This is a genomic window from Methanolobus sp., from assembly GCF_030682845.1.
In the GTDB taxonomy this organism is placed as follows: Archaea; Halobacteriota; Methanosarcinia; order Methanosarcinales; family Methanosarcinaceae; genus Methanolobus.
Genome location: NZ_JAUXNK010000008.1, coordinates 1 through 57,198, shown reverse-complemented (window position 1 = coordinate 57,198; position 57,198 = coordinate 1). Strand labels below are relative to the sequence as shown.

Genomic DNA, 57,198 nt, shown 5'->3' with positions numbered 1-57,198 from the left:
TTCTGAAATAAATGCAGAAGTAGTGGCTATCGATCCCCTTGCAAAAGATTATATAGATAATCTTGCAAAGGTATCCGAAGCGTTTGCAAAAGGATTGGCTTAAATGGTTGAAGTGATCGATCTCAAGGATGTATGGGTAAGTTATGGCAATGTTCCCGTGCTCGAAAAAGTGGATCTTGTAGTTGAGGACAGGGATTTCCTTGCTATAATCGGCCCCAACGGAGGTGGCAAAAGCACCCTTCTGAAAGTCATCCTTGGATTGATCAAACCTGATCGTGGCTCGGTCAAACTTCTGGGGGACGATCCAAAAAAGACCCGCAAGTATGCGGGTTATGTGCCCCAATATATCTCTTCTAATCTCGAGTTCCCCATAAGTGTATGGGAAGTTGTTCTCATGGGCTGCTTAGGCCATAAAGGTCCCTTCATGGGATATAACGAAGAGGACAAAAAAGCTGCCTATGAAGCTCTTAAAGTAGTCGCTATGCTTGATTACAGGGACCGCCAGATCGGTGAACTGTCAGGCGGACAGAAACAGAGGGTCTTCATCGCCCGGTCGCTTGTTACACATCCCAAATTGCTGATCCTGGACGAACCTTCAACCGGGATAGATTCAAAACACCAGAAGGAGTTCTATGAGCTTCTCAACAGGCTTAAGTCGGAGATCGCTATCCTGCTTGTGACTCACGACATGAGCGCCCTGTCGGTTTATGTTGACAAGGTCGCCTGTCTGAATCGAAGGTTGCACTATCACAATTCAAAGGAACTGAGCCCTGCTGATCTTGAGGCTGCATACCAATGCCCGGTAGAGCTGATAGCGCATGGTGTTCCTCACAGGGTCTTGAAGATTCATTGAACCGGGGAAACTTTCCATGCTTGAAATACTGCAATACGGCTTTATGAGGAATGCGATAATGGCAGCAATCCTTGCAAGCATCGCCTGTGGGATCATAGGCGTATATGTTGTTGTCAAAAAAGTTTCCTCTCTGAGCGGTGGCATTTCCCATGCGTCATTCGGGGGTATTGGTCTTGGGTACTACCTTGGTGTCAACCCGATGTACGGACTGATACCTTTCAGCCTGTTAGCAGCTATTGCCATGGGGCTTGCAAGCAAAAGGACAAAGGTGGCTGAAGATACTGCCATTGGCATACTGTGGTCACTGGGCATGGCTATAGGCATCATTCTCATTTATCTCACCCCCGGATATGCGCCGGACCTGATGACCTATCTTTTCGGAAACATACTCACAGTGCCACTCTCGGACATCTACCTGATGGTTGCCCTTGATGTTGTGATCATCCTGGTGGTATATGCCTATTACAAGGAATTCATGTCCCTATGTTTTGACGAGGAGTTTGCCACGGTCGCAGGTATCAATGTAGAGCGTCTTTATCTTCTGTTGCTGTGCCTGATAGCATTGACAATTGTCCTGCTCATAAAGGTTGTAGGGATAATACTAATTATAGCACTGCTTACTATGCCGGCATCCCTGAGCAGCCATTACACAAAGAACCTGAGAAAGATGATGTACCTGTCCATCTTCTTTGGTGCGCTCTTCAGTATAATGGGGCTGGCGCTCTCCTACAATTATGATGTGCCTTCAGGTGCGACAATTATCCTTGTGATGTCTGCAGTTTATATGCTCCATTTCGTGTACAAAGCAGTCAAACCAAAGATCACAAGCAGGTGAGCTCTTGTATCCATCTGTATTTTGCCTATTTCATATTACTTTTGAGCAGCAGCTCTCTCATTTTCTCAAGGACCAGTACTGCATCCTGCCTTTTTATGTCTGCCTCGTGATTTCTGCAGTAATCCAGAAGTTCTGCAGCTTTGTCCTCAGATATTATTTTCATCATGGAAGCTTCTTTTGTTAATCCAAAGTAACTTCTCTCGGTGTAATGTGTTTTCTTGGCAAGTGCTACTAAGGCCGCACAGCTCTCTTCATCAATGATCTTCTTATGAGCGGCAGCAAAGAGAGTTTCCCTCATATTTACCATGGGACTTGAAACTGGTTCGAATGTGTCAGGATTGGTTGCCACCGCGACCTCGTCATCATCTTCAACTATTCCGTCCCTGTACCATTCATATATCTTACCCACGCCGATCATGCCGTGGACATCGAGTTCAGAGGCACGCAGAGCACCCATGCTGCATCCGCCCACAACGGTAACTCCTGCATCTATCGCTCTGATTATCTCTTTGTGCGCAACGGCTGCCCTGCTGAAGAATATTCCGTCGATGATGCCAATAAGGATATAGCCGGCCATGACCGCGGTTTCCATACTCCCTCTGAAAACGGGGGGCTGGTAATCAACATCTAGTATCTTGCTTGCATCTGCGTGGCTGATGCTCGTGCCTGTGAATACTAATGCTTTGCTCTTTTTTGCACTCATTTCCTGACCCTGTGCCTCCAGGGGCGCTCTTGCGGAGCCATTTTTTGTTTCTTTCCAGCTTTTAGCCTGCTCCCCATGCGCTCCCTGTCGAGGGAGTACATCTCAAATGCCGGTATGATGGCCCTGATGACGGAAACCGGTATGCTCTCTCTGGAAAGGTCCACGATTACAGCGCTGTTAACGACACGGCTGAGTTGCTCCAGAACAGTTTCGATGTTTTCTGAGGGGCTGTTTGCTGAAAGGTCTTTGATCTCATTCATCGTGACCTTTTCTCCCTCATCATACCAGTATCTGTTCATGCGCTTGATCCTGTCGTAACCTATCTGCCTTACAAAGCTCTCACGGTCAGTGTCCTCACGTGCGCCATGTATCTGCACGACCCGTGACTGGGCTGCTTCTGTCAGAGCCCTCTTTATCGCTATCTCGGGCTTCAGGTGGGCTCCCGCTCCCATAACAAGCAATGCCGGGTCCATCAGTCTCACATCATCCGTAGCCGCTACAACCGTGGTTATCTCCGTATCATGTGGCAGAAGCCATAGTTTAACATCAATATCATTATCAAGGAACCTGCGCAGCAGTTCATAGTTCTCTCCATCCTCTGCTGTCAGGATTATTTCTTTGCCAGGAAACCTGTGAAACTCAGCAGTGCTTAGAGCATCCCTTTCAATAACCTCAAGCAACCCGTGAAGTATTGCTTCCTCGGGCATGTTGCCGGCAGCAAGTCCATTGGTATTGGACCTGAAAAGCTTCGCCGCCCGGCCGGGTGCGTTGTAGGGATGGAAAACAGCATTTGCAGGAACAGCTATTTCTTCTTTTTTCAGCAGGTCCCATCCGGTGGTCCACTCTATCAGTTGCTCCGGGGAATGCATTTCAGACAGTAACAGGGATGCAGGATCTACTGCGGAGCCTCTGGAAAGTGCGCCTTCAAAACTATCTATGAAGCAGGGTGCGGAAATGTCCTCATTTACATCCATATTCAGGCCACTTCTTTCTGCAAGGCATCTCTCATAGCTTTCCATCATTGCCGAGATGCGTGCCTGGTTCTCTGTGCTCCCTTTGCCGGAATATATGGAGATTGCTCCCTCTGCGGCGCTTGGCCTCACCGTTGTGATCACGGGTATGCCTATCCTGTCAAGGTCCGTTATGCCGGCAACCCTTGTAACCCCTATCCTGTTAAGACTGCTTTTGGCCTTTTCAAGGGTTGTCTCCTCCCCCAGGACGCGCTGTGTTCCCCTGATGTATATATGTGATTTGTCTATAGTTATCTCTGGCATGTTTAGGCAAAGTCTCTTATATCTATTAAATTCTTGCGACAATGGCTTATCTCTTACTTATTTAAGGGCTAATTCCGATGACTTTTCCTTTTAACAATAACTATATATAATTGTTACACCAATTGTAGTGTTCAATCGGATAGCAACATAAAGTATGTAATATATATACAAAGTGCTTATCTGGTTAATATATGAGAGACAGGAGGAATTATGAGAGACCTAAGGAAAGATAAGACCAGATCTGACAATGTCGACTGTTTTATATCCAATTTCCATTCCGTTATCGCCGGGATTTCATCAGATGAACTCAACGACGAGGATATGGATCTCTGCCGCTTCATGGTAGGCGGACTGCAGGCAAAATAAGCCTGCAAAACTATTTTTATTTTATTGACGTAAGGACTCCTATGTACGACGTCCATTCCGTCAGGGAAGACTTTCCGGTTCTTAAAGAAGTTATCTATCTGGATAATGCAGCCACCACACAGACCCCGGTACCTGCAGTCCGGGCTATGGAGGAGTATTTTTTCAAGTATGCAGGCAATCACGGCAGGGGAGCTCACAGACTTGCCCGTGAGACCACAAACCATTATGAGGATGCCAGGGAAAGCGTCGCAGCTTTTCTGAATGCAGATGTAAAAAAGACCATCTTCACAAGGAATGCCACAGAAAGCATAAATGTTGTTGCACTGGGTTTTCCCTGGGAGGATGGCGACCATGTTATAGTCACCCTCGTGGAACATCACTCCAACCTTCTTCCCTGGATGCGGCTTAAAGAGGAGGGAGTGGACCTCACCATTGTAAAACCTGATATCACCGGTATTGTCGATCCCGGGGATATAATATCGGCAATTACCGGCCAAACGCGCTTGATAGCCGTCACCCAGGTGTCCAATGTATTTGGCTCCATACAGGAAGTCAGCAGGGTTATCAAAGATGCTCATGGGGAGGATATCCGGGTGCTGGTGGACGGTTCCCAGTCCGCAGGGCACATGCCCGTAAATTTGGGTTCCATGGATCCTGATTTTTTTGTAACTCCAGGTCACAAGGGCCTTCTGGGGCCGCAGGGTACCGGTGTGTTGTATATAAAGGAGCCGGATATTATCGAGCCGCTGTTCCTTGGCGGGGGGATGGTCCGTGCGGTGAATGATTCCGGTTATGAGATCGAGGTAAGCCCTGCAAAGTTCGAGGCCGGTACCCCCAATATGCCGGGAGTCATTGGCCTTGGAAGGGCAGTGGAATATGTGAAAGATGTAGGGGTGAAGGATATCGAGAAGCATGAGGTAACTCTTGCCCGGGATGCCGCCCGCAGGCTTGCTGGGATAGATGGGGTGGAAGTTTACGGACCAAAGGAAAGGTCATCTGTTGTGCCTTTCAATGTCACCGGTATGAATGCGCACGATGTTGCCATGATACTTGACCAGACCCGGAAAATATGCGTGCGTAGCGGTTATCACTGTGCTATTCCCGGCATAGGGTTCCTCGGAGTGGATGGTACCGTGAGAGCTTCGTTCGCATTGTACAATACGCAGGAAGAGGTTGACCAGCTTGTTGATACTGTACTGAATATCGCTGCATTCATTGCTTGAAGCAGTGCTGAAGGCGGGCTGCGGTGATGAAAGCAAAAAGTTATTATGGGCAGGCTATATTTATATAATTACAAAGCTGGATTACGCGACAATATATCCTTATAGACAAAAGAGAGGCTTACAAGTGACCAAGGACGTGCTTCTGTGGGATGAGACCATATTCCGGAACGGTGAGGTTCTTGAACTGGATTACCTTCCTGAATACTTCGCACACAGGGAATCCCAGTTGCAGGCCCTCAAGTTCAGCCTGAAGCCGGCCATGCGTGGGATGAGGCCGGTGAACTGTCTTGTCAAAGGCCCTCCGGGTACCGGAAAGACCACTGCGGTCCAGAAAGTGTTCAATGAGATGAAGGAACATACCGATAATGTGGTCTTTGCAAAGATAAACTGCCAGATGGATTCCACACGTTTTGCGGTAGTTTCCAGGATATACGAAAAGCTGGTCAATATCAAGCCGCCTACATCCGGTGTCGCTTTCAGGAAGCTTTTTGAGAAAGTATTGAAACATCTTGTGGATACCAACAAGATACTGGTGGTTGCCCTTGATGATATAAATTACCTTTTCCACGAAGGGCATGCAGACGAAGTTATGTATTCCCTGCTACGTGCCCATGAACAGTATCCGGGAGCAAGGGTTTCAGTTATCGCTATCATCAGTGATGTGGGTACTTCCTATAATTTCGATCCCAGGGTAGGCTCCGTGTTTTTGCCAGAAGAGATAAATTTCCCCCGATACGGACCGGGTGAGATCGGGGATATTGTCCGCAACAGGGTGCAGCATGCTTTTTACCCGAACGTAGTACCGGATGAGGTGTGTGAGCGCATCGTGGAGTATGTGAGCACCACAGGCGACCTGCGTGTAGGTATCGATCTTCTCAAGCGTTCAGGGCTGAACGCAGAGCGCAGGGCAAGCCGCACTACATCCCTCGAGGATGTCGAGAAAGCCTATGATGCATCCCGGCTCACGTACCTCTGCCGCAGCATTCGCTCCCTTACCGAACATGAGAGGACTTTGCTTGGTCTCATAGCAAAGGGAGGGGACCTGCAGACAGGTGATCTCTATAAATCCTTCCATGAAATCACAGGACTTGGATATACGCGCTTTTATGAGATCCTCGAAAAGATGAATTCCTCTCAGTTCCTGGATGCCGACTTCTCAGGCAAGGGCATGCGTGGAAGGACCAGGATGATCAAAACAAGGTACGAACCACAGGATATACTGAAGTGTCTTGAACACTAATTCATTGGGATTTTGTTTTTAAGCCATGCTGAGCTCGAGTTTATGCTTTATTTTCTCCCAGCCCGGCATCAATGAATCAAGCATCCTGTAGTAATCGGGACTATGATCATGATACTTTAGATGGCATAGCTCATGGATGACAACATAATCAATGCATTGTTTAGGAGCTTTGACAAGTTCCGTGTTTAATGTCATGGTACCTTTTTCAGAGAGGCTTCCCCATCTTTTTTGCATGCATTTTACAGAAATTGAAGGTTTGCCGAAGTCCAAAAACTTAAACTTTGGCCAGCATCTCTCAATACTTTCGGCAAACTGAATATTTGCCTTCTCTGAATACCATTTTTTCATGAGTTTTTTTACGAGTTCTGGTTCAGGTTCATCCAGGCAAGTGACCTGAAAAACTCCTCCGGACAACCTGGCGCTATTTTTCTGTCCCCTGGTAACTTTTAAGCGATATTGTTTTCCAAGATACAGATGTGTCTCTCCACTGATGTAAAGCCGCTCTGGTGTTTTTGGAGTGAACTGCCGGAAATAATCCACCTGTTTTAAGATCCACCGCGCTCTTTTATGTATCTTTTTCTCGATCAGTGAGATTTCAGAACCAGTCGGTGCTTTAATAATTACAGTACTGTCCGGATGGACTGCGATTTCCAGTGTTTTCCTTTTTGCGTAAATTAGCCGGTATTCAATTGTTTTCTGACCATAGGTAAATGACCTGTTCTCGCAATTTGTTACCCCTGTCATCTGTAGCTCCTGTGTTTTGCAACCAGCTGGACCTTTTCGATAATCCCGTCCATCTGTTCGCTTGACAGGTCGATATTTTTCCCATTCTTCAGTTCATCGTACAAATAGTCGTCAATTTCGTTTTCTGTTTGTTTTTGAGCATCCTCATCATCCCAGAAATTGACCTTTCTGTGTTTTTCAATAATTACATGAACGGCTACCGCAGTATCGGCGATAATCTTTTCAAGCTCCTTCCCGTCCAGTCCATGGTTTTTAATGAACGGTTTTATCACTCCGTAGTAAGCCATAGCATCTTCATTATCGGTGAGCTGAGCCGGTACTTCATCATGTACCTTTCCAACGACCTTGCTCCTGATATCCATGACCCTGTTCAGATAGTCCAGGTCAGAGAGTCTCTTTGCTCTGAAATCTTCTATAGCCTGCTGGATGAGCTTTGAGAACTTTTCATAGAATGCAGGGTCCGTATCCATTTTATCTATAATTACTTTCCTGGTGGCATGAGCTATTGTATCGGCTCGGGAGGCAGCGGTCTTTTTTGTTTCGTAGATCCCATGTTCTTCTTTTACCTGATCGAACATTTTATCATCGAAGATATTGACGGGCTCGTTGAGCCGGATCACTTCATCCGCCTGAATGTGCGTGTCGAGAAGTTTCTTGATCTTTGGCTCGTAATCCCTGTAATCGATTGCCTCGGCATATCGCAGTTTGACTGAATTTTTCAGTGACTGGAACTTCATGAGGTCGGTTTTGTATCGGGATAGTGTCTGTTCGTCAGTTTCTGATAGAAAGCGGTCTGAAGACAGGGCAATTGCGAGGTTTCTGGAATACTCGGAAAGGCGGGAGTAGAATTCTTCCCTGAGCTGTTCGTCTGCCAGCAGAAGTTCGTATTCTTCTTCATCATAGGCATGTTTTACTGTTTTGAAGAGGTCCCAGAGGTCAGAGTACCTGCCGGGCAGTTTTTCGATTTCCCTGTTTATCGAACTGAGTGTACCTGCAAGGTCCGACTCGTCGAAGCCTTCAAATGCACTGTACATGGTCAGTGCTTTGTCCAGTTCTCCGAGTATGCTTGCGTAATCAACAATGAATCCAAACTCTTTGCCTTCGTGAATACGGTTAACCCTTGCAATAGCCTGAAGCAGAGTGTGCTCCCGTAAAACCCTGCACAGGTACAATACGGTATTTTTCGGGGCGTCAAATCCTGTCAGGAGTTTGCTTACCACTATCAGTATTTCCGGATCGATGCCGTGTTTGAACTGGTTGATGAGCTGTTTTGTGTATTCTTCCTCGCTCCCGTAGCGTCTCATCATTTTTTGCCAGAATTTGACAACCTCGTCGGTTGCTTCGTCATCGGTCTCATCGTAACTTTCGCGCATGTCCGGCGGGGAAATGACGACCTCCGATGAAACCGTGCCAATTTCGTTCAGGTAATTGTGGTATCTCAGGGCGGCAGGCTTGCTGGGGGCGACAAGCTGGGCTTTGAACCCGGTCCCCTGCCAGTTTGCACGGTAGTGCTCGCTTATATCGAACGCCCTCATGTAGATGACCTGCTCTGCTTTGTTCAGCATTTCCGCCCTGGCATATTTGTGTTTGAGGTCGGCTTTCTGCTGGTCGGTAAGTCCCTGGGTATGGCGCTCGAACCACATGTCAACAGCCACCTGGTTCTGGGTCATTTCCACATGCCTCCCTTCATAAAGGAGCGGCACCACAGCGCCGTCCTCAACGGCCTGTGTTATGGAGTAATGGGGCTCAAGCAGTCCGCCGAATTTGGTGAAGCTGTTCTTTTCCTTTTTCATCAGGGGGGTTCCTGTGAATCCCAGGTAGCATGCGTTGGGGAACATCTGCCTCATGCGTGCGGAAAACGATCCGAACTGGGTGCGGTGACTTTCATCGACCAGCACGAAGATATCTGGCGATCCTTCCTGGTATTTCCCGGCAGCATAGGCTTTGTCGAATTTGTGGATCAGCGTGGTTATGATGCCTGACTGTTTTTCACTGATAAGTTCCAGAAGGTTGCGCCCGGAGGTGGCGCGATTTGCTTCAAGACCGCAGGCGGCAAATGTGTTGCCAAGCTGTTTATCCAGATCGTCCCTGTCTGTTACCAGTACTATCCGGGGATTCAATATTTCCGGGTCAAGGGCGAGGCTCCTTGCCAGCATGACCATTGTCAGGGATTTGCCGGACCCCTGTGTGTGCCAGATGATGCCTCCCCTGCGGGATCCGTCCTCGCCGAATTGCTTTATGCGCCTGAGGGTTGATCTTGTTACAAAATACTGCTGATACCTGGCGATCTTTTTAATACCTGCATCAAATATGGTGAATTTCCATGCCAGCTCCAGTAATCTTTCGGGACGGCACAGTGAATATATCGACCTGTCCTGTTCGGTGACAAGGCGTTCTTTTTCCAGTATTTCGGACTCTGCGTTGAGGGTGGTCAATATTCTGGAGATGATATCTTTTTCCAGCGGCTTGCTGACAAGCTCCTGTAGTTTTTCAAACTCCGGGGTCCCGGCTTGCGTCTGTTTTTCTTTCCAGATGCTCCAGAACTTTGCAGCACTTGCGACTGTTGCATACATGGCACTGTTCTTGTTTATGGCAAGAAGCAGCTGGGTATAAGTGAAGAGTTTTGGAATGTGTTCATCAGTCTGGTTCCTGATGGATTGTGATACAGCCTGCCCGATATCCACCTGCGGAGCCTTGCATTCAATTACGCAGAAGGGAATTCCGTTGACAAATAGCACGATATCCGGGCGCACGGTATCGGTGCTTCTGGTGCGCTGGACACTATACTCAACGGTTACATGGAAGCTGTTCTTCCCGGGATTGCGCCAGTCGATGTAGTTCAGGTTGAAGCTCTTGGAGTTGCCTTCAAGGGTCTGCTCCATTGCCGTCCCGAGGGTCAGGAGGTCGTATACCATTTCATTGGTCTTCAGCAGTCCGTCGTACCTGATGTTCTTCAGCTTCTCGATGGCGGACTGGATGTTCTCCTCGCTGAACAGGTACTCGTTTCCCCTGTACTGGATGCGGTTTATTTTCTTAAGCTGGCTGCGCAGGATGCTCTCAAGGAGTACATTGGAAGTGCGGCTCTGCCTTTCCTTCAGCGCCTCGCCCGGACTTAAATACTCATAACCCAGGTTTATGAGAAGCTGTACTGCTGGAATCTGTGAAAGAGCCTTTTCGTTTGTCTCGAACGTATCCATGTTTTTTCCTCCTTATTCTTCTGCGTCGTTGTCTCCAAAATACTCTGACCAGAGACTTGACAGCTCGTCACAGTATCCCCAGCCGATGCCCTGTGCTTTTAGCATGACCTCACGCAGGCTTTCCTTCAAAAGTGTAATGTCGTGTCCCTGCTTTTGCGCAGCAAGAACCCATTTTGCTGCGTCCTCATAGAAATCTTCCATTGTGTGGTAGTAGTCCTGGTCAATATCTCCGAGCTCATCAGTAATTCTGTGCCCCTGCACCACTGTATGCACATAAACGTCCGCCCTGATCATCGGATCATCGGTAGCCTTTTCAAGATACCGGATAATGCGCCCCGCCTCTTTAAGATCCCAGTATTTCGTTCCTCTCATATTGTAACTAAGGGCACGGGATATTTTCTTCTTATACTTCTCAACTTCAATATCTTCGGCGTCTGCAAGCGCCGACCTGACAAAGAGCTTATTGTCAGCAGACAGTTCCATCATGTCCTTCACCAGGGCGATCAATTCCGCCTTTTCCAGGGAATTCAGTCTTCTCCTTGCCATAGTCACACCCCGGAATGCTTTCTGATTATCTCTTCCCTCACCTGCCACTCGCCTGTAAGCATCTTCTGCATCAGGCCGCGTTTCTGGGTTTTGTATTTTTCAAATGTAGAGCAAAGAAGTTCAATTTCGCTTTCTGCTAAATTGAGAACCTCAGCAACCTTATCTTGAATTTCTATTGCAGGATATGGAATTTTCATTGCGAAATAATCTGACTTTGAAAGATTAAGAAGCCCATGACTTCTTGCACCTTCCTGACAAATTCCTCGAAGTTTTCGATTGAGAATGCCCGATTCAAAGAGGTGAACATAAAAGTCGGAGTTCATCTCTTGATCAGAAATGGGTCTCATACAGATGTACAGAGTTGAAAGAACCCCTTGATTACTTTCATCAAGCCGTTTGATAACTCCATAAGGACATCCATTTGATGAGCTGCGGTTATATGCAAAATCACCTTTTTTAAGGAGATGATATCCCGAAACGTCCTCAGCAGATACACTTTTTTTGTAATACTTAAATTGACTCACCAAACCGTGCTCTGCAGAAGTGGTAAGTACATTTGTTTCGTCAACGGTATTTTTTTCTGTCATCGGCTCAAAAAGCTTACTTAATCTGACTTCCTTCCACTTTCCTTCACGGCAGGGTTTGACAATGAGATTATCCAGCAACCACTTAAACCGCTTCTCCTTCACCTGAATCATCCTTTCAGTCTTCTCGATGGCCTCATCCCATGTGGATAACAGGTCGGCAATGGCTTTTTGTTCGGGGATTGAGGGGACCGTCATTGAGACTTTTGACAGATCTTTTTGGCCTATATTTACTCTAACAGCACCTTGTCCTCTCCGAATTATTTCTTTTCTTACACTTTCAGAAAAAAAACAGTATTTTTTAAACATGTTATCTAATTTATTATCTATTGGGCGCCCTTTGATAACAAATCCACCGAAAACAACGTCTTCATCATCCAAGTAAACTGATGTCATTCCTATTTCTTCAGGGGTCTCTGAAGTACGGTTAAATAAAACATCACCTTTTTTGACCAGATTTTCTTTTATTTTTTTTTCTGGCAAGGTTATTTGTCCTGAAACAATGTCAGCTGTTATGGAGTTTCCTTGAAGGACATCCATGACATTAATAAATTTGATACCTTTGCCATAAGATGCTTTTTCAGCATTTAATCCATTTTTAAACGTGAAAATATCTCCTAAAGAGTACATTTCCCACCCATCAGGCAATTTCATTCTTCCACCTCCAATTTCCCCAGGAACCTTTGTCTATCATTGTTCATTCGTGTTTCCTTCCTTTCAAAAGATTCTTTCCGGTATCAGTCAGTCGATATTTCTGCTTACTGCTTTTAGGTTTATCAGGGACTGTCATCTCAATTACACCTGTGGCGATTCCAATCTGCTGGTAATTTTCCCTGAAGTGTTTTTCGTCCTTCAGGCCAAGAGCGGTGATGATATCAATTCGTGACATTTTTCCGGTAATCATCTGAATCATCCTTAAAACTTCGGGGGTAACATAGGGGGTGACTTCGGGGGTATGCAGTTTCGCTTTTCAATACCGTAGACAGCATTGACACGCCCTGCTCGGTAAAGGCGTAAGGTAAATAGCGCCGCCCACCGCGTTCTGAACTTGAGGTAACAATCTGTGACCTCAAAACCTTATATTCTTCCGCAGTTAACTGGAATCTAAAATCAGAGTTATTGTTTCCTGAATCGGTAGCAAACTGCGACCAGCTTAATTGTCGTGCCAGTGGAACGATAATCTTATAATCAGGGAAAAATTCGGCAAACAGCATCATGCACCTCAGGTTTCTGGTTTCAGCATAATTCGTAAACGTGTTAATCTGATTCTGACTCATGATTCCAATTCCGGATTTTGTGATTTTGTTAGAGGTAATTTCATTAAATCTTCCGTATCTGTTATTTCTCAGACTTTGGATTCTTTGGCAAATCCTTGATCATTCTGTCAAAATCAGATTCAAACATCTGGTCCTGCACAATGCGGTATTTTTGGAACTCGCTTTCAGCATACTCTTTAGCAGCATCGGCAGTTATTTTTCCGCTGTCATGGAGAATATCCCGATCATCAAACTCAAGGAACTTATCCAGACGTTTAGCCCAATCTTCCATTGTCATTGGTATTCTTCTTCGTGCCCTTTCCTCCGCCAGATCCAGATAGGCGTTAACGATACGTCCTAATGATTCCAGTTCACCTTTTGCAAGATAATTTTTAGCAACTGAAACATCGCTCTTCAAAATCTTACCATCTGGTGCATTTTCCCAGGTACTAAGCCCCATGTTAGTTTTAGTACTGTCTGCCCGCTCCACAATAAGTTCGGCTGCTGTGCGTCCATGTATGGCAAAATGCAACTTGTTCTGTACTCTCGCAAAAAATGCCTTAGTTGTAGGTGCATTCCTATTGTAGTCCACACTGGTGGCGTAAATATCTGTGATTTTCTGGTAAAACCTACGCTCACTGAGCCGGATCTCTCGAATTTCCTCAAGAAGATGCTCAAAATAATCTTCGTTAAGGAAGGAACCATTCTCCATACGCTTTTTATCCAGCACATAGCCCTTGATGGCAAAGTCGTGCAAAACTCTCGTAGCCCATTGACGAAACTGTGTTGCACGTATCGAATTAACCCTGTATCCTACAGAAATTATAGCGTCAAGATTGTAAAAATCGACCGATCTTTTGACTTCTCTTGAACCTTCAGTTTGAACTATCTGGAATTTCCGGATGGTTTCATTTTTATTAATCTCAGACTGTTTGTAGCAATTTATCAAATGCTCACTTATTGTTTTGACACTCACTTCAAACAAAGTTGCAATCATTTTCTGGGATAGCCAGATAGTCTCATCTTCGTATCTTACTTCAATGCTCTGTTCGCCAGCCTGCCCGGTAAAGATGAGAAATTCCGCAGTGCTGTTGCGGATTAATTTTTTACTACTCCCTCTCATCGCTGGATCTCCTTTAGCTTCTCAGCCATTTTCACTCGCACCTCTGCCAGCTCCTTTTCCAACTCATCGATCTCCTGCTGGACGGCATCGATATCGATCTCCTCCTCTTCCTCGAAGGTATCTACATAGCGGGGGATATTCAGGTTGAAATCGTTCTCCTTTATCTCCTTAAGGTCTGCCGCATGAGCATATTTATCCACGTCGTCTCTGGATTCGTATGTCGCCATGATCCTTGCAAGATGCTCGTCCGAAAGCGTGTTCTGGTTCTTCCCGGACCTAAATTGCCGGCTGGCATCGATGAAAAGGACATCCTTGCAGTCCTCCCTAGCTCCTCCCTTTTCCCGCGAGCGGTCAAAGACAAGGACCGCCACAGGAATATTGGTGGTGGGGAACAGGTTTCCCGGAAGGCCGATAACTGCGTCAAGCAGATTTTCCTCGATCATCTTCCTGCGGATCTGGCCTTCCTGTGCTCCCCTGAAAAGCACTCCGTGGGGCACAACCACGGCCACACGTCCTTCTTTTTCCAGTGCGATCTCAACCATGTGGCTGATGAACGCCCAGTCTCCCTTGCTTTTTGGGGGGACGCCGCGCCAGAAGCGGTTGTAGCGGTCGCTTTCCGCATTCTCGGCACCCCATTTGTCCAGGGAGAACGGAGGATTGGCAACAACACAATTGAACTTCATCAGGCGGTCGTTCTCCACCAGAAGCGGGCTGTTCAGCGTATCACACCACTCAATGCGGGCACTGTCAAAGCTGTGCAGGAACATGTTCATCCGGCACAATGCCCACGTACTGCCATTCGACTCCTGCCCGAAAAGAGCGAAATCGCGGCTGCCTATCTCCCTGGCAGCCTGGACCAGAAGGCCGCCGGAGCCACATGCAGGGTCACATATGCGGTCCCCCGGTTCTGGCCTGGCAAGCCTGGCAACCAGTTCCGTAACCTTTGGCGGGGTAAAGAATTCCCCGGCCTTCTTACCGGAATCCGAAGCAAAGCGCTCTATCAGGTATATGTAGGTGTTCCCGATCACATCCTCCGAAACAAGGCTTGGCTTCATATTCAGCTGTGGTTTGTGGAAGTCTTCCAGAAGCTGCTTCAGGCGCCTGTTCCTGTCCTTTGTTTTTCCCAGGTTTGCTTCACTGTTAAAGTCAATGTTACGGAAAACTCCTTCAAGTTTGCTCTTGTTTGACTCTTCAATATGGTCGAGCACAATATTGACCAATTCGCCAATGTTTGCGGCAGCCCTGCGGTCATAAAGGCTGTAATAGGTGGCAGGAAACTCATCCAGCAAAGTTCCTTCTCCTGTCTTCTCATCGGTTTCGATCAACCTTACAACCGGAAGGACAAACCGCTCACGTTCCAGCTTGCGTCTTATACGCTCATCATCGTCTCCATATTGCTCCCGGTATGATTCGTAATGGTCCTGCCACACATCGGATATGTATTTCAGGAACAGCATAACAAGAATGTAATCCTTGTATTGTGCCGGGTCAACAACTCCCCTGAACGTGTCGCACGCCGCCCAGGCTGCATTGTTGATATCTTTCTGGTCAACTTGTTTCAACATTTTTTATCCTCTTTTGCAAGCTGCATTAACAGTACGGAGATGTATCTCCCTCGTTTTTCAGCCAGTGCGCTCAATATCATCCGCTCCCTGGCGGATAGTGCTGCCAGCTCGACAATATTATTCTGCATTTTCAAAGAAGGCAGGTGAACAGGCATCTCTTCCAACTCTTTGCTCCTTATCATGTTAACAGAGGTTCCTGCCTGCACGGAAGTCAGATAGCGCTGTGCATCCGCCTGGCTGATGTACCAGTTCAGGTATTCCGGTAAAACATTTTCAAAATTTGTAATTCTGATCCTTAGCAGGGGAGCAGCAATAACAGCTTTTCCAGGATTTCCACGGATAATTGCAGAAGTATTTACTTGGCCCCTTGACCTGAACACCAGATCTCCTTTTCGGGCAAAGTGCTGCTCTTTTAGAGTATGCATGTCGATTTTCATCAATCTGCTGCAATCTACACTGTTGTCATCAAGCAGGTCTTTCATCTGGATGACCACAACTTTTCCATTCTCAGACGCTTCAAGCCTGGATCTGAATGAATATCCCATCTGTACTGTTGCTATATCTTTGATTATTACGGCATGCACATATTGCAGTAATGATGTTTCTGTATATCATCTTATTGTTAAGTAATTTCTGAACTTACGGCTATCAATAATCTCTAGTTCCTGTTTATTCTTTGAGGATTCAGATTAACCCTCTTTTTTTAAGCATCTGATAAATTCAAGTTGTTACTCGTCCCACTTCATCCAAGATTTTTATGTTTTTGTTCCTTTTCACCTTAATTTTAGGATAGCTTACGCTATCTTAGATAGTTCCCTTCCTTTTCAGTGTTCTCAATTGATGAAGATTAAAAGAAAAAGCTGTAATCAGCATTTTTACATTCACCCTTTCCACATTTGTGACAAGCACTTTTCCTGCTTTGAACACTTCCTTTGCTACTGCATAGACTCTTTCACATGGAACTCGCTGCACACTTATCCGTTCATTTCTGAGAATATCCGCTATTCCTAATGGATGTCCTCTTACAGCTCTTTGCATTGTTGCTGCAAAACCCTTTGCAACTGCTCCAAAGTATCCTTTGTCACGGTAGACTACTTCACCCACTTCAGATAGATCTACCTGTGAATCATGTACTGATGCAGTTGTTGTTTCAAATCTTCTGATCAATTCATAGTCCTTGTCAATTATTGTATGAAGCTTATATCCAAAATGAGATTTGTCACCTTTTTTTACCCATGTTCCATCTTTACTTCTTGCTGTTTTAGCATCTTTTCCACGGGGCTTATCAGCTTTAGCATGTCCAGGGTTGGAGTGAATGAATGTGGCATCCTGGATCATCCCCTGTTTGATTTTCAATCCAAGGGCATTAAGCTGCCTCTGCATCTCATTCCATATTTCATTCTCTTTTCCATTATCGCTAATTCTCTTTCTAAATGACCAGACAGTTGTACTGTCTGGAACATATTCTGGAAATCCAAGGAACTTCCTAAAGGATATCCTGTCAATACACTGTCTTTCAAGTTCAGCATCAGAAAGACCATGCCACTGTTGTAGAACAAGCATTTTAAACATCACAATAACATCAGCTTCAGGCCTACCGCCTGAACCTGTTCTGTTCTTGTACATTGATTCCAGGATTGGACGAAATGGTTTCCAATCAATAAGTGATTCTATTTCTGCAAGCTTGTCTCCAACAGATTGAAGACGTTTATATTCTTCATTAAGGGCAAAATCAGTTAAATCATCCATGGTACTTAATTTATTTGCCTATTATTTATATTTTAGTGCAATGTTGACTGGGTTTATCGAAATCCTCCTTTGTGTATCAGGCAGGCTAATGACTATGAGGTCATTTAGGCAATGATGATACAAAATCATCACTTAACATCAACATGATTAAAAAAGCGGTAATGGCGTAAACAGATTTAGTATAAAAAAGGTAGCGCAGAACTATTCTGCGCCCTGTATATTTTCAGTTTCCTGATACTTACATGTCTTCCATGCCGGGCATTCCGCCTGGTGGCATGTTTGGTACCATGTCAGCACCGGATGGTCCGCCAGGTCCCTGCCTGGATGCAATGATGTCGTCGATCCTCAGGATCATGACTGCGGATTCTGCAGCAGCGTTAATAGCCTGGGTCTTTACCCTTAGTGGCTCAACTACTCCTGCTTCCCACATATCGATGACCTTACCTTCGTAAACATTCAGTCCGGCTGTCTTCTGGCCCTTTTCGTGGTGTGCACGAAGTTCCATGAGCATGTCTATGGGGTCCAGACCTGCGTTCTCAGCAAGTGTCCTCGGGATGATCTCAAGGGCTTCTGCGAAGGCCTTTACAGCAAGCTGTTCCCTGCCACTGAGGGTTGATGCGTATTCCTGGAGCCTGAGTGAAACCTCGACCTCCGGTGAACCTCCGCCAGCCACAAGCTGTTCGTCTTCGATAGCTACGCCAACCACTCTCAGAGCATCATGAAGTGCCCTCTCGATGTTGTCGATAACATGCTCTGTGCCGCCGCGCAGAAGGATAGATACTGCTTTTGGATTCTTGCAGCCAGTGACAAAGGTCATCTCATCGCCGCCGATCTTCTTTTCCTCTACGAGTGCAGCGTAACCGAGGTCTGCCAGGGTGATCTCATCAAGGTTTGTGACAAGTTTGCCTCCGGTTGCCTTTGCGAGTTTCTCCATATCGCTCTTCTTGACACGCCTCACTGCAAATATGCCTGCCTTTGCAAGGTAGTGCTGTGCCATGTCGTCGATACCTTTCTGGCAGAAAACTACAGTTGCACCGCTCTTGACTACTTTTTCGACGATGTCCTTGATCATCTTTTCTTCCTGGTCAAGGAATGACTGGAGCTGCTCTGGTGATGTGATGGATATCTCAGCATCAACCTCTGTGTCCTTGAGCTCGATAGCCGTGTTGATGAGTGCTATCTTTGCATCCGCGACCTTCTTTGGCATGTTGGTGTGGACACGTTCCTTGTCGATGATCATTCCCTCAATGAGCTTTGATTCTTCGATGCGGGCACCGACTTTCTTCTCGACCTTGATGTTGTCCATGTCGACCTTGTTGTCCTCATCAACAATGCTTAGTATGGCTGAAACAGCAATTTCCGAAAGTACGTCTTTGTTTGCTTCTGCTCCCTTACCTGTCATAGCAGTGCCGGAAATGTTCAACAGTACGCTTCTGTCGTTCTTTGTGACTGCCTTTGTCAGTGTCTTTAAGATCTCGGCGGCTTTCTCGGAAGCGAGCCTGTATCCGGATGCAATAATGGTGGGGTGGATGTCCTGGTCGATAAGTTCTTCCGCCTTCTTGAGGAGTTCCCCTGCAATGACTGCTGCGCTAGTGGTTCCGTCTCCGACCTCATTATCCTGGGTCTTTGCAACCTCTACGATCATCTTTGCTGCGGGGTGCTCGATGTCCATCTCTTTAAGAATGGTTGCACCATCGTTTGTGATGACAACATCTCCAAGGCTGTCGACAAGCATTTTGTCCATTCCTTTTGGACCAAGTGTTGTCCTAACAGCTTCAGCGACTGCCTTTGCAGCCATGATGTTATTGCTCTGTGCTTCTCTGCCTCTAGTTCTCTGGCTTCCTTCTCTTAATATGAAAATCGGCTGTCCAGCCATCTGTCCTGCCATTTATTTCTATCCTCCTGTTATTGGAAATTATGGAATAATTCTAAATTCCTGACGTTTTCTAATGAATGTTGTTCTATATAATAGTATCGGTGTAGGACAATCATGCTTTAAAAAGAAGCCTGGCTTAAAGAGGATAGCGAAACAACTAGGAAAAACAGGAAATTGTAAAAAAAGGAATAAAGAGTGAGATCAACTCACTTTACAAGTGCTTTTGGAGATCTCTGCATGAATCTCCTTTTGGTGCCGTTTGAGGAATACCTCTGTGCCGGACCCGGATGAGCCTTGATCCCTTTGGATTTCTGTACTTTTATTGTTCTACCCTTACGGCCTTTTACCTTGACCCATTCAATACTGCCAGTTTTACCCATTTATAAGACCTCTGTGAAATTTGGATGTAATATCAACAAGATAAGCAATGATGCCCGACAATCCAGCTCTGATCATAAGGCTGGTTAACATCGTTCTAAGTTTACCCTTAGATGTGATGCTTGTTATTAAACCTTACGGGAAATATAGAGGCTGACTGAGACCAAAATTGCTTTTAATCCGTACCCTCTATGCAGATATGTATACCGAGGAGTTGATCACCTTAAGCAAAGCAATAGACATCCAGATGGAATCGGCCGCCGAGGAGATAAAGGCACTGCTGGCCTACCCCGATGAAGAACTTATCTCTATCATCAAAGAGGTCGGCTTCAAATGTGATCTCTGTGCGCGCTGCTGCACACAGGAGTTCAATGACCATGTGTTCCTGCTGGATGAAGACCTGAAGGCCATAAGGGAAACAGACCCGGATGCAATCGAGCCTGCGCCATATTATGAGTTATGTGACCAGCACGGGAACTTCTATGTATCGGGCTATGCGCTGAAAACACAAAAAGACGGTTCCTGTATATTCCTCCATGATAAACGCTGCACCATCTATGACCGGCGCCCGTTCATTTGCAGGCTGTACCCTTATATGCTTCACCTGGAAGCTGATGAAAAAGGCAATATCGGCTGGAGGCAGATCAGCGGGCTGGACCTCCACGGCTGCTATCATGACGATATAAGCGACGAGGAATGTAAAACGCTAGCAAGGGAAATAAAAAATTATGAACATGCCTTCCTGGAACAGAAGGTAGCCTTTTTAGAAAAAGCACGGCAACATTTTGAAAAGAACAAACTGAAACATGTCCAGGGCGTTTATGACCGGGAGATGAGGAAATTCAACAAAGGTGGCAAGATAAAGGTATTTGTCTTTTACAGCGGAGCTTTTGAAGAGAGCAGCGTCGGAAATAACATCTCATTATAAATCTGTATTTCCTGAGGAATCCTCCCTGGTTTTTCCTCATCCCCACGACCCTGTGGCCTTCCCTTCCATTGCCAGTTTCCCAAGCACACGCTTGAAACGGTCATTAACAGGAGAAGGTACAGCTTTTTCATAGGGCGTCCCGGGCAGGGGAGTAAGGTAATGCGCATGTACAGTGCCGCCTTTCCTGCATATCCATTCTATCATTTCCAGGCTCTTGTTCTGGTCTTCTTCTGTCTCATCCGGGAAACCTACGATAAAGTCTACTACAGGAGTGATGCCATTATCAAAACACAGCTCGATTCCCCGATACGTATCTTCTACAGTGTGACCTCTCAGGATATCCCTCAAAACCTCTTCACTGCCGGACTGAGCACCCAGGTTCAGTCGTGTATTGTCACAGTATTTAGTGATAAGCCCGATAGACTCCTGGGTAATGAACTCCGGCCTGACCTCCGAGGGGAACGTACCAAAGTAGATGTTCTTGCCTTCGATACTGCGCAGCTTTGAGAGTAATTTCTCCACCCGGTCAAAACGCGGATGGATTCCGTCACTTCCATATGCAAGCGCGTTGGATGATGTGAATCGCATGTCCTTGAAGTATTTTGCCCACTTCGCGATCGAATCGATACTTCTGTGCCTGAGCTTGCCTCCGAATATATGCGGGGTCTGGCAGTACTTGCACCTGAAAGGGCATCCTCTGCTTATCTCCATGGGGGCCATGGCGATACCGGGATCAAAACAGGGGTACTTATCCAGGTCAACAGGCTCCCTGCATGCAGTGAAAACAGTATTCCCCCTGTTATCCCTGTATGCGATGCCTTTCACCTTACATGTATTTTCCCTGGAGATGATCGCTTTTATGAGTTCGGGAAGGGTCTCTTCTCCTTCTCCTAAGACCACGTAGTCAAAATAGCGGAGAGTCTCCTCAGGCGCTCCTGAAGGATGAGGCCCCCCGGCTATGAATATCGAATCAGTACCTGCACCTGTGATTTCCTCAAAAACAGAATCTTTTTGCCTGGTTGCAAAGCTGTAGACCATTATCCCGTCTCTGGGACCTTTCGATCTCTGCGCCCCGGGGAGAAGGGGCGCCAGCGCAGCGAAACTATAGGAGTTCTTATTGTCCCAGCGAAGATTGATGTCCATGTGTTTACAATTCTGATCCTTCTGGAATTTCCACCGACCCGGAAGTGCCGTCAACCCTGACAGTATCTCCGTTCTTAAGGACCTCGAAAGGATCCCGTTCCATCCTGTCAACAAGAGGTATGCAGGATATTATTGCCCCTACCGCAACGATGGGTTCTGACTCTACATTTATCATAGCAGCGGGAGCAGCATTGTTCTTTATGAGCTGGTAAAGTACGTATGACCCTACCGTCGATCCTTTCCCCTGGGGGAACACAAGTACTCTATCCTTGATGCACTGACCGAAAAGTTCGTGCTTTGGTTCGACTATGATCCCGGTCTTAGGATCAACATTGCCAAGGAATGATATCGCTTCGTGTGTAAGTAGCACCTGCCCCTCTGCAACTCCCCTGGAAATCTTCCTGCATTTAATTATCATTCACAGCCTCCCTGATGCACTCCTCTATACTTGCGAATCTGGAGGCAACTCCGCACATACTGGGGACGTATGCAAGGGCCTTCCCGGAGTTGACCATCATGCAGCGGTAATTGTTGGTGGCAGGGGACACCACCATGCAGGTATCACACACTACTTTTGCCCCGCTTTTCTCGATACCTTCCACAAGGTCGGGATATCTTTCCGCGACCTCCCTTGAGGTGCATACCCATATCTCTTTGGCGACCTTCTTACCGGCAAGTAACCCTGCAATGCTCTCCAGTTCAGCGGGTGAGCAGTGCGGACATCCCAGAGTGATTATGTCAGTATCCAACGAGCTTTCTCCGCTTTTTCCGGTTTCGTAAACTTCCAATATCTGTTCTTTCTCAATCATGAGACTCTCATCCGGTCTTTCATACTTAGACCGGATCGCATCGGGTGTAACGCCTTCTATGTGATAAAGTGCAACAGCTCCTGAGGCTGCCAGTGCAGCGCCAAGTGACTTCATCTCATCTCCAGATGGTTGTCCCTTCAGGTAGAATATTGGCACCCTGTTACCGATGACCTTCCCGGCCACATATCCAAGCGCCCCGTAGTCCGATCCTGAGATTTCGAAGTCGACCGTGACAGACATGACCGGCTCGCGCATCTCATCAAGGTGATATCCGTAGTTGGCAGTCTTGCCCACAAGAGCCGCCGAAAGTGCAGAAGGCCCGCCTTCCCTGTTCGTCCTTGCGCCTATAACTGAATTTGCGTAGCATACCGCTGAAGACTCGCTCCATGCCAGATGGTCGCCATAGCCTGTATCAAATCCTTCCAGGTAATATGGTGTACAGGTGCATTTTGTCCGGATGCCTAGGTTCTCGTAGGCAGCAATGATATCCTGCTGCTTTTTCGCAAAATGAGCTTCAATACCCATTTCCTTCCAGCGCATCATGTCCATGCCTGCAGGGTTGAGTATAGCAGGTATCCTGGCCTTGCCCTTAAGATCGGATATCCATTCCAGTCCGGCATCGCCTATTGTCTTATAGGATACTCCGGCTATCTGTGCGCTCTTGACAGGTATCAGGCTGTCGGCACCGTAAATGTCCCCAAGTGCCACAAGGATCTCTATGGCCTTGCGGAGTGTCTCACCGTACTCGCCCTCCAGGGTCTTTTCCTCTTCTTTTGTAAGATACATGGGAATCCTTCACACAGTTGTTAAATGATCACTCAGGGGGCATTTTCGCCCTTTCGAAAATCTCCTTCTCCGCCAGCACTTTTGTTGCATCGATGCCAACCTTTGTGGTCGTACCGTCCGGTGCTCCCCTGGGATCAAGGGAACTGCCGCGAACATGGGGTATTATCATAATATCCATATCTCCCTTTACCCTGGTTGCTATGGCGAACTCCACATCCTTGATGTCAAAGATATCTATATCCTCGTCCACCACGACCACGTGCTTGAGGCTGGTGTGGCTGGCAAATGCCGCCATGATGGCGTTCTTACCGTCGCCTTCTGTCTGCTTCTCTATCTGGACGACAGCATGCAGGTAGCAGCATCCTCCCTCGGTGAGCACGACGTTCTTAACGGTAGTAACCTCGCTCACAGCCTTGTATATCCTGGGCTCGTAAGGTACTCCCATCATTAGCAGATGCTCAGGTCCTGCAGGAAGGATGCCGTGGTATATGGGATCCTTACGGTGCAATATCCTGGTTATGTGGATGACAGGTTCTTTTCGCACAAGATCGTAGGTGCCTGTGATATCGACAAATGGGCCCTCATCCACGCGTTCCTTCGGGTCTATGTATCCTTCCAGTACTATCTCTGCATGTGGAACCTTGATGCCATTGCTGCATTCGAAAACCTCGAGTGGCTTGCCCATAAGCGCCGCAGCATAATTGAACTCCTTCCCTGCAGGCACTCGTGTGGTGGAAGCATAGGTAACCGCCGGATCGGCGCCGATGACTATTGCTACCGGTAGTTTCTCTCCCTTCTCGGCAGCTTTCTTGTGCATTACGTATGTATGCCTCGGAGCCACCAGTCTTGCAGCTATCCTGTTCTTATCCACCACCAGAAGCCTGTGAATTGCTGCGTTCATGGTACCTCCGTACTCGGCAATAACCACGCCTGCGGTAATATAGGGCCCTGCATCCTTCTCAAAATGTGTCATTATGGGGAGCGTGGTTAGGTCGACTTCTGTTTCCACAACTTCCTTTGTGGGCGAGTCCTTTACCAGTACGACCTCTCCGTCAGGGCTTATCTCAGAAAGTTTCTGTATTATCCTGTCCTTATCCACGCCGAACATCGCCGCAAGTTCTTCCCTGGAACCAAGGACATTCATTATGGCCCGACTTCCGCTGATGTCATGGAAAAGCACAGGAGCAGGTGTCTGCTTTGCTATCCTCGGAGCCTCGAACACCTTTGAAACTGGACGTGTGATCTCGACAAGCTTCCCGGTCTCTTTGAGTTTTTCGATGAATTCCCGCATAGTATCATCCGTATTACGATTATGGATAGATAATGGGAATTGTGCCTTAAATCATTATCTTAAAAATAGAAGAATAGTAAGACGTAAGACAGCACTTTTCCAGGAAAACTCTTCCTTAGGGTGAATGGTGCAACTCAAAGGTCAATATATCGCATGATAGTAGCCGTTGTTCCTTGTAACTTTGACAGGAAGCCCGAAAAGAAGCGACAGATTCTCTTCGCTAAGGATTTCCTCTTTCTCCCCGTCTGCAAAGACCTTTCCATCCTTCAGGAGTACCACCCGGTTCATTTCGGGAATTATATCTCCGAGATCGTGGGTCACAAGAACGATGCTCTTACCATGGGAGGCTACCCTGCGGGTCAGTTCCCTGAACAGGTGATGGCTTTTCATATCCAGGCTATTTGCAGGCTCATCCAGCACAAGGATATGCGGGTCATGGACGAGCGCCCGGCCTATAAGTATTCTCCGTGCTTCCCCGGTGGACATCTCTGATATGAGCTTGTCTGAAAGGTGAGATATTTCCAGGAACTTCATTACCTCGTAAACCGTGTGTACCATTTCCGGCTTCACTTTATGGTTGGAGTAAATGCCGATACTGCTGAAGAAACCCGAGAGGACGACATCAAAGCCCTTGATATCCCTTGTGTAATCAAACTGAAGATCTCCTGACACTATTCCCAGAAGGCTCCTGAGATCGAACAGGTTCCAGGTTTCTTTCCCCATTATCCTGAAAACCATGTTCCTGTTGTCCGCACGCGGACGGTAATCCCCGGTGATCACCTTGACCAGGGAGGATTTTCCGGAGCCATTAGGTCCTATTATGGCAACGTTCTCTCCCTTGCATATCTGCAGGCTGATGGAATCCAGTATCTTACGGCCATTTCTGGATACTGTCACATTCCTCATTTCAATAAGTGGTATTTTCAGGTCTGCTGCTATTTTTGTTGAAGGCATCTTCAGTCACACGGTTCTTTGGGGATAGAATTTGTTTTCCTGTTAACCTGATCCACACTAATAAAGTTTTGCAGGAAAGCATACCTGGTTATTTCAGGCTGTCTGCTGGGCTTCCACGAATCCTACCGTTACACGAACCTCCCTGCCGGTGGCAGTGGTCAGGTGTTCATCTACACGGCTGGCTATGTCAGGAGGGATGACCTGTCCGGCCTGGTAACCCATGATAACAGTTACTATGGGTGGATTGTCAAGCAGGATGTCGGCAGGTCTGTAGTCAACATTGATATTTGAGAGAATAACTCCCTGCTCAGCATAGCCGGATTCCTCATACATGAGCTGTATTTCCTGCTTTGCCTGTTGTTCAAAGAGATTGGACTGGTAGGTGGAATAGGTGACCAGCCCAAGGACAATACAGAGGACAGCAATGGCGGCAACAAGGGTGACTGTGCGGACTATCACGGCTGAACGTGCACGTCCGACAGCAGTCACTTCCATCGGTCTGTAGCCTGAGATCCAGAAAAGGACCAGTGCAGACACATTAATGGCAAGAAGGTTCACAAGAACCAGCACGGTTGCAGCGATAGCAACCCCGGGGAGACCCCATGCAATGCCAAGTCCTGCAGTTGCCGCAGGTGGTATAAGAGCCACGGCAATGGCAACTCCTACCAGAGCAGATCCGGCATTACGCATGATACTGATAGCTCCGGCAAGCCCGGAACCAAGGGCAAGGAAGAGGGACAGGAAATTCGGGCTTGTGCGCTCGGCGATCTGGGGCACTTCACGGATATCAAGTCCGGGAGCTACAAGTATCGTATTCTGGATGATTATTCCGATAATAGCAGCAACTGCGATCGCTGCAAGAAGGCCTGTAACCTGCAACATTATACCTCGTGATGCAAGTTTTCGATTATCCAGGACAGTTCCTACGCTGGCAGAGACAGCCGGTCCCATAAGAGGAGCAACGACCATAGCTCCGATAATGGTTGCAGCCGAGTCGAGCAGCAGCCCTCCGGTGGCAATAATAGTGCTAAGGATAAGGAATGCAAAAAAAGTTGAGGTTGCAGGCGCCAGCTCTTCCGCACGTGCTATGAGTTCCTCCCTGGCTATGCGTTTACCTGAATAACGCTTTTCCAGTGCTTCGATGCGTGTGGAAACAACCATCTCGGGAGAATACACAATGGTATATGTGTCTCTGCTCACTCCTGCCTTGCGAAGCTTATCGAGCACAGGTTCAACGCCGATCGGTGGTATCGGGAACTGCACAAGGGCTTCGAAGTCTCTCCTCCCGGTCTCTTCCCATACGGCATAATCGATATTTTCATCATCCAGCAAAGCCAGTACAGGCTCACGTTTTCCATTAGGGATAAGTACCTGGACTATTCGCATATTTATACTGTGTTTGTGAAAGATAAATCCTTATATGAAATATTGTTAAGTAATATAGATACTCTACTTTAAGCTTTTTTTGTTGATGAAATCAGAGGTATTGTAAAAGCAAAGGTGCTCCCTTCTCCTACCTTGCTCTCAACACTGATATCTCCGCCATGCAGCTCCACAAGTTTCTTTACAATGGATAGTCCAAGTCCGCTACCATTATACTGGCGTGAGAGCTGGCTGTCGATTTGTTTGAATGGCAAAAAAAGCCGGTCTAAATCCTCTTCAGATATGCCGATGCCGGTATCTCTTACGGATATCTTTATTCTGTTGTGGTTTACTGATGCCAGGAGGTTTACCTTCCCATGTTCCGGTGTGAATTTTATAGCATTACTGAGAAGATTGTATATTATCTGCTTAATCTTGATCTTATCTGCAACGAGTTCAATGTTTTCTAATTTCTGGATTTGCAACTTGATATTCTTCTTCCTGGCCAGATGACCTGCCAGTTTTTCAGCGTCCTCAAACACTTCGTCCATGGTGAAATGTTCGGGCTCCAGCTCCATTTTACCGCTCTCGATCTTGGCAATATCAAGTATATTATTAATGAGTGTGAGCAGGTACTTTCCGCTTGTTGAGATATACTGAGTATACTTTCTTTGAATATCGCTTAAGGGACCTGCGTAACCTTCTGAAAGCATGTCTGAAAAGCCGATTATGGAGTTAAGGGGGGTGCGCAACTCATGGCTCATGCTCGCAAGGAATTCGCTCTTGCTACGGTTCGCAGACTCAGCTTCTATCTTTGCCAGGAGCATGATATCTTCTGCCTTTTTGCGTTCGGTAATATCTCTTACAACTGCCTGGGCAATGTCCTCGTATCCTTCAAGCACTGATGCGCTGATCTCTACATCCAGAATATTGCCTTTTGAGGTAAGGTACCTTGTTTCTCCATGCACGGATCCTTGCTTTTTAAAAGTCTCCAATACCTGTGATCCATTTTCCCTTTCATCCGGGACCATCAGGTCGATGACTGACATCCTCTTCAGTTGTTCGGGGGTATATCCCATCATCTTGCATGCTCTGCTATTGACATCGATGATCCGCCCATCCAGCCTGTTTATGAAGATTGCATCATTTGATTGTTCTATAAGGGACCTGTATTTTCTCTCACTTTTGCTGAGTTCTTCTTCTGCGACCTTTTGCTTTGTTATGTTGCGGGTAGTGCCAAACAACTGTATATGCCCGTCCTCCAGAATACAGGCAGTTGCTGTGGAGTTCATCCAGAAGATGTTACCATCGATTCCGATGAGCCGGTAATCCAGATTCTCTGTGGTTCCTGTGTCGATGGAATCAGAATTCAGGAGACTTAAAAGTATGTTTCTGTCCTCAGGGTGTATTGACGAGAAATACTTGTACCAGTTAGTTCCTATAGAGTCTCCGGGAAGCCCGAGTATCTTATCGGCAGGCGCAGAAACATAAGGATTAATGAAATTTCCTTCCCTGTCAACATCTGTCTTCCAGATGATAGTGTCAATGGAGTTGATGACCTTTCTGTAATCTTCCTCTTTACTTAACAGCCGGCTTTCCGTAGATTTGCGTTCAAGAAGGCTTGTGATCATCTCTCCGATAAGTTTCAATAAGTAAAACTCGGATTCATCCCATTCTTTTTTCTTGTTTACTGAGCCTATTCCTATAAACCCTTTAAATATACTTTTATAGAATAGAGGTACCATCACAACTGATACTATTCCCAGCTTTTCAAGTTCTTCTTTTATCAACTTGCCTTCATCAGGAAATTGCTTGACATCGGGAACACTGACAATCAACTGTTTATTAAATTGCTCTGATATCCATGCGTTCTTTTTTATCGTCCCTTTTGTTCCCGCGTAAGAATGGATACCTTCAGCACGCCATTCATAGGACTTTGTCATATAGTCCCGGTCCTTGTTATCTGAATACAGGATAGCACGTTGTGCACCGAGAAACCTGGCCATATCTTCAAGGGAATTGTTGATCTCGGGATCAATGTCACTCAAAGTGCTGTTTATGAACCTGCCGGAGATATGCGAAATAAGCTTTTCTTTCCGGACCTTTTTTTCAAGAGCTCCTTCTGTTTCTCTTGTTTTGGTTGCATCTTCCACTATACTGTAGCAGCCAATGATATTTCCGGTAGCGTCAAAATAGGGGACTGCCTTAAAACGAAGGACCAGGCATTTCCCCCATCTTGAACAATATGATGTCTCTATTGAGGCAACTATTCCTTTTTCTAAAACTTCTTTAATGGTTGCTGATATGCCAGATTCGGCAAGTGATGGGAATGTCAGCATATTGATGCGTTTTGTGGCTTCTGCGGAAGGGGAACCTAATAAGGTCAGAAGGGCTTTGTTCACATCGATGATATTCCCTTCTATATCGCATGAAACTATGCCGACAGGTAATTCGTCCAGAAAGCTTCGATATTTATCATCTTCTGCAGAATGGTGCAACAGCAGTCTCTCGATTTCGTGGGATGTCATAATCCGGTTTACATAATCTGTGTTTTATGGTGGGACATTAAGCAAGAATTATATCTTCTATATGCAATATCTTTGTATTGCAACATATTTATAATTTAACATTTAATACTCTTTTGTTATTTTGGGATACTACATTTATGAATCTCGGAAAGATTATCGATCTAAGGACGGTGAACTCATGGAACAAGAAAAAAGCATAATTGGCGTCATGCCATATTTGAGAAAAAGTAAAATGCTGGGACTACTATCTCACTCTTTCACATTGGTAGCGACCCGTGACGAGAGCATATTTGCGAAAGTCACAAATGATATGTTGAAGCAGGCTGTTATGGATGCCAGGGATAAGGCAAAGGCTGAAGGCAAGGGTTTTTTCGGACAATGGGGCTCCCAGATGGGTGCATCCTTTAACTATGCTGAAAAATATCTGGACATGTCCCCTGATCTGATACGCTCAGAGAATACTGAAAATTTCAGTATCCCTAATGCTGGCATTGTCTCGGTCAAAGCCCGGGAAAAGAACAAATATGATGATGAAAGGACTTCCGCTTTATGGGAGATCACCATCAATTCAGGTGCTGGCAAACTTAAGTTCAAATCCGGTTATGATCCCCGCAAAGGACTGAAGGAAATATATGGTGGGAAAGTGCAGTAATATTTGTTGATATGGGGGGCTTATAAGTGCTTACGCATCACAATTCCCTCATTTACCTTGTCGAAGAAGCCGGGAATTCTGCACATTTCCTCAAAACCATTCTTCTCATAAATCTTCCTCGCAGCATCCCAGCTTGCAGAAACAAGCAGAATCATACTTGAAATTACATATTTTTCAATCATACGGCAGGATAGTTCTGTGAATAGCAGATTTCCGTAACCTTTTCCGCGATACTTTTCCAGGATGCCTATGGAGGAGATGTAAAGTTCTGATCCGGTGGTTGTATGGGTCTCACTTATCCTGTGGTTCAATGTGAAACTGGTAGCAGTGATGTTCTCTGCGTAGTCCCATATTTCCGAGGAAATGTATCCGCAAATATCTTCGCAGATCTCCATGACAAGGAACCCTTCCCGGAAAGCAGATATCCTGTCCAGGAATACGTCCCTGCTTTCACGGATATGTTCCTGGAAAGATTCATGCTCTATGTGCATTATCTTTTCTATGTCTCCTGGCTCAGCATTCCGGATGGATATCTTTTCCATAGGACTACCTGACAGGGAAGTAGAATATAAATCCACTCATAAGGTAATAGTTTTGCATGTTTGGATTTGCTTGCCTCAAAGGTTCATAAAATATGATTGACAGCAAACATTTTATATATCATAGTGTTCATTATTAGGTATCAGTTCGATTGCTCAACGATTTAGTAAAGAATTATCCATCATTGTGTGCTTCTTTTAGTGAATTGATTGGACAGTAAAGAGTAAACCGTATAGAAAAGCAGATCTGGCTAAAATCAGATCTAATTTGTCATGCGAAATTTCTCGATCCTGGTGACCATCAGGACGAACTAGAACAATATAAAGGAAATCAAATATGAGATTCGATAACAGAAGCGGAGACAGCAGAGGCGGCAGCGGTGGTTTCAGATCAACAGGTCCAAGAGAGATGCACAAGGCAACTTGCTCGGACTGTAAACAGGAAACTGAAGTACCCTTTGTTCCTGCTGCAGACAGGCCTGTATATTGCAGGGACTGCTACCAGAAGCACAGACCAGCCAGATATTAGAGTTATATTCATATAATCATCTAATTTATTTTACCTGCTGGGCAGATATTGAAAGCAGAGTCTATGATTCATGGCATTCTATCTGCCTGACGGATTTTTTCAAGTATCTTCTTTTATGGTACCATCTATTAACTGACATGGTTAAGGGAATCAAGGGAACGTGGAATGAAAATTGAAAATGTATTATGTCCGGTATGCGGGACCCAGATCCTTGCGACAATACCTTCAGGACAGCGCATCATCTGTGTTTCAATGGATTCTCAGATCCCGGCTGACTTTGGAGCGGCCTATAAGTCTGCTTCCAGATGCACCAGCTGCAAAAAAAGTTTTGTTTGCTATACCACAAATGGATGATTACGCATAAGGCAATTGCATGTAAGTAGTGCACGATGCAAGTTGATGAGTCATGCTGTTATCATGACAAGTATTACTTCGTGCATTTCTCAGTGTATTTCCTTTACTCTTCCTATGCTTCCGTTTTCCAGTTCGACCTTTATCCCATGTGGATGGGTCGATGAATTTGTCAAGATCCTCTTTACAATACCTCGGGTTATTTTCCCGCTTCTCTGATCCTGCTTGAGAACTATTCCCACACTGGATCCGATCTTGATATTGTTCCTGGTAGTACCGCTGTTCATAGTACAATGTAATCACATGACTATTATATAAGCATTCATTCATTCCCTATCGGGCTGGACGTTTCCCATTCGACTTCGATGAAATGCTTGAAAATATGGACCTGCTCTTTCCCGTTGTACCAGGTGGCGGCTATGTTCAGGGGAATGCTCTCATCCTTTATGGTGATTATAAGAATCTCCGTGTCATCGACAACAAGTATCCCTCCTTTCAAAGGGTGCGATTTCTCTGGTTCATATACTCTTACCTCCGCACCGGGGAACTCTTTTTCAATATCGCCTATCCAACTTCTATTTCGTGAGGTTAACTTTACCTTCACTCAAAGGGTCTGATGAAAAGAGAACTATGAGAAGAATTGGAATAATGGTCTCTTTTTTTACAGAGGGAGTTATAGTTGGGATGAATGGATTTGTCCCGGGAAGATTTCTATTTGAGTATATAGTTCAGATCGTAGGATATGCTTGGGTAGGCAAATATCGTTGACCTGAGTTGTGTTGCAGTCAGGTCATATTTCATGGCAAGTGCAAAGAGATTGATCACTTCCTCAGCATTGAGTCCCAGTATGTGGGCTCCGAGTATCCTGTCAGTTTGCTCATCAATGATAACTTTTGATGCTGAATATCTGATGTTCGTCCGCTTTGCAGAGTACCATTGGCTCATATCATGGAAAAGCACTTTGTGACCAGGCGATGATGTGCTCTCTGAGACTCCAACCATTGCAAGGGGTGGAATAGTGAATACTGTTGAGGGTATGACGCTGTAGTCGGCACCGGACTTGTTACCTTCGATAATATTGCTTGCGGCTATATCTGCCTGCATGCTTACGACAGGAGTGAGTTTGGGTCCCGGGAGTATGCAGTCGCCGGCAGCGTATACTTTAGGATTGGAAACACTCTGGAGGTATTCGTTCAGTACAATATTTCCCTTTTCCAATGCAACATTGCCTTTTTCAAGCTGCAGCTCTTCTATGGCAGGAGCTCTTCCAAGGCCGTGCACGATCATGTCTGCATAAAATGTCTCCTCTTTTCCGTCCTTCCGGCAACAAGTTGTCACTATTGATTCGTTTATCTTCTCTATCTTCCTGACCTCATGTCCTGTAATCACACGAATACCTGCATCTTCCGATGCTTTAACAAGAAAATCCACCAGGTCCGGATCAAACTCTTTTAAAACCCTGTCCCCTCTTTGCAGTATTGTCACTTCAGAGCCTGCCCGTGCTGCAACATGGGCGAACTCGAAGGAAATATAACCTCCGCCTGCAAAGATGATCCTTTCCGGGATATTTTCCATTTCCATAAATTGCTCGCTGGTGACAAAATACTCTTTGCCGGGTATGTCAGGCATGCGAGGTTTTGATCCGGTTGCGATTGCGATGTAATTTGTTCTGATCCTCTGGTCCCCGATTATCAGGGTGGACTCGCTTGCAAAGCGTACGATTCCATGATACGTATCTATGCCTGCACCTTTGAAGCCGCCTTCCCTTTGCTGAGGATGGGGGACGGTAAAAGTTCTTTTAAAATCTATGAGTGCCGGCCAATCGAGAAACGTTGTCTCTTTCCCGCTGCCTTTTTCACGCATCCTGTTGTGAGCATCAATGATATTAGCCGCCCCTGTGAGCACCTTTTTTGGAATACATCCTCTCAGGGCACAGGTCCCTCCATATTCTCGGCAGTCGGCTATTGCCACTTTCATTCCGGAAGCTTTCAGCTTATATGCAAAAGTGGTCCCCGCAGCTCCGGTCCCAATCACAAAAGCGTCATAGTTCTCGTCCATTATCCTCTTAGATGGTCTTTCTTACAACTATTTATGTTTATGCGCAGGAGGATGCTTAATATTTTTGAGGACTTCATAAGGAGTGTTGTCTATCTAATGCAGATTCCGGAGGGATCGTTGATAGCATTGGGTTTATATATCATGGTGCTCTTGATAGAGCTAGTTCGATTGGTCAAGGATTTAATAAAGAATTATTCATCACTGTATGCTTCTTTTAATAATTGCTCGGACAATTAGAGTTAGTCGTATCAGAATGAGGTACCTGATTGATCTCAGGTAGAACTAATCATGCGAATATTCTCGATCTCGGCTTCTGCTGAGCGAACTAATAAAATCAAGGAGAAATAAAATAATGGGATACGATAACAGAGGCGGAAATAGCAGAGGCGGAAGCAGCAGAGGCGGAAGCGGTGGCAGCGGTGGCAGCGGTGGATTCAGGCCAAGCGGCCCAAGAGAAATGCACAAGGCAGTCTGTGCAGACTGCAAACAGGAAACTGAAGTGCCTTTCGTGCCATCCGGTGACAGGCCTGTATACTGCAGGGACTGCTACCAGAAGCACAGACCAGCAAGATATTAAGTTATTAATATAACAAATATACGCAAGAAGGTAGGTGCGGTAAGATCAACTCCGGTTGATTCGTATCTGCCTGATGGCTTTTTTTAATTGGAGCTTTCTTAAATGGCTTTTTTCAATTTCGATGCATAAGCACACTGATCTTAGGTCATGGACAGTAATATCGCATAATTTTACTCTAAACTGTCAAGGATCTTTCTGATCTTAGGTTCGATTCCAGGTACTTCTATAGTAGCTGCTTTCCAGAGAATTTCCATGTCTACACCAAAATAGGCATGTATCAGTTTATCGCGCATTCCTGTAATATTTCTCCATGGGATGGACAGGTGTTTGTTCTTTACGGGGTCCGGAATGTTTTTTGCGGCTTCTCCTATGACTTCGATTGCCCTGATAACTGCAAACTGTGTTTTTTCATCTTCTACAAACTGATCATAAGTTAAATCACTGGTAAAGTCATCCACTTTCTTTATGGCATACAGGATGTCCTGCAAATAATCAGTGGCTTTTCGCTCATTTTTCATACAGGTATTGCCTCATTCAGTATGTTTTTCCCTATATTTGGCTTTAAAGCTCTTTTGAGCACCAGATCTACTTTTATCCCCAGAGTATCAGAAAGACAGTTTTCAAGTTCAATGAATTCAAGCAGGCCCGGAGCTTCACTGAATTCCACCAATATATCTAGATCGCTGGTTGTTGTTTGCTCTCCTCTTATATAAGAGCCGAAAACAGCAAGAGAACTGACATTAAATATCTTTTCAAGTTCCGGCTTCATATCATGAAGCTGCCGAATATAGTTCTCAATTGTATTGTTGGATTGTGAGGTCATAAGCGTCAATTTAGTTGTTTTTCATGATATTAATTGGTATCGAAGATATTTAAAAAATAAACTTTGTTTAATTCCTGGAATATTTCTTTCGTATTAGAAACAGAAAAATTTTTCTACCTCCATGTGATGCTTCTTATAAGAGGTAGATTAGTGATTCCATACGAAGACACTTTTTTCCAAGGCTGAAACAGTAACCAAGAAGTTGCCCGTCATTAAATCTCATTTTCCTGATTTTTCAACGGTTTCTGATTATGCTGAAAAGCCTGTAATAAATCGTCTTTTATCATAAATGACTGAGTTAATGTATCTTGTTGAAAATAAAAGTTGAAAGCCCCGGGCGGGCTTGCTGCACCCAGTACGATGCCTACACGTTCACTGCATTGCATTATGAGACAAGTTATATATCAAATTTTCTAACTACAACTTGCATAAGCAAGGACTATTTGGACAACTTATATCTTTTGTATCTTCGGTCATTGGGTGATAACATAGCAGTATTGTTCAGGTGGTAGGAATGGGCTCACCGCTATAATTCCGTACTCTTTCACCGTGCTACATTAAGACCTAATAGCACATATATTTTATCAAGGATGAATAAGTTGTGTCTTCGCAGCATTTGTATTATATGGCCTTTAAACTGATTTAATTATTTCTTAAGTCAACTATCGCTATCCATATCATCACTATAACAATAGGTGAACTTGACTCTTCACTTTTATAAATTACCGGATCTTGGCAGCATTAACTTCTACCGGGAGATATATGCGCATTACGAGCATCCATCTAGCAAGTTCCATGTTGTGTTGCATATTGTAATACAACTAATTCAAAACTATATTAATATTATTCATCAGACACTATGTAATAAATCATATATACGACTGTATCATTTATATATGTCATGTCCAAAAAACGGGAAATACCCTGGTTGAGCATAACTCAATTTCATAAAGAGATTGTTCAAATGAGCCAGGACGATTTCTTTTCTCTTACAGTAGATCCTCAAAATAATCTAAATTCTTATCGTTGGACACTCCTGGAGAAGTTTGCGATTAAAGATATGGCAGGTCCCTGGAAAATTTCGTGCGATTCCATTACCAGTGAGCCATTATTAGAAGCTCTAGTAAATAGGAGTGCTATTGAGGGATATCTTGGTGGTCCTTGCTGGATCGATTCAAGAATAGAAAATAATTCGATCTCGGACTGTTTAAACCCTCTTTTTTACAGAAGTGTAAAGCTTGAAGTAGATAACGGAACTATCAATATAATACCTACTGAAGGAAACTGGGATTTATCCCCACATGTCTACAAAATTTTGGATAAAAATGAGATTGAACCAGAAACGCCAATTGAAGACATTACTCGTGAGACTATTGAAAAGGCGCATGTCCAATCAGATAAAAACAAGCAAGAGCTTTCAAAGCACCTTTATAAAGAGTTATTTAATCTTGTGCCTGAGCTTGAAAAGTTATTAAACTCAAAACATACTAAAAATGCAAGACTGAAAATCCCAAACTATTCATGGACATTCTTCCTTCCTCCAAAATCAAGTTCTCTATATACTCATCATATTCTCCAGGACTATTCTGAACTTGAAAAGCAATTAAAAGGAAATCCTTCTGAAATAGGCGGCCTAAAATTACTTGAAGAATGGCCCTCCTCTCAAAAACTGGAAAGCACAGAGCTATTACCAATAGTTCCTCTTAATGATTCACAAAGAATGGCAGTTTCCGAAATTCTCAAATCAAAATCTGTTACGGTTATAAGTGGACCCCCAGGATGCGGAAAAAGCCAAGTTGTAGTATCTCTTCTACTAAATGCCTGGGCAAACAATATTAGTGTGCTGTTTTCAAGCACAACAAACGCCGCAGTGGATGTAGTATTTGATAGGCTCTCAAATTTTGACTGTGAATACCCTATTGCAATACGTGCAGGAAGCAGATACAAAAGTAATATAGAAGAGTCACTCAGAAAGATCCTCAATAACGTATCCGCAAATACTAAACGGTGTGAATCGAAGCAAACTGAAAAAAGAATGGATGAACTTGTTTCAAAGAAAAACGAAATGCAAGCTTTTCTGGATGGAAAAACACCACAGGAAGTAACAGAGGCAATAAGATCAGCATTAACATCACACGCGCACTTTCTTGGAAAGAAAAGAGAGATAGATCTTGAAAGAGAAAGATTTTCCAGCCAGATTAATTCAATAGGTTATAATCTACCTCCTGAATCCTTTACTGAAACGGTTGTAGATCCCCTTTTAAAGTGGATGGAAGGAATACAAAAATGTGAGTATCAGATTGAACTTGATTCACAACAAAGGATAGAAATCGGGAATAAGTTGGATTCAACTATAAAAGAGAGGAATACAGCATTACAAAAAATGGGTTTAAACCCCAATGATTATAACAATTTTAGTTGGATTCTTACAGAACATGGTCCTAAAAAGTTTGAAAGCTGGCTTAAGGCATACCATTCTATACTTAATCAAGTTCTTCAGGAATACCTTAGTCCAGTGGAGATGAAAGAGGAGTTCCTCCAATGGCATGGAGAAAAAGACGCTGTTGAATGGGCAGTCAAAGCAGACAAGTTACTGCAAGAGAGTCAAATGGCTTTTTCTAGATTTTCAAATCAGCACAGAATCATAAACGAAATCAAAAATAGATATGATGATAAAAGGAAAGAGCTTGTACAAGCGGGTTTGTCAGAAAACGCAAACTATGATCTGGAAAAAATAACAAAATGGAAAACGGAGTACGCTTATCTTTCTTCAATTCCAGGCGGCATAATTAGCACATTAAAGAGGAAAAAGGCCAATAGTCGACTGAGAAAAATCGAGGTTGAGATTCGCAACTATTATCCAGTTAATATTTGGACTCAGTTTAGTGAAAACGAACAAAAGGGACGTAAGTCATTAAATGAAGCAATAGATAAAAGTCTCCTTTGGATCGAGATTCAAAAAGAATGGAGCGCTCACAAGCTTACCTGGAATGAAATTGAAAGTGATTTTATATCTCTTCAAAGTAAAGCTTTAGATCTGGGTTTATCTCAGGAACTGAATATTACAGATATCAGCTCACTGTCAATGCTCATCAAGGAAATAGAATCTAAGAAAAAAATATCTTTGCAGGCCGCAGAAGCTTGGAAAACAAAACAAAAAGCCGATCTACTTCTTTTAAACCTCACTGCGGGATCCCAGGAATTCCAGAGGTTATTGTTTAGTAACCCTTTGCTTGATTCCTGGATGAATTCAAATGATATGAACTTTGCAAAAACAGTATTGTCCTTACTTCCTTCTCCTACACAAGAAAATGTAACAATCGCTCAACGTACGTTAAACACTACAAGATTCGATAACTTCATATCAATATGGACAGATGCAATCGAAACTGAGAGTAAATATCAAAACTATATTAGAATAATTGAACAGATACCCTCTGATAAAGTTAGAATTTTTGCATGGTGGCATGAAAAACCGCCATCTTTAGCTCTAAAAAAACTTGATACCACCGTGCTTCCCAAGCAAGATGATATCTTATGGAACCATTTAAGCGAGTGCAATAAAATAGCCTCAGAATGGAAGGAATGCTACGAGACAACTCTTGCTGTTAAGATCAAAGAGATGAGAGATGTCTATGAGTGGGCAATCAAATACCTAACAGTAGCTATGAACAAGGTTCCTGAACCGATGGGCAAAGAAAAAATAAAATCTGTTATTTTACCACTGATTAAAGATTCAGTCGTTTATTGGCCAGTAGATGATTTGAATGATCTCTTTGTTGATTTTGACCCAGAGCGCATAAAAGGAGAAATCAGAAAACTTGACTCCGAGCTAGAGATTTTGTCTTTTACTCATGCAAAAGCAGGGTGGGAAGATAGGATCAAAGAGGAAAGAGCTATTTTGGATAGTGTTGATGATCTTTATAATCACTACAGAAGAACACGTGAGAAGGTTAAGGATTTTCCAGCCGATAAGTATCAAAAAGCACTTATTGCGGTACCTGTTTGGACTACAACAGCCCTTTCTCCGCAGTCAATACCAATGGTGCCAGAAATATTTGATATACTTGTAATTGATGAAGCATCTCAGTGCACACTTACCAATATTCTGCCACTTATTTACCGTGCTAAGAGAATAGTTATAATTGGAGATCCGGATCAATTACCTGCAATACCTGAAATTAATCCCCAAAAAGAGATGGCTCTTGCTTTTAAGCATGGAGTTTCCAAGTGGCTAGAGTTACTTGGCCATAGCAAAACAAATGTATTCCAAATAGGATTGCGCTGTCTCCCACATGGCAGAGCTGACATAATCTTACTTGTCGAGCATTATAGAAGCCATCCCCTAATAATTGGTTTTTCAAACCATTATATCTACCAAAAGCGTTTGAAACTCAAAAAGCAATTACCGCAGGAAAATGCAGCCTCAGTTAGATCCGGTATCTTTGGCAGAAATATTTCAGGAATGTGTCTTAGAGGTAATGCCGGAAAGAGCTGGATCAATCCTGAAGAGATAAAAGCTGTATGTGAATTGATACAAGATCTTAGAAATAATGAGGGTCTAGGACATCTAAGTATTGGAGTTGTTTCTCCTTTTGCTTCACAGGTTGCAGGAATTGAAAAAAGACTTAACGAGCTAAATCTGAACAGTGAAATAACAGTTGGAACTGCACATAAGTTTCAAGGTGATGAAAGGGACATAATTATTTTCAGCTCGGTCATATCCAATGGAATCGAAAAGGGAGCCACAAATTTTGCAAACTCTCCCAATCTTGTCAATGTAGCCTTAACAAGGGCGCGTGAAGCTCTATTCGTTGTAGGAAATTTTAAATATTGCAAAAGTACTGGCGGTATACTATGCAATCTTGTCGATTATATCGATAAAGTCAAGCTATTGCGAGATACAAGCCGAGAAGAACTAGAACTTTTCAGCTGGCTGATAATAGAAGGTTTAATTCCACAAGTACATGTGATGATTGGCGGTATTGAAGTTGATTTTTTGCTTATCAATGACCAGCTCGGCGTAAAACTGGTAATTGAAGTCGATGGAAAGCAACACTACTTTGTTAGGGTCAATGGAGAAAAATATACGGTTAAATTTGACGTAAACCGCAGATATATACAGATCAATAATGAAATAGTCTATATTCAATGCATTGGTGATCAAGAATTTGTAGAAATCCAAGGTAAGTCGTATCCAGTGATTCAGACAATGGAGTCAATCAAAGAAGATGATATTCGTGATGAGTACCTTAAAGGGCAAGGTTTTAGAGTACTAAGAGTACCAGCAAAAGCAGTCAGGGAAACACCAACAAATGTGATTACAAGGATAAAGGAACATTTGGAGATGCGATGAATGTTTATTTTCGCCAGTCTCATCCTACTCTTATTCTCATTAGGCTGTGTAGCTGACACAAATACTGATCTTTCTTCTAATATCATCCTACAGGACAATCACCGAGGACCCAACCATCCAGTTCACCGAATACACCTTTTACAGGATTATCCTCACAGATAAATCGGATTTATACGGCCAGTTCGGCGTGTCCATGCATGATTTGGAATACAATCTTACAGAAGAGCAGACTGTGGCAGTATCAGACCATTATCCGGTTTTTGCAGAGTTTAAATTGGATGGTGATGTAAAATGATATTTCTACAGAGCAAAAATCGAAACTCTCTTATGATATAAAGGATATTGCTTAAATAAAAATATTTTAACGTTACATTATGTCCAAATCTCGCTGGAGGGTCTAAATGCAACCTATTCAAAACATCTGTAAAGCCCGTGATTCTATTTTTGACAGAAATCGCAGGGATGTGGTCCTTGATATTTCGGATGTCGTTGAGGACAAGATAAATCCTTATGATTTCTTTGAAGAGAACTATCTCACTGAAGGAATGAAGTCTCTTTTTAAACAGGTTTTCAGGAGATTTGCAAATGAATCCGATTCTTCTGTTTTCAAGTTGACCCAGGCAATGGGCGGCGGTAAGACTCACTGTATGATTGGACTTGCCCTTCTTGCCAAATATCCTGAAATAAGAGAGAAGGTGATGGGCGAAGGTTTTGGCAAGAATGTTCTTGGTCCTATCAAAGTTGTCGTGTTCAACGGGCGTGAGAGTGACGCACCCTATGGCATATGGGGATCTATTGCCGAACAGGTTGGAAAAAGAGAGTTTTTTAAAGATTATTATTCTCCATTGCAGGCCCCTGGCAAAAGTGCCTGGATCAATCTATTGAAAGGACAAAAGCTGTTGATCCTTTTTGATGAGCTACCGCCTTATTTTGAGAATGCGAAGTCTAAAACCGTTGGGAACACTGACCTTTCCGTGGTTACAAAGACCGCACTTTCAAATCTTTTGGTTGCACTTGGAACAGAAGAGCTATCGCAGGTTTCCATTGTACTTTCAGACCTGAAGGCAACCTATGAAGGCGGAAGTCAACAGATAAGCCAGGCACTTCACGATTTTGAAAACGAAGTCGGAAGAGGTTCTGTGAACATTGAGCCTGTCGGGCTTAATACTGACGAGGTATATCAGATTCTCAAGAAGCGCATTTTCGAAGAGCTTCCTGATGATGATGCAATCCTGCAGATTGCACAGGCATATGGGGATATCATTAAAGAAGCAGGACAAATGGACCTGACACACGTGTCGCCCGATAAAATTGTCCAGCAGGTAAGGGATTCGTACCCATTCCATCCTGCGATAAAGGATCTTTATGCACGTTTCAGGGAGAATCCCGGCTTCCAGCAGACAAGAGGACTCATTCGTTTTATGCGTGTGTTAGTATCACATCTTTATGAATCAGATGGTGCCAAGTACGCATTACTTATCCATCCTCATATGATCGACCTCAATAGTCCTGAGATGAGTGCAGAGATTAATCTCATCAACCCTACCCTTGGAAATGCTATAAGTCATGATATTGCATCAGATGGGGATTCAGTTGCAGAGATGGAGGATTTGAAACGTGGTGGTTCTGATGCACAGGATATATCTAAATTGATCCTGATGGCATCTCTTGCGAATGTTGAGAATTCCGTGCTTGGTCTGACAACATCTGAGATTATAACTGATATTGCAGCTCCTGGGCGAGACCTTACTACTCTTCCAGATATGATCTCCACTCTTGAGAGTCAGCTTTGTTGGTATCTGCATAGGGCAAACAATGGAAAAGTGTATTTCAAGAATACAGAGAATCTTGTGGCCCGCTTGAGGTCACTTGCAGAGTCATATAGTAGGGAAGCGGCATTAAAAGATGTGAAGGAGTTCCTGCAGGCTATTTTTATACCTGAGAGAAAGGACTGTTACCAGGAACTTCAAGTACTTCCTGCAGTTGATGATATTACAATAAGTCAGGATAAGATCAAATTAGTGTTATATGAGCCACACGGTGGGACTTTGCATCCGCACCTAAATGAATTCTATGAGGCTCTTGACTATAAAAATCGTGTGTGCTTCCTCTCCGGTCAGAGGGACACTATGAACAACTTGATCTCTGTAGGCAAAGAGTACAAGGCAATCAAATCCATTCTGTCTGAAATGGATAGCAGTGGTGTAAGGTCTGACGATACCCAGAGGATCATTGCCCAGGACCTTAAGGATAACATTATTCACAGGTTGTTAAGCACTGCCAGAGAGACATTTACTCGTCTGCATTATCCGCACAATGATGAACTGCGCGTTACTGACCTGACCATGAATTTTGAAGGCAATAAGTGTCGTGGAGAGGACCTTATACGAACCACTCTTGCTGATAAGCAGAAGTTCACCCTTGAAGTGGATGGAGATACATTCAGGAAGAAGTGCGAACAGCGTCTGCTTACACAGCAGAATATGCAGTGGTCTGAGATAAAGAAACGTGCAGCTATCCTTACCAAATGGCAATGGCACCATCCTAATGCTCTTGACAACCTGAAAGATGAGATGTTAAGGAAAGAGCAGTGGAGGATGGATGGTGGATATGTTGATAAAGGTCCTTTTCCAGCACCTTCCACAGCTGTTCAGGTCATGGAATGGAACAAGGATGAGAATACAGGGGAAGTTACATTAAAAGTAATGCCTGTCAACGGGGATACCGTTTACTATGATGTCGGGGGAGAAGCAACTACTGCTTCTGCTAAGGTAGAGGATTTCCAGAATTTCTTAATAAAGGATATGCATGCCTCTTTCCTTTGTATTGACTCTAAGGGTGTGCATGAACCGGGCCCAGCCATTAAATGGAGCAATTCAGTTACCTTGAAGAAAAGAGTCCTTGATAACGGAAAAGGGAAAACGGTCGAATTTAAAGCAGCTCCTGCCGGTGCTACTATAAGGTATACCACCGATGGTTCAAATCCCAAGAATGCCGGTGGATTATATACAAGCCCTTTTGAGATAGATAGGTCTGTAAGAGTGGTGCTTGCAATTGCCGAAAAAGAGGGGATTGAATCTGAGCAGATCAGGATAGATATTGACTGGAAAGCGGATAAACCAGGGTTGAGCTTGGATAAGCCTGCTACATGGAAACATAATCACAGTATTAAATCTACAAAAGAGAGCTTTGATTTCACAAGCCGCCTTAAAAAGTACAAGGCTCGTGTGCCTGAGGTCCGGTTATCGATCATAGGCAAGAGCTGGATAGAGCTTAATGTAGATTCAGGAATTGAACTTTCAGGTGAGCAGATTGAAAAACTCGTTGAATCCATGAGGGAGATCTATTCTGAAGGACAGGTCAGCATCGATGCACGAAGCATTAAGTTTACAACAGGTCAGGACATGAAGGACTTTGCAGATGCAGAGAAAGCAAACATCAATATGGATGAGGTAAGTCAGTGAATCGTGAAAGTTCTGTTGTAGAGGGTTTTGGGTTTAAGCCGGCGGAGTCGGAGCATTATTTTCTTGTATCAGTAATATCCCCGACGGGAGATGTGCAGATATCAGAGCATATGTCATGGAATAGTGAGATGTGGAAAGGTAAAATACACGCAGTGAAGGATGAGAGTGATGAGAGGCTGCGTGTAACTCTTCCCCGTGTCAAGTGGGATTTGATAGCAGATGCAGTTTCCGCAGAGTTCAACCGCCGCCTGAAGGAAATGGGATACAAGAAAGGCAGCTGGAAGGGAAGAGGTCTGACACCTGTTTCCCGCCTGTTCGGGAAAGAGCTTGTTCTTCTTGGCTGGGCTATCGAGGATGCAGACCCAGGACGCATACCTGCAGCAGTAGCCAATTGGCTTGGCCTTCTGCCTGAAGAACGCTGGTGGCTTTATACGATGACAAATGCCGCAACAGGTCAGGCATCGCGAGGAAGGAACACGGGCTGGAGAGCAGCGGTCAGGTTTGCCCTGTGTGACAATCCCATAACTTCCTCCAAAGCAGAGCAGCGCGTAGGGCTCATTGCAAATCTGGACGATAAGGAAAAGAGCATAGATCAGGAAAAGAAAAAGCAGGGCAGTTTACTTGATTTTAATTAATTCTAATGGTTGGAGAAAACATGTCTGTTAATAACGTTCCTTTCAAAAAATCGTTTATCGAATCACAATTCCCTGTTTCCAAGGTTTCAAAGGAGAGCTATAAGGAGCGAAAAAGTGCACAGAGCCAAACCTTGCAGCCATTAGGAAAATGGTGGGGACGCAAGCCACTGATTCTAGTAAGAGCGGCAGTTTTAGGTCTACTTTTGCCAGCAACAGATAATCCTAAAAAAGACCGTGAAATTTTCCTTAAGCTTCTGACTATGGATGAGGAAGGTATGTGGGAGAGAAAAAAATCGTCTATCCCTGCAAGCGAATTGCAAGTATATCTCTCATCCCGTGAAAAAGCAATATATTTTGATAATGGAAAACTGCGCCGGGGGCTCTCACGCGAGGATAAGGACGGACTCCAGCGCACGGTTTTCATGCGCATGGGGTATGATGAACGCCTGAAGTATTGTTGTCGTCCAGAAGAAATAGAGGGCCCTTCTTTGAAAGCATGGGGTGATATCAATGCACATCTGAGTACACATGCATCCAAGATATCGGAACTTGTTGAAGAGCTTGGGGTACGACAATTTGGTGAACGTCCTATCGTTGGAGATTGTTTTTGTGGAGGAGGCAGTGTTCCATTCGAGGCTGCAAGGGTTGGATGTGATGTGTTTGGCTCCGATTTGAGTTCCGTTGCAGCACTTCTTACCTGGTCGGCATTGAACATAATTGGTGGTGGCAAAGAAGTAGTTGATGAAGTGAAAAATGCCCAGACGGAAGTCTATGAGGCTATTGACCAGCAGATTACAGAATGGAATATAGAGCATAATGAGAAGGGGTGGCGTGGCTATGCCTATCTGTATTGTAATGAAATAGTATGTCCAGAATGTGGTTGGAAAGTACCACTTCTATCCTCTTTATCGATTGCTGAGCGTATGCAAAAGGTAATTGCAGAACTAGAACCTGATTCACAGAACAAACGCTTTCACATTCATATTAGATTAGCAAATTTAGAGGAGTCAAAAAGAGCTCGTGATTCGGGGACGATAACTCCAAAAGGAATGGTTTGCCCCAATATAGACTGTCCAGGACACCAGTCACCTATTCCAATCTCAGCAATCCGACGTGAACACGCTAGTGGTCTGCGACTCTGGGAGAACAATGATATTGTTCCTCGCCCAGATGATATATTTCAGGAAAGGCTTTACTGCATTAGGTGGATGGAAAATGTAAAAGATTTATATGGTTGTGAGCAGGTAAAATGGCACTTTTGTGAACCAGATGAACACGATTTAAAGCGGGAAGATAAGACCCTATCAATCATAAAAGATAAGTTTTCAGAATGGCGGATTAAAGGGTTTTTGCCTAGCATGAAGATTGAGGGTGGCTATAATAATGATCAGCCTATAAGGGAAAGAGGGTGGACGCATTGGCACCATCTATTTACTCCACGACAACTGTTATATCAGGGATTGTTAAATGAAAAGGCAAATCAGAGAGAATTCAATCAAAGACAAGAAACATTACTTCTTTTAAATTTGGGCAAATGTTTGGATTGGAACTCAAAATTGTGTATGTGGATAAATCAGACAGATAAGCCAGCCAATACATTCAGTAACCAAGCTTTAAACACATTATATAGTTATTCTGGAAGAGGTGTAGAGATGCTAAAAAACGCTTGGTTTTCAAATATTAAAGAAGAACAAATCACAGTTAATAAAAATGTTCATGTTCTTGACTCTAGGGTTTTAACTCATGTTTGTGATTACTGGATAACAGACCCTCCCTACGCAGATGCTATCAACTATCATGAATTGACTGAGTTTTTCCTCGCATGGTATCAAAAGCCCATTAAGGGGCTTTTTCCGAAATGGTACACTGACTCTAAAAGAGCACTGGCCATTAAAGGATCTGATGAAGAGTTCCGTAAAGGAATGGTTGAAGTATATAAAAATCTCACAACACACATGCCCGACAATGGCTCTCAGATTGTAATGTTCACCCATAAGGATGCAAACGTGTGGGCAGATCTTGCAATGATACTATGGGCAGCGGGCCTACAGGTCACAGCAGCATGGTGTATATCTACTGAGACTAGTTCAGGTTTGAAAGTGGGTAATTATGTCCAAGGAACAGTCCTACTTGTGCTGCGCAAGCAAATATCAGAAGATGTTGCATTTCTTGATGAGATTTATCCTGAAGTTGAAAAAGAAGTAAAAACACAACTTGATTCAATGCTGGAAATTGATGACAAGGAAGATCCGAACTTTGGAGATACTGACTATCAGCTTGCGGCTTATGCAGCAGCTCTGCGTGTGCTTACTCGTTATAAGCAAATAGAAGACATTGATATCGAGCGCGAACTTAGCCGTGCGAGAGGAAAGGGTGAGAGGAACCCTCTGGAAGGAGTCATTGAGAACGCAGTGAAGATTGCCTGCGATTATCTTGTACCAGTGGGCATCGACTCATGGGTGTGGAAGCAGCTTATGCCTGAAGAGAGGTTTTATCTAAAGGGACTTGAGCTTGAAAGTCATGGCGAGTATAGGACCGGAGCTTATCAGGAACTTGCACGTGGTTTTGGTATTCGAGAATATAAGAACCTGCAGCAGAGCGTGAAGGCTAATGAGACAAGACTCAAGACAGCTTCTGAATTCAAGGATCGCGATGTTGGTGGAGAAGGTTTCTCTTCGTCACTTGTAAGGAACTTATTGTTTGCTATCCGGCAGACAAGGCAGGAAGAGAATACTGCGGCAGGGAAAGTTTGGCTACGTGAGTATCCCGGGTACTGGGAGAAGAGAAAGGAAATCGTAGAGCTTCTCAGGTACTTTGCTGCTCTTGGAATGAATGATTCCATGGGGCAGTGGCAGGAAGACTCTACGGCTGCAAAGATACTATCAGTTGTTGTTGAGCAGGATCACATATGAGCAAACAAAGTAATTTCAAGGACTAGGACTGTTACAATGATCAACCGCTTCTCATCCCGCAGGGAACCCCTGGATGCAACGTTCCTTAACAAGCGCCTCGAAGGTGCTAAGAAGTATGACCGGATAGCAGGATATTTCAGCTCATCTATTCTTGAAGTTGCGGGAGAGGCGCTTGATTCGGTTGAAGGGACTGTTCGTGTTCTGTGTAACTCGCAACTTGAACCTGAGGATGTGAAGACTGCACGTGCGGCTCTTGCGGCTATAAGGAAAGAGTGGTGTGCAGAGGAACCTGAAAAGATTGATGAAAATGCTCGTGGAAGATTTGCAAAACTTTACAAGTATCTGAAGTCTGGGAAACTCCAGGTAAGAGTGCTTCCCGATAAAGCATTCGGATTAATTCATGGAAAAGCCGGAGTCATAACAAAAGCAGACGGGACAAAAACTGCATTCATGGGAAGCATAAATGAGACACTGTCTGCCTGGAAACGCAACTATGAACTTGTCTGGGAAGATGATTCTGACGATGCCGTGAACTGGGTACAGGAAGAGTTCGATGCCTTGTGGAACCATCCGGATTATAAGGTGCTTGCAGAGTTCATCATTGAGGATATCGGAAGGATAGCACAGCGCGAAGTTATACCATCACTCCTCGAATGGCAGAAACAACCGGAGGCAGCATCCGCGATTGTGGAAAGCCCGGTTTACAGGAATGAACTCGGGCTTTGGGAGCATCAGAAATACTTCATAGACATTGCATTCAAGGCCCATCAAACAGAGCATGGAGCACGTTTTGTCCTTGCAGACATGGTTGGACTTGGTAAGACCCTGCAACTTGCAATGACCGCGCAGTTGATCGCTCTTACTGGAGATAAGCCCATACTGATCCTCACACCTGCAACCCTGCGCTGGCAATGGCAGGATGAGATGAAAGAGCATCTGGACCTTCCTTCCGCAGTATGGGATAATGGCAGGTGGGTAGATGAAGAGGGTATTGAATACCCGAAATACGGTGAAGAAGGCATACTGAAGTGTCCTAGAAGAATTGGGATTATATCTTATGGCCTGATAATCCATTCCTATGGTAGCGAGAGGTCAACCATACCCGACCAGCTATGTTCAAAGAAATACGACTGCATCATCGTTGATGAATCCCACAGGGCAAGAAGGAAGAATCTCGGCCCTACACATGAGAATGAAAGAGCTGAACCAAACAATCTTCTTGCTTTCCTTCAAGGAATCGCGGGGAACACAAAAAGCATGCTTCTGGCAACCGCAACGCCTGTGCAGCTCTACCCCATAGAAGCATACGACCTATTGTCCATACTTGCAGGCGGTAAAAATGAATCCGTCTTGGGCAATAAGTTCAGCAAATGGAGAAATGAAGCGTCTGGATCACTGGACATCATCCAAGGAAACAGAACTATTCAGGACACGGACAATGAACTCTTCAAGTGGATAGCAAACCCATTGCCTCCGGTTTCTGAAGGTATGGATTACGTCATCCTCAGGCGTTCCCTTACAGTTGAAGATTCCGTAGCAGTAGTTACTCCTTCAAGGTGGATGGATTTAAGCTACCCTGACAGGTCAAGACTTGAAAGGATGAAAAATGACTTTTTCCAGAATCATAATCCTTACATCAGGCACATTATACGAAGAACAAGAGATTTCCTTGAGAACGCCAGGAACCCTGAAACCGGAGAGCCTTACTTACAGAAGATAGAGGTTAAGCTGTTCGGAGAGGATGAAAGAGATGCAATTCCTCTTCCAATATACCTTCAAGATGCATACAAAGCTGCGGAAGAGTTCTGTCAGTTACTCAGCCAAAGGGCAAAAGGCACAGGTTTCCTAAAGACTCTTCTCCTCAGACGTGTTGGAAGCTCATTATACGCAGGAAAGGTCACGGCAAATAAAATGCTTGGAGTTCGCAAGGAAGTGGAATTTGACGGTGAAGAAGAGGAAGAAGATGTCCAGAGAAGTGAGCTCTTTGAAAACATGTCGGAAGAAGAAAGAAGCCTCTTGACCAGATTCTCCGAGATAATTGAAGAACATATGGACACTGATCCAAAGTATGAAAAGGTTCTGAATATTCTGAGGAACGACAGATGGCTTGAACGAGGCTGCATAGTATTTTCACAATACTATGACTCGATACAGTGGCTTGCTGACAAACTGAAGGGAGAATTGGTTGATGAGAAAATCGGCATATATGCAGGAAGCAATCGCTCCGGAATCATAGAAAATGGCACCTTCAGGCGTGCATCACGTGAAGAGATCAAAACACTTGTTCGCAAAGGCACAATCAAACTGTTGTTGGGAACAGATGCAGCCAGTGAGGGTCTGAACCTGCAAACACTTGGTACGCTCATTAACCTTGACTTGCCATGGAACCCTACAAGGCTTGAACAAAGAAAAGGAAGGATACAGCGCATTGGTCAGGTCTATGATGATGTGTGGATCTACAATATGCGCTATAAAGGCTCAGTAGAGGACAGGGTGCATGAACTCCTTTCAGACAGACTTGAAAAGATCAACTCGCTCTTTGGACAGATTCCAGATGTACTTGAGGATGTGTGGGTAAATGTTGCATTGGATAAAAAAGAAGATGTAAAGAAGACCATTGATGGAATACCCGAAAGACATCCTTTTGAAATAAGGTACAATAAGCCGGTCCCTATTGATTGGGAATCCTGTGCAAAGGTTCTTGATAGCCATGAGAAAAAACAGCATCTATTGAAGGGATGGTAAAGATGAATGTAGTAGGAGTTGATGGTTGTTCATCTGGGTGGTTTGCAATTCAATTATTAAGTGAAGAAGAATTTGATATCGGTTTGTATCCAAACATCTCAGCTATTTGGGATAGGTATCGAGACGCCTCACATATCCTCATTGACACTCCAATTGGTTTAAGAGAAGACGAGTTGGGGAGACAATGCGACAGAGACGCTCGAAAGAAACTAGGCCAACCAAGAGGAAGTAGTGTTTTTAATGCTCCATGTAGACAGGCTGCTTATGAACTTTCTTACGAACGTGCTTCTGAAATCAATCGAAAATATACCAGTAAAGGATTATCAAAACAAAGTTTTGCAATTGCACCTAAAATACGTGAGGTGGATCTATTTTTAAGCGAAAATGTGGAAGCACAATCCACTGTTTTGGAAATACATCCTGAATTATGCTTTTACATGCTTTCAGGTAAGCCAATGGTTTTTTCAAAGAAGACGTCAGAAGGCTTTAAGGAACGCATTGAAGTTTTAAGAAATATATACTCAGGCACTGATGAAATAGTAAATCAGGCGTTGTCTAAATTTAAAGGAAAAGATGTTGCAAAAGATGATATTCTTGATGCATTGGTGGCCGCATTAACAGCAAAACTAGGATGTGAGTGCGGATTAAGATCTATTCCTTTGTCTCCAGAAATCGATTCAAAAGGACTGCCCATGAGAATGATGTACTTTTATCATTAAATCCGGTAAAGATTTGAACTTCTCAACATAGGTTGCGAACTCATACTCAAATTTTGCTACCTCTCATCTCACTTTGACCATTTAGTAAATTTTCGTCCTGTAATTTACTTTTTTCTTTGCAGGTAACGTTTATATGTCCTTTATTCCCTATAACGCCGCTGACATTGTTAGGATAGATCAATTACTTGCTAATTGTGCTGCAATTTTAGAATACACGTCATTCCCTTTTTCGTAGAGATACTTTTCGTGATAGATTTGGGGAAGAGATGATTTGTTCTCTTCCAGTATTCCAATTGACTTTAATTTTTCAATAACCTGGCGATATCTTATCCCCATATTAGGAGAGCCATCCCCCGGAGTCTTTATTTTTTCTATAAGTACTTTCCTATCAAATAGGTCACTCCATATCCTATTTTGATCATTGTGAATGTTTAAAAACCGTTTATCCCAGTTATCCGGATTAAACATTAATTCATGGGTTGTAGAATCTATAAATTTGAAAGTTGGCTTGGTAACGCTACTGTGAAATATGCCTAATCTTGCTAGGACCGAAATGTTCTTCTTTGGCTTACAGACATTTGATATAATCTCATAGCCTTTAAACTGTTTTTCCATAAAGTACTGAGCACTTTTTGCATCAATCCGGCTTTCAAATGTTAAAAGTTCAAATTCTTTGATATTAGTGCCTTTGATCGACACTTCAAAGAGAATAGGCAATTCTATTTCAAATAACTCTTTAAGATTGATATTACTTACGGAGATTGCATTTGTTTGGAGAATTACCAGATCCAAACCCGGGGGATTCTTTTTTTCAATTAATTTGAGTTCTCTTATTATTCCATCAATCTGTTCTTGATGGTAAAGCGGTTCTCCTCCAGTGAATCTTATAGTCTTTACTTTAGATATATCAACTTCACCTAGATCCGAAAGAGAATCTTTTGAACGCTTCTGACCTAAAGTAAAGCAAAAAGGACATTTTAACTGGCAGTTTTCGAGATCACCAAAAGATACCCTTAGCTCTTGATATTGGCCTGTGCCACAGTTTTGTTGGGTAATCGTAACATTACACATTGTATCATCCTAGATTTGCAACAATCATACTTGCTCATTTGTAACTTGGGAAATCCCCATATTTAACAAGAAATTCTGTTAACAAGTTCTTCCATCTATGATTGCAATACTATGTATTAAATATCAATCAATTAATGGAGACCTTGCCTCCACATAATACAGATGCTGCCTATCCGGACAGTACATATCCAGCTCGATCTTCAACTGCTGCACTAGATCACAGCAATACTGTTCCAGGACACCGAACTTCTCCTTGAGGATCTTGCAGAGTTCGTTGGTAGACATTCCGTTGTAAATGTCCCCCCGGAGTTCATTTATGATGCGCTGGGCAAGTTCTTCCTTGGATGTCGTATCTGTGACCTCTATATGCGTGATAGTTTGGTACTCTCTGTACCCTTTACCATCAAACAGTACCTCTTTTTTAATACGGAAACAAACGTCGTGATAGCATGTTCGCTTTCCGTATGGACAATTACTTTTTACATACATTTTCATTCCTACCAGGGAAGTACAATAAGATACTATTTTAATAAACGATTGAGCTTAGTAGAGTGAAAGTATTATGATCAGTCGATGAAGCTAGCGATCTGAATATCACCGCCTACTAATCTCTCGTAGTTTCGAATTACTTTCTGGTTAGTGGTTACCATTAAGATCTGTTCATGACGATAGATCTCCAGATCCCCTTTGAGACCGGAGAACCATGCCTTGAACAGATCCACTAGCTCTTCTTCGGTAATTTCAACTTTAGCAGGATGCGTATCTGCGCACCTTGAACATTTGGTCTGGAAATTAAGAAATATGGTTATGGTATCATCCCAGTATTGTTTATGCTGGGACATGTTGACTATACCATATATAGAGAATTAAAGTCCGGTGAAAGTAATGCTTATTAGGGAAGTTCATTGGTGGTATATTCTTCAGTATAGATTACAACCGGTTTCTTTTTTAGAGATTCATTATGTGGAGTGAGAGACTCGCGGATGATCGATCTGATGATGGCCTTACCTTCTGGGCTTCTCAGATACTCGTTGATCATATTTTCTATCAATTCCCCTGCATCTGTTACATAGTCAGACACTGAAGGAAACTGCAGTTTATCATCACGTTGTGCTTGATCATGCATAAATATGAACTGAGACACGGCGGTTGAGATAACATCAGAGACCGAGCCAAACTCATCGGCTTGAACAAGCTCTTTTGCCTTATTCAGTAGATATGAGCTCATGGCTATTGATACCTTTTCTTTATTTCTTTTAACTACCATGGTAGTTACTAAGTAGTAATCAGATATATATGTTTTGTTACGGCAATAGTAAGGCCAAAATACAAACATATAAATAACATGAAGTTCTTGAATAATGGTGCAATGGTACGACTAAAGTAAGGAGTTATAATATGAGTGAGAACTACCCCACTAGTATACGTCTTGCGCGTGCTGACAAAGAAGATCTCTCTGAGCTTGTAAAACATGGCATTTTCACAAATGTAAGTGATGCAGGGAGAGGTGCGATGCGCAGGGGAATTCAGGCGATCAAAGAAGAAAGAGGAATACAGATGCAAATGAGAAGAGAGACCGATGATCAAACAGCCGCAGAAGACTTGCCAATACTGGAAGATCTGGCGGTGGGATCATGAACCAACTTCCAATTGAAGAGCAGGCACGCCAGTTCATCGAACAGAAACCATATCGCATCGAACAATGGGAGAACGGAACACCCAGCCAGCAGATGCTTGCCAGGGCAGCCAAAATAATGGCGGGTATGGGAGTGATGACCAATGCCATCTGACTTTGCACGCGAGAAGGCACTGGCCGTCTATAACCAGGCACCTGCAGAATGGGACAAGTATGCTGCTCTTCCCATATGGTGCCCGATAGTTGAAATGGCTCATATGGTTAAATTCCTTGCGGGGTTTGAGCATGGGCTGGTCTAAGAGCGGAGGCTATGCAGGCCGGCCGATCGGGTCTACAAAGGACCGATACTGGCTGGGTGAAGGCCACAGGGTGCGCAGGTTCAATCATGCCATGGATGTCTGCAGATCCACATTGGACCGGGTAGGTCAGTGCCCAGGATGCCACAAAGAGACATCAACATGCATTGAGGCCGGGGTCACTACAAAGCTTGGTGCCCGGTCCTGGTGGAAATGCTCTGAATGCGGGCATGAGCATACACGTGAGATATCTCCTGAAAAGATGGCCGAGTATTATTGTGAGGACCTGAACAGGATGAACGATGCGAGATCTCACGAGGCTGCAGCATGACCATCAACAGCATGCCGCTTGCACGCACAAGGATCGTGGCCGAGTGCATATGCGACCAATGCGGGCACATTTTCGAGGTTGACTGGCAGTGTAAGAACCGCCCCATCTACTGCCCGGAATGCGATAAGGAGGTCAGACCCTAAAGGTCACCTCCTCCATCCACTCCGGGACGTCTGGGTCATTTCCGGGTTCGAGCCCCGGCCGGAGCATTGGCCTGCAGAAAACATATGCTGCAGGCATTTAAGATACAACCGAAAGGAAGTGAATGAAATGACAGAAGAAGTTGAAGTATACATCGATTTCGACCGATTGCCAACAGGAATAGGTTACACGAAGGACGACCCCCTGAAACACATCGGTGCTGCGGACGTGACCAGGATCCAGCAGTGGGTCCGAAGCAAGGTCTCTGGAGAGAACGAGGTATTTGCGGTCATAACCGGCAGAGCCTCCAGATTTGTGAACATGGTCGCAACCGCAGAGCTTGCATCATGCAAGAATGTGACCCGGATAGGATGGTCACAGGCAGGGATGGTGCCCATTGTTGTAAAGGATCTCAGGAGGAATACCTGATGGACGACATACTCCCAAATCCAACATCAAAGATGGGTTCTGAAACGCGCATAGTCTACACTCAGGGCTACGAGATATCAACAAAGATCGGTGCAGAGATCGATTCAAAAGGTAATATCAAGCCAAATGCACAGGTCACGATATCCAGAAGACTGGAGAGCGGTGATGAGATCCGGGAACTGATACATGCAGATGTTTCCAGAGGCGTTGAGGAAGTAATGACTGCAATTAATGAGATCCTGAAGAGAGGTGCTCAGTGATGACAACCCAGGGTGAAATAATGCCCGAGTATCCGCAGGATGACCTTGACATGCTTGCAGAGCTGTCTCTAAAAATAAGCTGCCTTGAAGTCGAAATTGACGGCTTGAAGCGCCGTTTTGAGAACTATATGCATTCTGATCAGGAAATGAGAGAGGCACATGGACTGTATTGAGGTTTGAAAACATGAGACTTGACAAAGAAACACTTGTTCCCATACTTAATATGAGGGGATATAACACCCTCAACGGCACTGATGTGTGGAAAAAAGCCAGTACCAACCCGGGCGAGTTCGTGTTCTGGGGTGTGGACTTCAAGAAGAACGAGGTTTTCAAATGGGTCGAAGATCATCGGGAATACGATGTGCCTGAAGACCAAACACTCACAGAGCTCAAGATGCTTGTAGAAAGTTCATGTGAACAAAGTGGTGGACCCCATGAAGACGAACCAATAGCCGACCAAAGCAAGGAGGATTGTCCACAAGAGCCCACCACTGAACAGAATGCATCAACATCTTATGAAAATGACGCTACAACGACACATCTACTGGCCCTCATCCATGGATATGTCGGGAACGATGTCCTTGAAGTGTTCGGAGATACGGGATCTGGCAAGTCAAAGTTCGCCATGGCCGTTGCAAAGGAGGCTATTGCCTCTGGGAAGAAGGTGTTCTATCTGGATACCGAGAGGAACCTGACAGAGACTGACATCAAGTACCTGAAAGGATGCGAGTACAAGTACACCCCCATCATCGATGAGATCGACAGGATCGTACAGAAGCTCCCGAAAGTGGATGTTGTGATCATTGACTCAATCGGGTTCCCGGTGCTGACCGCATATGCCAGGATGAACATGAAGCAGAAAGGCGATGCTCTGCTAAAGCTTATCGCTATCTTCGGGGACCTCAAGGGCTGGGCATACCTGAACAGCGGTGTTGTGGTCGTTACGAACCAGCCGGAGAGCGAGTTCAACAAAGAACCCGGGCATATACTCCGGCCCTTCGGTGATAAAAGCCAGTTTGCAGCCAAGGAGATCTGGAAGACAGAGATCGTGGACCGCAAGCCTGCATACACCAACATCCGTATCAGTGCGTTCCGGAGCAGGTCCGTGGGTCACAGAACAAAGATAGCGGACATGAAGATCAGCAGCAATGGTGTGGAGGTGCAGGCATGACCTCTGTTGTGTGTGTAGAGATCGAAAGGGATGGGTGTGAAAGGATAAAAACAACTGCAACGGAGGTGACGAAATGGGTGCAAGCGTAGTGATGTTGCAGACCGATGAAGTTGCAGATATGGCACGTGATAAGCTGAAAGCCGGGTGGGCCGTGTTGTACGGACACCCGGATGTTTTCAGGTTCATAGAATATAAGTTGTACAGACCTGGAACAAAAGAAAATGCTGGATTTGAGTTGCTTGGGCTCATGCCAGCTGTCGCGTTCTGCAAAAAGACATATCAATTCAGGAAGATGTTCGAAGAAAGCGACGACAGGACTATCTGTGTGCTGCAAGCGTTCAAGGTAGACAACAGAGGATGTTTTGCATTCCACGTCCTTGAAGCACCGAAGGACAGTGACAGTGTGGCCCGGTACAACGAGATAGCACAGGCGGTTAGAAACTATCTGGTGAATGGCAAGTTCTGTTCCTCTCAGTGAGGTGATAACATCAAACGTAAACGTGAAAGATCGCGAGGGGGTAGAACGTGATGTCAAGTACCACCCCGGCATCACCGTTCCAGACCCCTCTTATCGTTCCTCGCACGAATCAGGACAGACGCATTGCAACAGCATATAATCTACTAAATGCATATCCGGAGGGACTGTACATAGTCTATAAGACCACACGTGCCGGTTGTACGACAGCACTGGTGGCCGAGTCCTTGAACCGGGAGGAACGTTTTCTAGTCGTCGTCCCGACTAATAAGATTGCCGACAAGACCGTTATAGAGGATTCCATCAAATATTCTGACAGGGATACCTGCAATGTTATCCGGATACCCTCCAACCACGCCTGCCTGAAGAATCAGGAGCTGTGTGAGAAGTATCCTGACCTTCATAAGCTGCCGATCCTGCCCCTTGCAGAGAGTTGCCCTGAATGTGAGAACTACTACTCGTGTCCTGTCACACAGATACTCCATGAGCACAGAACATGCGATGGTACTGCACTCACGTATCAGAAACTTGTGGCACTGATGATGGCCTCCAGCAGCAGGCCAAATACCACAGCTGAGCAGGTGCTCAAGAACATATCCCATATCCACAACGCAGTTCTCGATGAGGTCCACGAGATACAATACGGGAGATCGACCGGGATAACCATCTACAGTGATGCCTGGAAGGACATGAAATGGCTGAACACCACCCGGTA

The 57,198-nt window shown here is 44.5% G+C and carries 59 protein-coding genes (1 of these 59 only partly in view); 28 read left to right on the top strand and 31 right to left on the bottom strand.

Annotated features, from left to right (window positions below; all coding sequences use genetic code 11):
• The 3 genes in view from Q8J68_RS00790 to Q8J68_RS00780 are tightly spaced (at most 16 nt apart) and all read left to right on the top strand, a layout consistent with a single transcriptional unit that may run on beyond the window.
• On the top strand, nt 1-103 hold the 3' portion of the coding sequence (locus tag Q8J68_RS00790; protein WP_305309670.1) for a metal ABC transporter solute-binding protein, Zn/Mn family. Its footprint begins 905 nt before the window's first position; only the last 103 of its 1,008 coding nucleotides appear in the window; its start codon lies beyond the left edge, outside the window; its stop codon occupies nt 101-103.
• Complete coding sequence (locus tag Q8J68_RS00785) at nt 104-853, top strand: metal ABC transporter ATP-binding protein (protein WP_305309669.1); 750 nt, start codon at nt 104-106, stop codon at nt 851-853.
• A gap of 16 nt (nt 854-869) precedes the next feature.
• Nucleotides 870-1,688 carry a metal ABC transporter permease gene (locus Q8J68_RS00780; RefSeq protein WP_305309668.1) on the top strand — a complete coding sequence of 273 codons (819 nt, stop codon included), beginning with the start codon at nt 870-872 and terminating at the stop codon, nt 1,686-1,688.
• Between the two features lie 25 nt (nt 1,689-1,713).
• Here the strand turns inward: Q8J68_RS00780 and Q8J68_RS00775 are convergent, their stop codons facing one another.
• The gene (locus tag Q8J68_RS00775) at nt 1,714-2,391 is read right to left on the bottom strand and encodes a TfuA-related McrA-glycine thioamidation protein (RefSeq protein ID WP_305309667.1); all 678 of its coding nucleotides are present in this window, start codon (nt 2,389-2,391) and stop codon (nt 1,714-1,716) included.
• On the bottom strand, nt 2,388-3,665 hold the full coding sequence (locus Q8J68_RS00770) for a YcaO-related McrA-glycine thioamidation protein (protein ID WP_305309666.1): 1,278 nt from the start codon (nt 3,663-3,665) through the stop codon (nt 2,388-2,390). Before Q8J68_RS00770 ends, Q8J68_RS00775 begins: the two co-directional genes overlap by 4 nt.
• 210 nt (nt 3,666-3,875) lie before the next feature.
• Between Q8J68_RS00770 and Q8J68_RS00765 the strand changes: the two genes are divergently transcribed.
• The 3 genes from Q8J68_RS00765 to Q8J68_RS00755 all read left to right on the top strand — a co-directional run bounded on the left by Q8J68_RS00765 (nt 3,876) and on the right by Q8J68_RS00755 (nt 6,494).
• Nucleotides 3,876-4,031, top strand: coding sequence for a hypothetical protein (locus tag Q8J68_RS00765; RefSeq protein ID WP_015054144.1), 156 nt, complete (start codon nt 3,876-3,878; stop codon nt 4,029-4,031).
• Nucleotides 4,032-4,072: 41 nt separating this feature from the next.
• Entirely contained in the window at nt 4,073-5,254 is a 1,182-nt protein-coding gene (locus Q8J68_RS00760; protein WP_305309665.1) for a cysteine desulfurase, read from the top strand.
• Nucleotides 5,255-5,378: 124 nt separating this feature from the next.
• The gene (locus Q8J68_RS00755; protein WP_305309664.1) at nt 5,379-6,494 is read left to right on the top strand and encodes an ORC1-type DNA replication protein; all 1,116 of its coding nucleotides are present in this window, start codon (nt 5,379-5,381) and stop codon (nt 6,492-6,494) included.
• Nucleotides 6,495-6,512: 18 nt separating this feature from the next.
• Here the strand turns inward: Q8J68_RS00755 and Q8J68_RS00750 are convergent, their stop codons facing one another.
• The 12 genes from Q8J68_RS00750 to Q8J68_RS00700 all read right to left on the bottom strand — a co-directional run bounded on the left by Q8J68_RS00750 (nt 6,513) and on the right by Q8J68_RS00700 (nt 19,514).
• Nucleotides 6,513-7,238, bottom strand: coding sequence for a M48 family metallopeptidase (locus Q8J68_RS00750; RefSeq protein ID WP_305309663.1), 726 nt, complete (start codon nt 7,236-7,238; stop codon nt 6,513-6,515).
• Nucleotides 7,235-10,435, bottom strand: a complete 3,201-nt coding sequence (locus Q8J68_RS00745; protein WP_305309662.1) for a type I restriction endonuclease subunit R — start codon at nt 10,433-10,435, stop codon at nt 7,235-7,237. Before Q8J68_RS00745 ends, Q8J68_RS00750 begins: the two co-directional genes overlap by 4 nt.
• A 12-nt stretch (nt 10,436-10,447) precedes the next feature.
• Nucleotides 10,448-10,981, bottom strand: coding sequence for a hypothetical protein (locus Q8J68_RS00740; protein WP_305309661.1), 534 nt, complete (start codon nt 10,979-10,981; stop codon nt 10,448-10,450).
• Nucleotides 10,982-10,983: 2 nt separating this feature from the next.
• Nucleotides 10,984-12,219: a restriction endonuclease subunit S gene (locus tag Q8J68_RS00735; RefSeq protein WP_305309660.1), complete on the bottom strand. Its 1,236-nt coding sequence runs from the start codon at nt 12,217-12,219 to the stop codon at nt 10,984-10,986.
• Nucleotides 12,220-12,262: 43 nt separating this feature from the next.
• Entirely contained in the window at nt 12,263-12,478 is a 216-nt protein-coding gene (locus Q8J68_RS00730; protein WP_370867570.1) for a Fic family protein, read from the bottom strand.
• The gene (locus tag Q8J68_RS14925; protein ID WP_370867569.1) at nt 12,441-12,779 is read right to left on the bottom strand and encodes an ORF6N domain-containing protein; all 339 of its coding nucleotides are present in this window, start codon (nt 12,777-12,779) and stop codon (nt 12,441-12,443) included. Before Q8J68_RS14925 ends, Q8J68_RS00730 begins: the two co-directional genes overlap by 38 nt.
• A 124-nt stretch (nt 12,780-12,903) precedes the next feature.
• On the bottom strand, nt 12,904-13,944 hold the full coding sequence (locus tag Q8J68_RS00725) for a virulence RhuM family protein (protein WP_305309658.1): 1,041 nt from the start codon (nt 13,942-13,944) through the stop codon (nt 12,904-12,906).
• Nucleotides 13,941-15,509, bottom strand: coding sequence for a type I restriction-modification system subunit M (locus Q8J68_RS00720; RefSeq protein WP_305309657.1), 1,569 nt, complete (start codon nt 15,507-15,509; stop codon nt 13,941-13,943). Before Q8J68_RS00720 ends, Q8J68_RS00725 begins: the two co-directional genes overlap by 4 nt.
• Complete coding sequence (locus Q8J68_RS00715; protein ID WP_305309656.1) at nt 15,503-16,093, bottom strand: restriction endonuclease subunit S; 591 nt, start codon at nt 16,091-16,093, stop codon at nt 15,503-15,505. Before Q8J68_RS00715 ends, Q8J68_RS00720 begins: the two co-directional genes overlap by 7 nt.
• Before the next feature lie 220 nt (nt 16,094-16,313).
• A complete protein-coding gene (locus Q8J68_RS00710; RefSeq protein ID WP_305309655.1) occupies nt 16,314-17,258 on the bottom strand; it encodes an IS5 family transposase in 945 nt (314 codons plus the stop codon).
• A gap of 238 nt (nt 17,259-17,496) precedes the next feature.
• A complete protein-coding gene (thsA, locus tag Q8J68_RS00705; RefSeq protein WP_305309654.1) occupies nt 17,497-19,146 on the bottom strand; it encodes a thermosome subunit alpha in 1,650 nt (549 codons plus the stop codon).
• A gap of 194 nt (nt 19,147-19,340) precedes the next feature.
• On the bottom strand, nt 19,341-19,514 hold the full coding sequence (locus Q8J68_RS00700) for a DUF5350 domain-containing protein (protein WP_015054158.1): 174 nt from the start codon (nt 19,512-19,514) through the stop codon (nt 19,341-19,343).
• A gap of 197 nt (nt 19,515-19,711) precedes the next feature.
• Between Q8J68_RS00700 and Q8J68_RS00695 the strand changes: the two genes are divergently transcribed.
• Complete coding sequence (locus Q8J68_RS00695; RefSeq protein ID WP_305309653.1) at nt 19,712-20,440, top strand: YkgJ family cysteine cluster protein; 729 nt, start codon at nt 19,712-19,714, stop codon at nt 20,438-20,440.
• Between the two features lie 36 nt (nt 20,441-20,476).
• Here the strand turns inward: Q8J68_RS00695 and Q8J68_RS00690 are convergent, their stop codons facing one another.
• The 7 genes from Q8J68_RS00690 to Q8J68_RS00660 form a co-directional block, all read right to left on the bottom strand.
• Nucleotides 20,477-21,583 carry a TIGR04013 family B12-binding domain/radical SAM domain-containing protein gene (locus Q8J68_RS00690; protein ID WP_305309652.1) on the bottom strand — a complete coding sequence of 369 codons (1,107 nt, stop codon included), beginning with the start codon at nt 21,581-21,583 and terminating at the stop codon, nt 20,477-20,479.
• A gap of 4 nt (nt 21,584-21,587) precedes the next feature.
• Nucleotides 21,588-22,001 (bottom strand): DUF126 domain-containing protein, encoded by a 414-nt coding sequence (locus Q8J68_RS00685; RefSeq protein ID WP_305309651.1) that lies wholly within the window; start codon nt 21,999-22,001, stop codon nt 21,588-21,590.
• Complete coding sequence (locus Q8J68_RS00680; RefSeq protein ID WP_305309650.1) at nt 21,991-23,178, bottom strand: aconitase X catalytic domain-containing protein; 1,188 nt, start codon at nt 23,176-23,178, stop codon at nt 21,991-21,993. Before Q8J68_RS00680 ends, Q8J68_RS00685 begins: the two co-directional genes overlap by 11 nt.
• Before the next feature lie 28 nt (nt 23,179-23,206).
• Nucleotides 23,207-24,469 (bottom strand): UbiD family decarboxylase, encoded by a 1,263-nt coding sequence (locus Q8J68_RS00675; RefSeq protein WP_305309649.1) that lies wholly within the window; start codon nt 24,467-24,469, stop codon nt 23,207-23,209.
• A gap of 141 nt (nt 24,470-24,610) precedes the next feature.
• The gene (locus Q8J68_RS00670; RefSeq protein WP_305309648.1) at nt 24,611-25,423 is read right to left on the bottom strand and encodes an ABC transporter ATP-binding protein; all 813 of its coding nucleotides are present in this window, start codon (nt 25,421-25,423) and stop codon (nt 24,611-24,613) included.
• A 93-nt stretch (nt 25,424-25,516) separates the two neighbouring features.
• The gene (locus tag Q8J68_RS00665) at nt 25,517-26,809 is read right to left on the bottom strand and encodes a TIGR00341 family protein (RefSeq protein ID WP_305309647.1); all 1,293 of its coding nucleotides are present in this window, start codon (nt 26,807-26,809) and stop codon (nt 25,517-25,519) included.
• Between the two features lie 68 nt (nt 26,810-26,877).
• The gene (locus Q8J68_RS00660; protein WP_305309646.1) at nt 26,878-29,313 is read right to left on the bottom strand and encodes a PAS domain S-box protein; all 2,436 of its coding nucleotides are present in this window, start codon (nt 29,311-29,313) and stop codon (nt 26,878-26,880) included.
• A 178-nt stretch (nt 29,314-29,491) separates the two neighbouring features.
• Between Q8J68_RS00660 and Q8J68_RS00655 the strand changes: the two genes are divergently transcribed.
• A complete protein-coding gene (locus Q8J68_RS00655) occupies nt 29,492-29,965 on the top strand; it encodes a hypothetical protein (RefSeq protein ID WP_305309645.1) in 474 nt (157 codons plus the stop codon).
• A gap of 20 nt (nt 29,966-29,985) precedes the next feature.
• Here Q8J68_RS00655 and Q8J68_RS00650 read toward each other — a convergent pair whose 3' ends face one another.
• The gene (locus Q8J68_RS00650) at nt 29,986-30,507 is read right to left on the bottom strand and encodes a GNAT family N-acetyltransferase (RefSeq protein ID WP_305309644.1); all 522 of its coding nucleotides are present in this window, start codon (nt 30,505-30,507) and stop codon (nt 29,986-29,988) included.
• Nucleotides 30,508-30,841: 334 nt separating this feature from the next.
• Between Q8J68_RS00650 and Q8J68_RS00645 the strand changes: the two genes are divergently transcribed.
• Together Q8J68_RS00645 and Q8J68_RS00640 are read left to right on the top strand one after the other, a co-directional pair.
• The gene (locus tag Q8J68_RS00645; RefSeq protein ID WP_015054169.1) at nt 30,842-31,033 is read left to right on the top strand and encodes a CxxC-x17-CxxC domain-containing protein; all 192 of its coding nucleotides are present in this window, start codon (nt 30,842-30,844) and stop codon (nt 31,031-31,033) included.
• Nucleotides 31,034-31,198: 165 nt separating this feature from the next.
• Nucleotides 31,199-31,387 (top strand): hypothetical protein, encoded by a 189-nt coding sequence (locus Q8J68_RS00640; protein ID WP_305309643.1) that lies wholly within the window; start codon nt 31,199-31,201, stop codon nt 31,385-31,387.
• 89 nt (nt 31,388-31,476) lie between these two features.
• Here Q8J68_RS00640 and Q8J68_RS00635 read toward each other — a convergent pair whose 3' ends face one another.
• The 3 genes from Q8J68_RS00635 to Q8J68_RS00625 all read right to left on the bottom strand — a co-directional run bounded on the left by Q8J68_RS00635 (nt 31,477) and on the right by Q8J68_RS00625 (nt 33,442).
• Nucleotides 31,477-31,671 carry a YwbE family protein gene (locus Q8J68_RS00635; protein ID WP_305309642.1) on the bottom strand — a complete coding sequence of 65 codons (195 nt, stop codon included), beginning with the start codon at nt 31,669-31,671 and terminating at the stop codon, nt 31,477-31,479.
• Nucleotides 31,672-31,706: 35 nt separating this feature from the next.
• On the bottom strand, nt 31,707-31,988 hold the full coding sequence (locus Q8J68_RS00630) for a hypothetical protein (protein ID WP_305309641.1): 282 nt from the start codon (nt 31,986-31,988) through the stop codon (nt 31,707-31,709).
• A gap of 107 nt (nt 31,989-32,095) precedes the next feature.
• The gene (locus Q8J68_RS00625) at nt 32,096-33,442 is read right to left on the bottom strand and encodes an NAD(P)/FAD-dependent oxidoreductase (protein WP_305309640.1); all 1,347 of its coding nucleotides are present in this window, start codon (nt 33,440-33,442) and stop codon (nt 32,096-32,098) included.
• Nucleotides 33,443-33,794: 352 nt separating this feature from the next.
• On the opposite strand from Q8J68_RS00625, the gene Q8J68_RS00620 reads away from it, so the two are divergent.
• Nucleotides 33,795-34,019, top strand: a complete 225-nt coding sequence (locus Q8J68_RS00620; protein ID WP_305309639.1) for a CxxC-x17-CxxC domain-containing protein — start codon at nt 33,795-33,797, stop codon at nt 34,017-34,019.
• 170 nt (nt 34,020-34,189) lie between these two features.
• Here Q8J68_RS00620 and Q8J68_RS00615 read toward each other — a convergent pair whose 3' ends face one another.
• On the bottom strand, nt 34,190-34,537 hold the full coding sequence (locus tag Q8J68_RS00615; RefSeq protein ID WP_305309638.1) for a DUF86 domain-containing protein: 348 nt from the start codon (nt 34,535-34,537) through the stop codon (nt 34,190-34,192).
• Nucleotides 34,534-34,842, bottom strand: coding sequence for a nucleotidyltransferase family protein (locus Q8J68_RS00610; RefSeq protein ID WP_305309637.1), 309 nt, complete (start codon nt 34,840-34,842; stop codon nt 34,534-34,536). The genes Q8J68_RS00615 and Q8J68_RS00610 overlap by 4 nt, the downstream gene beginning before the upstream one ends.
• A gap of 901 nt (nt 34,843-35,743) precedes the next feature.
• On the opposite strand from Q8J68_RS00610, the gene Q8J68_RS00605 reads away from it, so the two are divergent.
• From Q8J68_RS00605 to Q8J68_RS00580, 6 genes are all read left to right on the top strand, one after another.
• Nucleotides 35,744-40,198: an AAA domain-containing protein gene (locus Q8J68_RS00605; RefSeq protein WP_305309636.1), complete on the top strand. Its 4,455-nt coding sequence runs from the start codon at nt 35,744-35,746 to the stop codon at nt 40,196-40,198.
• A 401-nt stretch (nt 40,199-40,599) separates the two neighbouring features.
• Nucleotides 40,600-43,662 carry a DUF499 domain-containing protein gene (locus Q8J68_RS00600; protein ID WP_305309635.1) on the top strand — a complete coding sequence of 1,021 codons (3,063 nt, stop codon included), beginning with the start codon at nt 40,600-40,602 and terminating at the stop codon, nt 43,660-43,662.
• Nucleotides 43,659-44,297 (top strand): DUF3780 domain-containing protein, encoded by a 639-nt coding sequence (locus tag Q8J68_RS00595; protein ID WP_305309634.1) that lies wholly within the window; start codon nt 43,659-43,661, stop codon nt 44,295-44,297. Before Q8J68_RS00600 ends, Q8J68_RS00595 begins: the two co-directional genes overlap by 4 nt.
• A gap of 20 nt (nt 44,298-44,317) precedes the next feature.
• Nucleotides 44,318-47,209, top strand: coding sequence for an anti-phage-associated DUF1156 domain-containing protein (locus Q8J68_RS00590; protein ID WP_305309633.1), 2,892 nt, complete (start codon nt 44,318-44,320; stop codon nt 47,207-47,209).
• A gap of 36 nt (nt 47,210-47,245) precedes the next feature.
• Entirely contained in the window at nt 47,246-49,954 is a 2,709-nt protein-coding gene (locus Q8J68_RS00585) for a phospholipase D-like domain-containing anti-phage protein (protein WP_305309632.1), read from the top strand.
• A 2-nt stretch (nt 49,955-49,956) separates the two neighbouring features.
• Nucleotides 49,957-50,673 (top strand): DUF429 domain-containing protein, encoded by a 717-nt coding sequence (locus tag Q8J68_RS00580; RefSeq protein WP_305309631.1) that lies wholly within the window; start codon nt 49,957-49,959, stop codon nt 50,671-50,673.
• Nucleotides 50,674-50,850: 177 nt separating this feature from the next.
• Here Q8J68_RS00580 and Q8J68_RS00575 read toward each other — a convergent pair whose 3' ends face one another.
• The 4 genes from Q8J68_RS00575 to Q8J68_RS00560 form a co-directional block, all read right to left on the bottom strand.
• Nucleotides 50,851-51,744 carry a hypothetical protein gene (locus tag Q8J68_RS00575; RefSeq protein ID WP_305309630.1) on the bottom strand — a complete coding sequence of 298 codons (894 nt, stop codon included), beginning with the start codon at nt 51,742-51,744 and terminating at the stop codon, nt 50,851-50,853.
• A gap of 123 nt (nt 51,745-51,867) precedes the next feature.
• Nucleotides 51,868-52,233 carry a hypothetical protein gene (locus Q8J68_RS00570; RefSeq protein WP_305309629.1) on the bottom strand — a complete coding sequence of 122 codons (366 nt, stop codon included), beginning with the start codon at nt 52,231-52,233 and terminating at the stop codon, nt 51,868-51,870.
• Between the two features lie 77 nt (nt 52,234-52,310).
• Nucleotides 52,311-52,586 carry a hypothetical protein gene (locus Q8J68_RS00565; protein ID WP_305309628.1) on the bottom strand — a complete coding sequence of 92 codons (276 nt, stop codon included), beginning with the start codon at nt 52,584-52,586 and terminating at the stop codon, nt 52,311-52,313.
• Nucleotides 52,587-52,636: 50 nt separating this feature from the next.
• Nucleotides 52,637-53,011 carry a hypothetical protein gene (locus tag Q8J68_RS00560; protein WP_305309627.1) on the bottom strand — a complete coding sequence of 125 codons (375 nt, stop codon included), beginning with the start codon at nt 53,009-53,011 and terminating at the stop codon, nt 52,637-52,639.
• A 131-nt stretch (nt 53,012-53,142) separates the two neighbouring features.
• On the opposite strand from Q8J68_RS00560, the gene Q8J68_RS00555 reads away from it, so the two are divergent.
• From Q8J68_RS00555 to Q8J68_RS00505, 11 genes are all read left to right on the top strand, one after another.
• Entirely contained in the window at nt 53,143-53,382 is a 240-nt protein-coding gene (locus tag Q8J68_RS00555) for a hypothetical protein (protein ID WP_305309626.1), read from the top strand.
• The gene (locus Q8J68_RS00550; protein ID WP_305309625.1) at nt 53,379-53,534 is read left to right on the top strand and encodes a hypothetical protein; all 156 of its coding nucleotides are present in this window, start codon (nt 53,379-53,381) and stop codon (nt 53,532-53,534) included. The genes Q8J68_RS00555 and Q8J68_RS00550 overlap by 4 nt, the downstream gene beginning before the upstream one ends.
• On the top strand, nt 53,524-53,679 hold the full coding sequence (locus Q8J68_RS00545; protein ID WP_305309624.1) for a hypothetical protein: 156 nt from the start codon (nt 53,524-53,526) through the stop codon (nt 53,677-53,679). The genes Q8J68_RS00550 and Q8J68_RS00545 overlap by 11 nt, the downstream gene beginning before the upstream one ends.
• Nucleotides 53,666-54,007 (top strand): hypothetical protein, encoded by a 342-nt coding sequence (locus Q8J68_RS00540; protein ID WP_305309623.1) that lies wholly within the window; start codon nt 53,666-53,668, stop codon nt 54,005-54,007. The genes Q8J68_RS00545 and Q8J68_RS00540 overlap by 14 nt, the downstream gene beginning before the upstream one ends.
• Complete coding sequence (locus Q8J68_RS00535; protein ID WP_305309622.1) at nt 54,004-54,150, top strand: hypothetical protein; 147 nt, start codon at nt 54,004-54,006, stop codon at nt 54,148-54,150. The genes Q8J68_RS00540 and Q8J68_RS00535 overlap by 4 nt, the downstream gene beginning before the upstream one ends.
• Before the next feature lie 127 nt (nt 54,151-54,277).
• Nucleotides 54,278-54,577 carry a hypothetical protein gene (locus Q8J68_RS00530; protein ID WP_305309621.1) on the top strand — a complete coding sequence of 100 codons (300 nt, stop codon included), beginning with the start codon at nt 54,278-54,280 and terminating at the stop codon, nt 54,575-54,577.
• The gene (locus Q8J68_RS00525; RefSeq protein WP_305309620.1) at nt 54,577-54,837 is read left to right on the top strand and encodes a hypothetical protein; all 261 of its coding nucleotides are present in this window, start codon (nt 54,577-54,579) and stop codon (nt 54,835-54,837) included. The genes Q8J68_RS00530 and Q8J68_RS00525 overlap by 1 nt, the downstream gene beginning before the upstream one ends.
• The gene (locus tag Q8J68_RS00520) at nt 54,837-55,010 is read left to right on the top strand and encodes a hypothetical protein (protein ID WP_305309619.1); all 174 of its coding nucleotides are present in this window, start codon (nt 54,837-54,839) and stop codon (nt 55,008-55,010) included. Before Q8J68_RS00525 ends, Q8J68_RS00520 begins: the two co-directional genes overlap by 1 nt.
• An 11-nt stretch (nt 55,011-55,021) precedes the next feature.
• Complete coding sequence (locus Q8J68_RS00515; protein WP_305309618.1) at nt 55,022-56,008, top strand: ATP-binding protein; 987 nt, start codon at nt 55,022-55,024, stop codon at nt 56,006-56,008.
• 73 nt (nt 56,009-56,081) lie between these two features.
• A complete protein-coding gene (locus tag Q8J68_RS00510; RefSeq protein ID WP_305309617.1) occupies nt 56,082-56,486 on the top strand; it encodes a hypothetical protein in 405 nt (134 codons plus the stop codon).
• Between the two features lie 50 nt (nt 56,487-56,536).
• Nucleotides 56,537-57,198, top strand: a 662-nt coding sequence (locus Q8J68_RS00505) for a hypothetical protein (protein WP_305309616.1), incomplete at its 3' end; no start/stop codon positions are given.

Bases quoted from the DNA above. Each gene is read 5' to 3' on its own strand.
- Q8J68_RS00785 (WP_305309669.1), top strand. From the start codon at position 104: ATGGTTGAAGTGATCGATCTCAAGGATGTATGGGTAAGTTATGGCAAT.
- Q8J68_RS00780 (WP_305309668.1), top strand. From the start codon at position 870: ATGCTTGAAATACTGCAATACGGCTTTATGAGGAATGCGATAATGGCA.
- Q8J68_RS00775 (WP_305309667.1), bottom strand. From the start codon at position 2,391: ATGAGTGCAAAAAAGAGCAAAGCATTAGTATTCACAGGCACGAGCATC.
- Q8J68_RS00770 (WP_305309666.1), bottom strand. From the start codon at position 3,665: ATGCCAGAGATAACTATAGACAAATCACATATATACATCAGGGGAACA.
- Q8J68_RS00765 (WP_015054144.1), top strand. From the start codon at position 3,876: ATGAGAGACCTAAGGAAAGATAAGACCAGATCTGACAATGTCGACTGT.
- Q8J68_RS00760 (WP_305309665.1), top strand. From the start codon at position 4,073: ATGTACGACGTCCATTCCGTCAGGGAAGACTTTCCGGTTCTTAAAGAA.
- Q8J68_RS00750 (WP_305309663.1), bottom strand. From the start codon at position 7,238: ATGACAGGGGTAACAAATTGCGAGAACAGGTCATTTACCTATGGTCAG.
- Q8J68_RS00745 (WP_305309662.1), bottom strand. From the start codon at position 10,435: ATGGATACGTTCGAGACAAACGAAAAGGCTCTTTCACAGATTCCAGCA.
- Q8J68_RS00740 (WP_305309661.1), bottom strand. From the start codon at position 10,981: ATGGCAAGGAGAAGACTGAATTCCCTGGAAAAGGCGGAATTGATCGCC.
- Q8J68_RS00735 (WP_305309660.1), bottom strand. From the start codon at position 12,219: ATGAAATTGCCTGATGGGTGGGAAATGTACTCTTTAGGAGATATTTTC.
- Q8J68_RS00730 (WP_370867570.1), bottom strand. From the start codon at position 12,478: ATGATTCAGATGATTACCGGAAAAATGTCACGAATTGATATCATCACC.
- Q8J68_RS14925 (WP_370867569.1), bottom strand. From the start codon at position 12,779: ATGCTGTTTGCCGAATTTTTCCCTGATTATAAGATTATCGTTCCACTG.
- Q8J68_RS00725 (WP_305309658.1), bottom strand. From the start codon at position 13,944: ATGAGAGGGAGTAGTAAAAAATTAATCCGCAACAGCACTGCGGAATTT.
- Q8J68_RS00720 (WP_305309657.1), bottom strand. From the start codon at position 15,509: ATGTTGAAACAAGTTGACCAGAAAGATATCAACAATGCAGCCTGGGCG.
- Q8J68_RS00710 (WP_305309655.1), bottom strand. From the start codon at position 17,258: ATGGATGATTTAACTGATTTTGCCCTTAATGAAGAATATAAACGTCTT.
- thsA (WP_305309654.1), bottom strand. From the start codon at position 19,146: ATGGCAGGACAGATGGCTGGACAGCCGATTTTCATATTAAGAGAAGGA.
- Q8J68_RS00700 (WP_015054158.1), bottom strand. From the start codon at position 19,514: ATGGGTAAAACTGGCAGTATTGAATGGGTCAAGGTAAAAGGCCGTAAG.
- Q8J68_RS00695 (WP_305309653.1), top strand. From the start codon at position 19,712: ATGTATACCGAGGAGTTGATCACCTTAAGCAAAGCAATAGACATCCAG.
- Q8J68_RS00690 (WP_305309652.1), bottom strand. From the start codon at position 21,583: ATGGACATCAATCTTCGCTGGGACAATAAGAACTCCTATAGTTTCGCT.
- Q8J68_RS00685 (WP_305309651.1), bottom strand. From the start codon at position 22,001: ATGATAATTAAATGCAGGAAGATTTCCAGGGGAGTTGCAGAGGGGCAG.
- Q8J68_RS00680 (WP_305309650.1), bottom strand. From the start codon at position 23,178: ATGTATCTTACAAAAGAAGAGGAAAAGACCCTGGAGGGCGAGTACGGT.
- Q8J68_RS00675 (WP_305309649.1), bottom strand. From the start codon at position 24,469: ATGCGGGAATTCATCGAAAAACTCAAAGAGACCGGGAAGCTTGTCGAG.
- Q8J68_RS00670 (WP_305309648.1), bottom strand. From the start codon at position 25,423: ATGCCTTCAACAAAAATAGCAGCAGACCTGAAAATACCACTTATTGAA.
- Q8J68_RS00665 (WP_305309647.1), bottom strand. From the start codon at position 26,809: ATGCGAATAGTCCAGGTACTTATCCCTAATGGAAAACGTGAGCCTGTA.
- Q8J68_RS00660 (WP_305309646.1), bottom strand. From the start codon at position 29,313: ATGACATCCCACGAAATCGAGAGACTGCTGTTGCACCATTCTGCAGAA.
- Q8J68_RS00655 (WP_305309645.1), top strand. From the start codon at position 29,492: ATGGAACAAGAAAAAAGCATAATTGGCGTCATGCCATATTTGAGAAAA.
- Q8J68_RS00650 (WP_305309644.1), bottom strand. From the start codon at position 30,507: ATGGAAAAGATATCCATCCGGAATGCTGAGCCAGGAGACATAGAAAAG.
- Q8J68_RS00645 (WP_015054169.1), top strand. From the start codon at position 30,842: ATGAGATTCGATAACAGAAGCGGAGACAGCAGAGGCGGCAGCGGTGGT.
- Q8J68_RS00640 (WP_305309643.1), top strand. From the start codon at position 31,199: ATGAAAATTGAAAATGTATTATGTCCGGTATGCGGGACCCAGATCCTT.
- Q8J68_RS00635 (WP_305309642.1), bottom strand. From the start codon at position 31,671: ATGAACAGCGGTACTACCAGGAACAATATCAAGATCGGATCCAGTGTG.
- Q8J68_RS00625 (WP_305309640.1), bottom strand. From the start codon at position 33,442: ATGGACGAGAACTATGACGCTTTTGTGATTGGGACCGGAGCTGCGGGG.
- Q8J68_RS00620 (WP_305309639.1), top strand. From the start codon at position 33,795: ATGGGATACGATAACAGAGGCGGAAATAGCAGAGGCGGAAGCAGCAGA.
- Q8J68_RS00615 (WP_305309638.1), bottom strand. From the start codon at position 34,537: ATGAAAAATGAGCGAAAAGCCACTGATTATTTGCAGGACATCCTGTAT.
- Q8J68_RS00610 (WP_305309637.1), bottom strand. From the start codon at position 34,842: ATGACCTCACAATCCAACAATACAATTGAGAACTATATTCGGCAGCTT.
- Q8J68_RS00605 (WP_305309636.1), top strand. From the start codon at position 35,744: ATGTCCAAAAAACGGGAAATACCCTGGTTGAGCATAACTCAATTTCAT.
- Q8J68_RS00600 (WP_305309635.1), top strand. From the start codon at position 40,600: ATGCAACCTATTCAAAACATCTGTAAAGCCCGTGATTCTATTTTTGAC.
- Q8J68_RS00590 (WP_305309633.1), top strand. From the start codon at position 44,318: ATGTCTGTTAATAACGTTCCTTTCAAAAAATCGTTTATCGAATCACAA.
- Q8J68_RS00585 (WP_305309632.1), top strand. From the start codon at position 47,246: ATGATCAACCGCTTCTCATCCCGCAGGGAACCCCTGGATGCAACGTTC.
- Q8J68_RS00580 (WP_305309631.1), top strand. From the start codon at position 49,957: ATGAATGTAGTAGGAGTTGATGGTTGTTCATCTGGGTGGTTTGCAATT.
- Q8J68_RS00575 (WP_305309630.1), bottom strand. From the start codon at position 51,744: ATGTGTAATGTTACGATTACCCAACAAAACTGTGGCACAGGCCAATAT.
- Q8J68_RS00570 (WP_305309629.1), bottom strand. From the start codon at position 52,233: ATGTATGTAAAAAGTAATTGTCCATACGGAAAGCGAACATGCTATCAC.
- Q8J68_RS00565 (WP_305309628.1), bottom strand. From the start codon at position 52,586: ATGTCCCAGCATAAACAATACTGGGATGATACCATAACCATATTTCTT.
- Q8J68_RS00560 (WP_305309627.1), bottom strand. From the start codon at position 53,011: ATGGTAGTTAAAAGAAATAAAGAAAAGGTATCAATAGCCATGAGCTCA.
- Q8J68_RS00555 (WP_305309626.1), top strand. From the start codon at position 53,143: ATGAGTGAGAACTACCCCACTAGTATACGTCTTGCGCGTGCTGACAAA.
- Q8J68_RS00550 (WP_305309625.1), top strand. From the start codon at position 53,379: ATGAACCAACTTCCAATTGAAGAGCAGGCACGCCAGTTCATCGAACAG.
- Q8J68_RS00545 (WP_305309624.1), top strand. From the start codon at position 53,524: ATGCCATCTGACTTTGCACGCGAGAAGGCACTGGCCGTCTATAACCAG.
- Q8J68_RS00540 (WP_305309623.1), top strand. From the start codon at position 53,666: ATGGGCTGGTCTAAGAGCGGAGGCTATGCAGGCCGGCCGATCGGGTCT.
- Q8J68_RS00535 (WP_305309622.1), top strand. From the start codon at position 54,004: ATGACCATCAACAGCATGCCGCTTGCACGCACAAGGATCGTGGCCGAG.
- Q8J68_RS00530 (WP_305309621.1), top strand. From the start codon at position 54,278: ATGACAGAAGAAGTTGAAGTATACATCGATTTCGACCGATTGCCAACA.
- Q8J68_RS00525 (WP_305309620.1), top strand. From the start codon at position 54,577: ATGGACGACATACTCCCAAATCCAACATCAAAGATGGGTTCTGAAACG.
- Q8J68_RS00520 (WP_305309619.1), top strand. From the start codon at position 54,837: ATGACAACCCAGGGTGAAATAATGCCCGAGTATCCGCAGGATGACCTT.
- Q8J68_RS00515 (WP_305309618.1), top strand. From the start codon at position 55,022: ATGAGACTTGACAAAGAAACACTTGTTCCCATACTTAATATGAGGGGA.
- Q8J68_RS00510 (WP_305309617.1), top strand. From the start codon at position 56,082: ATGGGTGCAAGCGTAGTGATGTTGCAGACCGATGAAGTTGCAGATATG.